The organism is Actinoalloteichus hoggarensis (genome assembly GCF_002234535.1).
In the GTDB taxonomy this organism is placed as follows: domain Bacteria; phylum Actinomycetota; class Actinomycetes; order Mycobacteriales; family Pseudonocardiaceae; genus Actinoalloteichus_A; species Actinoalloteichus_A hoggarensis.
In genome coordinates this window covers 2,706,224-2,763,894 of sequence record NZ_CP022521.1, presented here as the reverse complement: position 1 = coordinate 2,763,894, position 57,671 = coordinate 2,706,224, and the positions used below count along the sequence as shown (strand labels likewise).

General features: G+C 70.9%; 48 protein-coding genes (2 of these 48 running past the window's edge). 19 read left to right on the top strand and 29 right to left on the bottom strand.

The genetic code is table 11. The features are described from left to right. Positions 1-668, bottom strand: the 5' portion of a protein-coding gene (locus tag AHOG_RS12165) for a site-2 protease family protein (RefSeq protein ID WP_093941460.1). It extends 463 nt beyond the left edge of the window; only the first 668 of its 1,131 coding nucleotides appear in the window; the start codon lies at positions 666-668; its stop codon lies off the left edge, out of view. Between the two features lie 307 nt (positions 669-975). On the opposite strand from AHOG_RS12165, the gene AHOG_RS12160 reads away from it, so the two are divergent. Together AHOG_RS12160 and AHOG_RS12155 are read left to right on the top strand one after the other, a co-directional pair. Beyond that, on the top strand, positions 976-1,869 hold the full coding sequence (locus AHOG_RS12160; RefSeq protein WP_093941459.1) for a RecB family exonuclease: 894 nt from the start codon (positions 976-978) through the stop codon (positions 1,867-1,869). A 122-nt stretch (positions 1,870-1,991) separates the two neighbouring features. Beyond that, entirely contained in the window at positions 1,992-3,977 is a 1,986-nt protein-coding gene (locus AHOG_RS12155; RefSeq protein ID WP_093941458.1) for an ABC1 kinase family protein, read from the top strand. Between the two features lie 134 nt (positions 3,978-4,111). Here the strand turns inward: AHOG_RS12155 and AHOG_RS12150 are convergent, their stop codons facing one another. Next, positions 4,112-4,423: an antibiotic biosynthesis monooxygenase family protein gene (locus AHOG_RS12150; RefSeq protein WP_093941457.1), complete on the bottom strand. Its 312-nt coding sequence runs from the start codon at positions 4,421-4,423 to the stop codon at positions 4,112-4,114. A 316-nt stretch (positions 4,424-4,739) separates the two neighbouring features. Here AHOG_RS12150 and add point away from each other — a divergent pair, with 316 nt between their 5' ends. Beyond that, positions 4,740-5,774 carry an adenosine deaminase gene (add, locus tag AHOG_RS12145; RefSeq protein WP_093941456.1) on the top strand — a complete coding sequence of 345 codons (1,035 nt, stop codon included), beginning with the start codon at positions 4,740-4,742 and terminating at the stop codon, positions 5,772-5,774. A gap of 172 nt (positions 5,775-5,946) precedes the next feature. On the opposite strand, the gene hisG is transcribed toward add, so the two are convergent. The 8 genes from hisG to lanKC form a co-directional block, all read right to left on the bottom strand. After that, a complete protein-coding gene (gene hisG / locus AHOG_RS12140; RefSeq protein WP_093941455.1) occupies positions 5,947-6,792 on the bottom strand; it encodes an ATP phosphoribosyltransferase in 846 nt (281 codons plus the stop codon). Positions 6,793-6,809: 17 nt separating this feature from the next. Further along, positions 6,810-7,073, bottom strand: coding sequence for a phosphoribosyl-ATP diphosphatase (locus tag AHOG_RS12135; RefSeq protein ID WP_075743751.1), 264 nt, complete (start codon positions 7,071-7,073; stop codon positions 6,810-6,812). 352 nt (positions 7,074-7,425) lie between these two features. Next, complete coding sequence (locus tag AHOG_RS12130) at positions 7,426-7,773, bottom strand: hypothetical protein (RefSeq protein ID WP_157736777.1); 348 nt, start codon at positions 7,771-7,773, stop codon at positions 7,426-7,428. A gap of 274 nt (positions 7,774-8,047) precedes the next feature. Further along, positions 8,048-8,386, bottom strand: a complete 339-nt coding sequence (locus tag AHOG_RS12125; RefSeq protein ID WP_093941453.1) for a hypothetical protein — start codon at positions 8,384-8,386, stop codon at positions 8,048-8,050. Between the two features lie 16 nt (positions 8,387-8,402). Further along, the gene (locus AHOG_RS12120) at positions 8,403-10,718 is read right to left on the bottom strand and encodes a prolyl oligopeptidase family serine peptidase (protein ID WP_093941452.1); all 2,316 of its coding nucleotides are present in this window, start codon (positions 10,716-10,718) and stop codon (positions 8,403-8,405) included. Then, positions 10,715-12,157, bottom strand: coding sequence for an MFS transporter (locus tag AHOG_RS12115; protein ID WP_093941451.1), 1,443 nt, complete (start codon positions 12,155-12,157; stop codon positions 10,715-10,717). Before AHOG_RS12115 ends, AHOG_RS12120 begins: the two co-directional genes overlap by 4 nt. 77 nt (positions 12,158-12,234) lie before the next feature. Beyond that, positions 12,235-12,339 (bottom strand): class III lanthipeptide, encoded by a 105-nt coding sequence (locus AHOG_RS29330; protein ID WP_211290582.1) that lies wholly within the window; start codon positions 12,337-12,339, stop codon positions 12,235-12,237. Next, complete coding sequence (gene lanKC / locus AHOG_RS12110; RefSeq protein WP_093941450.1) at positions 12,336-14,999, bottom strand: class III lanthionine synthetase LanKC; 2,664 nt, start codon at positions 14,997-14,999, stop codon at positions 12,336-12,338. Before lanKC ends, AHOG_RS29330 begins: the two co-directional genes overlap by 4 nt. 321 nt (positions 15,000-15,320) lie before the next feature. Here lanKC and AHOG_RS12105 point away from each other — a divergent pair, with 321 nt between their 5' ends. Continuing rightward, positions 15,321-15,959, top strand: a complete 639-nt coding sequence (locus tag AHOG_RS12105; RefSeq protein WP_093941449.1) for a transcriptional regulator — start codon at positions 15,321-15,323, stop codon at positions 15,957-15,959. A 54-nt stretch (positions 15,960-16,013) separates the two neighbouring features. Here AHOG_RS12105 and AHOG_RS12100 read toward each other — a convergent pair whose 3' ends face one another. The 3 genes from AHOG_RS12100 to AHOG_RS12090 all read right to left on the bottom strand — a co-directional run bounded on the left by AHOG_RS12100 (position 16,014) and on the right by AHOG_RS12090 (position 20,256). Beyond that, entirely contained in the window at positions 16,014-17,312 is a 1,299-nt protein-coding gene (locus AHOG_RS12100; RefSeq protein WP_157736776.1) for a sensor histidine kinase, read from the bottom strand. 452 nt (positions 17,313-17,764) lie between these two features. After that, positions 17,765-19,264, bottom strand: a complete 1,500-nt coding sequence (locus AHOG_RS12095; protein WP_093941447.1) for a carboxylesterase/lipase family protein — start codon at positions 19,262-19,264, stop codon at positions 17,765-17,767. 182 nt (positions 19,265-19,446) lie between these two features. Next, positions 19,447-20,256, bottom strand: coding sequence for a methyltransferase domain-containing protein (locus tag AHOG_RS12090; protein ID WP_093941446.1), 810 nt, complete (start codon positions 20,254-20,256; stop codon positions 19,447-19,449). A gap of 481 nt (positions 20,257-20,737) precedes the next feature. Here AHOG_RS12090 and AHOG_RS12085 point away from each other — a divergent pair, with 481 nt between their 5' ends. Next, on the top strand, positions 20,738-21,769 hold the full coding sequence (locus tag AHOG_RS12085; protein ID WP_093941445.1) for a polyprenyl synthetase family protein: 1,032 nt from the start codon (positions 20,738-20,740) through the stop codon (positions 21,767-21,769). A gap of 55 nt (positions 21,770-21,824) precedes the next feature. Then, positions 21,825-23,765: a squalene--hopene cyclase gene (gene shc / locus AHOG_RS12080; RefSeq protein WP_245856705.1), complete on the top strand. Its 1,941-nt coding sequence runs from the start codon at positions 21,825-21,827 to the stop codon at positions 23,763-23,765. Here the strand turns inward: shc and AHOG_RS12075 are convergent. After that, on the bottom strand, positions 23,702-24,262 hold the full coding sequence (locus AHOG_RS12075; RefSeq protein ID WP_157736774.1) for a PPOX class F420-dependent oxidoreductase: 561 nt from the start codon (positions 24,260-24,262) through the stop codon (positions 23,702-23,704). The genes shc and AHOG_RS12075 overlap by 64 nt on opposite strands. 263 nt (positions 24,263-24,525) lie before the next feature. On the opposite strand from AHOG_RS12075, the gene AHOG_RS12070 reads away from it, so the two are divergent. Beyond that, a complete protein-coding gene (locus tag AHOG_RS12070; protein WP_093941442.1) occupies positions 24,526-25,320 on the top strand; it encodes a methyltransferase domain-containing protein in 795 nt (264 codons plus the stop codon). A 101-nt stretch (positions 25,321-25,421) separates the two neighbouring features. Next, positions 25,422-26,327, top strand: coding sequence for a prenyltransferase (locus tag AHOG_RS12065; RefSeq protein WP_093941441.1), 906 nt, complete (start codon positions 25,422-25,424; stop codon positions 26,325-26,327). A gap of 123 nt (positions 26,328-26,450) precedes the next feature. Here AHOG_RS12065 and AHOG_RS12060 read toward each other — a convergent pair whose 3' ends face one another. The 3 genes from AHOG_RS12060 to AHOG_RS12050 are packed head-to-tail and all read right to left on the bottom strand — an operon-like array spanning position 26,451 to position 28,829. Further along, positions 26,451-27,134, bottom strand: coding sequence for a maleylpyruvate isomerase N-terminal domain-containing protein (locus AHOG_RS12060; protein WP_093941440.1), 684 nt, complete (start codon positions 27,132-27,134; stop codon positions 26,451-26,453). Continuing rightward, complete coding sequence (locus AHOG_RS12055; RefSeq protein ID WP_093941439.1) at positions 27,131-27,652, bottom strand: aromatic-ring-hydroxylating dioxygenase subunit beta; 522 nt, start codon at positions 27,650-27,652, stop codon at positions 27,131-27,133. The genes AHOG_RS12060 and AHOG_RS12055 overlap by 4 nt, the downstream gene beginning before the upstream one ends. 7 nt (positions 27,653-27,659) lie before the next feature. Next, positions 27,660-28,829, bottom strand: coding sequence for an aromatic ring-hydroxylating oxygenase subunit alpha (locus AHOG_RS12050; protein WP_211290581.1), 1,170 nt, complete (start codon positions 28,827-28,829; stop codon positions 27,660-27,662). A 369-nt stretch (positions 28,830-29,198) separates the two neighbouring features. Between AHOG_RS12050 and AHOG_RS12045 the strand changes: the two genes are divergently transcribed. Together AHOG_RS12045 and AHOG_RS12040 are read left to right on the top strand one after the other, a co-directional pair. Next, a complete protein-coding gene (locus AHOG_RS12045) occupies positions 29,199-30,533 on the top strand; it encodes a cytochrome P450 (RefSeq protein ID WP_093941437.1) in 1,335 nt (444 codons plus the stop codon). 31 nt (positions 30,534-30,564) lie between these two features. Beyond that, entirely contained in the window at positions 30,565-31,113 is a 549-nt protein-coding gene (locus AHOG_RS12040; RefSeq protein WP_093941436.1) for a cupin domain-containing protein, read from the top strand. 28 nt (positions 31,114-31,141) lie between these two features. Here the strand turns inward: AHOG_RS12040 and AHOG_RS12035 are convergent, their stop codons facing one another. Continuing rightward, on the bottom strand, positions 31,142-32,266 hold the full coding sequence (locus AHOG_RS12035; protein ID WP_211290580.1) for a zinc-binding dehydrogenase: 1,125 nt from the start codon (positions 32,264-32,266) through the stop codon (positions 31,142-31,144). Positions 32,267-32,743: 477 nt separating this feature from the next. Here AHOG_RS12035 and AHOG_RS12030 point away from each other — a divergent pair, with 477 nt between their 5' ends. Continuing rightward, on the top strand, positions 32,744-33,994 hold the full coding sequence (locus tag AHOG_RS12030) for a cytochrome P450 (protein ID WP_211290579.1): 1,251 nt from the start codon (positions 32,744-32,746) through the stop codon (positions 33,992-33,994). A gap of 60 nt (positions 33,995-34,054) precedes the next feature. Here the strand turns inward: AHOG_RS12030 and AHOG_RS12025 are convergent, their stop codons facing one another. Continuing rightward, on the bottom strand, positions 34,055-34,909 hold the full coding sequence (locus AHOG_RS12025; RefSeq protein WP_157736773.1) for an SAM-dependent methyltransferase: 855 nt from the start codon (positions 34,907-34,909) through the stop codon (positions 34,055-34,057). Positions 34,910-35,189: 280 nt separating this feature from the next. Between AHOG_RS12025 and AHOG_RS12020 the strand changes: the two genes are divergently transcribed. Beyond that, entirely contained in the window at positions 35,190-35,732 is a 543-nt protein-coding gene (locus AHOG_RS12020) for an MOSC domain-containing protein (protein ID WP_093944387.1), read from the top strand. A gap of 159 nt (positions 35,733-35,891) precedes the next feature. Here AHOG_RS12020 and AHOG_RS12015 read toward each other — a convergent pair whose 3' ends face one another. Both AHOG_RS12015 and AHOG_RS12010 read right to left on the bottom strand, forming a co-directional pair. Continuing rightward, positions 35,892-36,743 (bottom strand): GNAT family N-acetyltransferase, encoded by an 852-nt coding sequence (locus tag AHOG_RS12015; protein ID WP_093941433.1) that lies wholly within the window; start codon positions 36,741-36,743, stop codon positions 35,892-35,894. Between the two features lie 141 nt (positions 36,744-36,884). Next, positions 36,885-38,090 (bottom strand): sialidase family protein, encoded by a 1,206-nt coding sequence (locus tag AHOG_RS12010; protein ID WP_093941432.1) that lies wholly within the window; start codon positions 38,088-38,090, stop codon positions 36,885-36,887. A 181-nt stretch (positions 38,091-38,271) separates the two neighbouring features. Here AHOG_RS12010 and AHOG_RS12005 point away from each other — a divergent pair, with 181 nt between their 5' ends. Together AHOG_RS12005 and secD are read left to right on the top strand one after the other, a co-directional pair. Then, positions 38,272-38,688 carry a hypothetical protein gene (locus AHOG_RS12005; protein ID WP_093941431.1) on the top strand — a complete coding sequence of 139 codons (417 nt, stop codon included), beginning with the start codon at positions 38,272-38,274 and terminating at the stop codon, positions 38,686-38,688. A gap of 82 nt (positions 38,689-38,770) precedes the next feature. Continuing rightward, on the top strand, positions 38,771-41,092 hold the full coding sequence (gene secD / locus AHOG_RS12000) for a protein translocase subunit SecD (protein ID WP_093941430.1): 2,322 nt from the start codon (positions 38,771-38,773) through the stop codon (positions 41,090-41,092). Between the two features lie 228 nt (positions 41,093-41,320). Here the strand turns inward: secD and AHOG_RS11995 are convergent, their stop codons facing one another. Further along, positions 41,321-41,923: a TetR/AcrR family transcriptional regulator gene (locus AHOG_RS11995; RefSeq protein WP_093941429.1), complete on the bottom strand. Its 603-nt coding sequence runs from the start codon at positions 41,921-41,923 to the stop codon at positions 41,321-41,323. 151 nt (positions 41,924-42,074) lie between these two features. On the opposite strand from AHOG_RS11995, the gene AHOG_RS11990 reads away from it, so the two are divergent. The 4 genes from AHOG_RS11990 (at position 42,075) to AHOG_RS11975 (ending at position 50,399) form a co-directional block, all read left to right on the top strand. Continuing rightward, complete coding sequence (locus tag AHOG_RS11990) at positions 42,075-43,439, top strand: APC family permease (protein WP_093941428.1); 1,365 nt, start codon at positions 42,075-42,077, stop codon at positions 43,437-43,439. Positions 43,440-43,661: 222 nt separating this feature from the next. After that, the gene (locus AHOG_RS11985) at positions 43,662-48,437 is read left to right on the top strand and encodes an OmpL47-type beta-barrel domain-containing protein (RefSeq protein ID WP_093941427.1); all 4,776 of its coding nucleotides are present in this window, start codon (positions 43,662-43,664) and stop codon (positions 48,435-48,437) included. Positions 48,438-48,515: 78 nt separating this feature from the next. Further along, on the top strand, positions 48,516-49,205 hold the full coding sequence (locus AHOG_RS11980; RefSeq protein WP_093941426.1) for a 3-keto-disaccharide hydrolase: 690 nt from the start codon (positions 48,516-48,518) through the stop codon (positions 49,203-49,205). A 471-nt stretch (positions 49,206-49,676) separates the two neighbouring features. Continuing rightward, entirely contained in the window at positions 49,677-50,399 is a 723-nt protein-coding gene (locus AHOG_RS11975; RefSeq protein ID WP_093941425.1) for a sugar isomerase domain-containing protein, read from the top strand. A 65-nt stretch (positions 50,400-50,464) separates the two neighbouring features. Here the strand turns inward: AHOG_RS11975 and AHOG_RS11970 are convergent, their stop codons facing one another. Then, positions 50,465-50,869, bottom strand: a complete 405-nt coding sequence (locus tag AHOG_RS11970) for a winged helix-turn-helix transcriptional regulator (protein ID WP_093941424.1) — start codon at positions 50,867-50,869, stop codon at positions 50,465-50,467. 150 nt (positions 50,870-51,019) lie between these two features. On the opposite strand from AHOG_RS11970, the gene AHOG_RS11965 reads away from it, so the two are divergent. Further along, on the top strand, positions 51,020-51,877 hold the full coding sequence (locus AHOG_RS11965; protein WP_093941423.1) for an SDR family oxidoreductase: 858 nt from the start codon (positions 51,020-51,022) through the stop codon (positions 51,875-51,877). Between the two features lie 471 nt (positions 51,878-52,348). On the opposite strand, the gene AHOG_RS11955 is transcribed toward AHOG_RS11965, so the two are convergent. The 6 genes from AHOG_RS11955 to AHOG_RS11930 all read right to left on the bottom strand — a co-directional run. Then, complete coding sequence (locus tag AHOG_RS11955; RefSeq protein ID WP_245856704.1) at positions 52,349-53,155, bottom strand: enoyl-CoA hydratase/isomerase family protein; 807 nt, start codon at positions 53,153-53,155, stop codon at positions 52,349-52,351. Between the two features lie 178 nt (positions 53,156-53,333). Further along, positions 53,334-53,543, bottom strand: coding sequence for a helix-turn-helix domain-containing protein (locus tag AHOG_RS11950; protein ID WP_075740427.1), 210 nt, complete (start codon positions 53,541-53,543; stop codon positions 53,334-53,336). A 176-nt stretch (positions 53,544-53,719) separates the two neighbouring features. Then, complete coding sequence (locus tag AHOG_RS11945) at positions 53,720-55,348, bottom strand: ABC-F family ATP-binding cassette domain-containing protein (RefSeq protein ID WP_093941421.1); 1,629 nt, start codon at positions 55,346-55,348, stop codon at positions 53,720-53,722. A 411-nt stretch (positions 55,349-55,759) separates the two neighbouring features. Next, positions 55,760-55,918, bottom strand: coding sequence for a hypothetical protein (locus AHOG_RS11940; RefSeq protein WP_184450830.1), 159 nt, complete (start codon positions 55,916-55,918; stop codon positions 55,760-55,762). Between the two features lie 438 nt (positions 55,919-56,356). Then, positions 56,357-56,752: a PPOX class F420-dependent oxidoreductase gene (locus AHOG_RS11935; protein WP_093941420.1), complete on the bottom strand. Its 396-nt coding sequence runs from the start codon at positions 56,750-56,752 to the stop codon at positions 56,357-56,359. A gap of 352 nt (positions 56,753-57,104) precedes the next feature. Continuing rightward, positions 57,105-57,671 carry the 3' portion of an acVLRF1 family peptidyl-tRNA hydrolase gene (locus tag AHOG_RS11930; RefSeq protein WP_093944385.1) on the bottom strand. It continues 162 nt past the right edge of the window, so 567 of the gene's 729 nt are visible here — the last part of the coding sequence; the start codon falls outside the window, past its right edge; its stop codon occupies positions 57,105-57,107.

Genomic DNA, 57,671 nt, shown 5'->3' with positions numbered 1-57,671 from the left:
CGATCATCGCTGCCCGCGAGGAGACCCGCCGCCGCCCACCATGCGAGCAGCACCGCGACGAGCGTCCCGCCGACCGCCGCCGCCCTCGTGCCGGTGGCCCGTCGCCCGCTCACCGCCCAGACGGCCGCGCGCAGCACCCGTCCACCATCCAGCGGCAGACCCGGCAGCAGGTTGAAGGCCCCGACGACGGCGTTGGCCACGGCGACCTGGGCGACGAGCAGCCAGAGCACCCCGCGCGGCTCGATGAGCGGCAGGAGCCCGGCGAAGAAGGCGGCGAGCACGAGGGACACCGCAGGCCCCGCCGCGGCGATCAGGCCTTCCTGACCGGCCTTGGCCGGGGTCCGGACGAGTTCCGCGGCTCCACCGAGGAACTGGAGCCGAATGCGACGGACCGGCAGGCCCAGGCGCAGCGCCACGAAGCAGTGTCCGAGCTCGTGCAGCAGGACCGAGACACCCAGCAGCAGCGCGAAGGCCGCCGCCAGCAACGCCGAGACGGCCAGCCCGGTGTCGGGGAGCAGCCTGCGTACCAACGGGGTGTACAGGGCGACGATCAACAGGGAGATCAGCCACCAGGACGGGGCCAGCAGGACCGGCACGCCGCGCACGCGAAGCAGCAGCAGTCCCGACACCGAACCCGCTGGCGCGGCGGGGCTGCTGGCGGCGGGCATCTGGGCAGCCTAGAACGCGCGGGGTGAGGCGGCAGTGCGTCGGGGTCATCCGCTGCCGCCGGATCTCGTGGCGGGGACCGCCGACACGGCCGCGGCGGCACCGAACGGAGGCCGGCCGGTAGGACGGCGGCAGGCACGCGGTCGGAGCGGACAGGCGGACAGACGGGCAGATCGGTGAGCCGCGACACCCGCGGCACGGCTTCACGCCCGCCACGGGCCTCCCGCCGGGCCGGGCGTCGTCCGGATGAGCCGTGACGCTCCTCGCGCCGTGATCGGGTGGTCGGTCGGGTGTCCTAGGGTGCGCTGCATGACGGACACGGCGGGCACGAGCATCGACGCGGGCCGAACTCCCACGGGCACCGTCCGGAGACCTGCGCTGTCGCCCTCGCGGGCGGGCGACTTCAAGCAGTGTCCCCTGCTGTACCGCTTCCGAGCGGTGGACCGACTGCCGGAGAAGCCGACGAAGGCACAGGTACGGGGAACCGTCGTGCACGCCGTCCTGGAGCGACTCTTCGCCCTGCCGGTGGACGAGCGGCTGCCCGAACGCGCCGAGGCACTGCTGGAGCCCTGCTGGCGGGAGCTGTCCGCCGAGCAGCCCGCCTGGACCGCGTTGTTCACCGGCCCGGACGATCCGGCGCTCGCGGAGTGGCTCGGATCGGCGCGCAGGCTGCTGGCCGGCTACTTCGAACTGGAGGACCCCCGCAGGCTGGAACCGGAGGCCTGCGAGCTGCTGGTGGAGACGGAACTGGACTCCGGCGTGCTGCTGCGCGGCTATATCGACCGGATCGACGTCGCTCCGACCGGTGAGATCCGCGTGGTGGACTACAAGACCGGCGCGGCGCCGCGCGCGATCGGCGAGGGCAAGGCGCTCTTCCAGATGAAGTTCTACGCGCTGGCGCTGTGGCGACTGCGCGGCGTGGTGCCTCGCCAGCTCCGGCTGATGTACCTGGCCGATCGGCAGTCCCTGTCCTACACGCCCGACGAGGCGGAGCTCCGCCGCTTCGAGCGCACCCTGGACGCGATCTGGCAGGCCATCCTGCGCGCAGGCCGGACCGGCGACTTCCGCCCCAATCGCAGCAGGCTGTGCGACTGGTGCGATCATCAGGCCTTCTGTCCTGAGTTCGGTGGGACGCCCCCGACCTATCCCGGCTGGCCGGAGCCGATCGCACCCGACGAGACCCCGTTGGACCGCGCCGACTGACCTGCGACCCGTCGCACGACGTCGACACGCCGGGATGCTCCGGTCTTCCGGCGGAGCGCCGCATCGACGGAGGACGGCGAGATCGGTCTCTGTGAGTTCGCGTGTCGTCGAGAGGGGCGCTCATGCTCGCCATGCTGGCCACGGCGATGTTCGTCGCGTTGGTCCTGCTGTTCGGGACGATGGCGCGTCGTCTGCTCGGCATCCGCTTCAGCCGGTTCCGCGCGGTGGTCGCCGGGCTGCTGGCGCTGACCATCGGCGGCCCGCTCGTCAACGCCATCGCGGGCCCGTCGTACGAGCGCGACCCCGGAGTCATGCTGCTGCTGCTCGTGCTGGCCACCGCCTGTGCCGTGCTGGTCGCGATGATCTTCCTCGTCCTGGCGGAGGCGTTCGTGCCGAGCGGCTCGATGCCCCGCGTGATGGACTGGCTGCCCGCGCTGCGACGGCGGATCGCCAGGACCAGCCGCTACACCCGGTTGAGCGCGATCGCCGTCCGCCATGGACTCGGCCCGTATCTGCGTGGCCGAGGCGATGCCGCGCCCGCCTCGACGGGCGGCAGGCAGCGACTGGCCCGCTCGCTGCGCGCCGCCTTGGACGAGGGCGGCGTCACCTTCGTCAAGCTGGGCCAGGTGCTGTCGACGCGACAGGACCTCCTCGCCCCCGAGTTCGTGGAGGAGCTGTCGGGCTTACAGGATCGGGCGACCCCGGTGCCGTGGGAGCAGATCGAAGGCGTCCTCACCGCCGAGCTGGGCAGGCCCGTCGGCGAGGTCTTCGCCGAGTTCGACCACGAGCCGCTCGCGGCGGCGTCGATCGCGCAGGTGCACGTGGCTCGGCTGCGCACCGGTGAGGAGGTGATCGTCAAGGTCCAGCGGCCGGGAATCCGGACCACGGTCGAGCGGGACCTCGACATCGTCACCCGCCTCGGTCGCTCGCTGGAGCGGAGCACACGCTGGGGACGTTCGCTCGGCGTCGCGGAGCTGACCGAGGGCTTCGCCGAGGCGCTGCGCGAGGAGCTGGACTTCCGCATCGAGACCGCCAACATGGCCTCGGTGGTCGCGGCCGCACGGGTCCGGACCGACGCGAGCGTGCTGTACCCGATTCCGCACGAGCGGCTGTCAGGCGAGCGGGTGCTGGTGATGGACCGGTTGCCGGGCCGGTCCCTGCGACGGGCGAGCTCGATGATCGACGAATCGGGCTGGGACCGCGCCGAGCTGGGGAAGTCACTGCTGCACTGTGTGCTCCGACAGATCATGTTCGACGGGATCTTCCACGCCGACCCCCATCCGGGCAACGTCATGGTCACCGAGGAGGGCAGGATCGCGCTGCTGGACTTCGGCTCCGTGGGCAGGCTGGACGGCCTCACCCGCGACTCGCTGGCGCAGCTGCTGCTCGGGCTCAACACCGGCGACGCCTCCACGGTGGCCGATGCGCTGCTGGCTGTGGTGGAGCGGCCCGACGACGTGGACGAGCAGCGGTTGGAGCGGGCGCTCGGTCAGTTCATGGCCCGCCATCTCAGCGCGGGGATGACGCCGTCCGCGCAGATGTTCGTCGACCTCTTCGGCATCGTCTCGCACCACGGTCTGGCGGTGCCCCCGCAGCTCGCCGCGGTGGCACGGGCGCTGGGCACCCTTGAGGGCACCCTCCAGGTCCTGGACCCTCGGTTCGACCTGGTCGCGGAGGCGCGGAGCTTCGGCGAGGAGACGCTGGCCGCGCAGGGCACCGCCGGGTCGCTGAAGGAGACCGCCAAGAGCGAGCTGCTCGCCATGATGCCCATGCTGCGCAGGCTGCCCCGGCGGCTGGACCGGATCTCCGACTCGCTGGAGCAGGGCAGACTCAGCGTCAACGTACGGCTGTTCGCCGACGAACGGGACCGGCGGTTCGCCACGGGGCTGGTACACCAGGTCCTGTTGACCCTGCTGGGCATCACCAGCGGGCTGATCGCGGTGATGCTGCTCGGGCTGCGGGGCGGTCCACAGGTGATCGAGGGCGAACTGTCGATGTACGCCGTGTTCGGCTACTGCATGCTCGTCATCGCCTCGGTACTCGTGCTGCGGGTGCTGGTGACGATCTTCCGGACCGATCGCGGACCGGAGCAGGCACGCAGACGGTGACGGGGCGCGGGCGAGACGGCTCTTCTCAGTCGGTCGCCGCGCCGTCGCGCGCCTCGGGGAAACACTCGGCGGCGAAGCCGGTGGTCGTCGTGCCGACGCCGAACCACGGGCGGTCCGCCCGCGAGTCGTCCCGATCAGCCCGGATATCCGCCTGCCGAGGCAACCGTCGTGTAGTGCTCGACGGTCGGGAACGGGTCGTGGAAGTGGTGCAGCAGCTCGCGCCACCTCGGATAGTCGGGTCCCTGTCGGAAGCCGACCGTGTGATCCTCGAGGGCGGCCCATCGCACCAGCAGCAGGTACCGGCTCGGTCGCTCCAGGCAGCGACTCAGTTCGAGGCCCAGGAAGCCCGGCGATGCGGCGATGAGCGGCCGGGCCTCGGCGAAGGCGTGTTCGAACTCGACCTCGCGGCCGGGGATCACATCGAGGGTGGCGCTCTCCAGAATCACCTCGTCATCATCGCTCGCCCGTTCGCGAGGACACGCCGGCGTCTCCGACGCCCGAGCCTCCGCACCCGGGAGTCTCCCGACGCGAGGGCTCTCGCGACGCGATCTTCCGGTCGACTGTTCTCGTCCGGGCAGTGACACGTGACAGATCGGCCGGCTACAGTGCGGGCATGCGTCCGTTCCCCGAGCCGCCTCCTCTGCCGTTGTACGGGGAGGATCACGACCGAGGAGACCTCGCACCCTGAACCGACGACGAGCAGGCCGCGCCGCTCGTCCCGCCGACACTCCTTCTCACCTCACCCGTTCAGGGAGCTTCGTCATGCCCGAGTCCACCCCGCCCGTCCACGCCTTGATCGACGCGCTGCCCAAGGTCGAACTCCACGTCCACCTGGAGGGCTCGCTCGCCCCGACGACCCTGTTGACCCTGGCGCGCAAACACGATCTGCCCGCCATCCCGTCGACGCTGGACGCGCTGCGTGAGTGGTACGCCTTCCGCGACTTCCCACACTTCATCGACGTCTATCTGGCCTCGGTCCAGGCGCTGCGGGACGAGGAGGACTTCGCACTGCTCGCCGTGGAGACCGCACGCGACCTCGCCCGGCAGAACGTGCGGTACGCCGAGGTCCATCTCAGCCTCCTCAACCACCTGGAACGTGACGTGCCCGCCGAGGTCGTCTTCGCCGGCGTCGAGGCGGGGCGCAGGCAGGCTGAGCAGGAGCACGGGATCACGCTGCGCTGGATTCCCGACTTCCCCGGTCATTACGGCGTCGAGGCAGGGGAACAAGCGCTCAGGGAGACCCTCGCCGTCGGCCCGGACTCCGTGATCGGCTTCGGCGTCGGCGGCATCGAGGTCGAACGCGACCAGTTCGCCGACATCTTCGCCAAGGCCAGGGCCGCCGGGCTGCACAGCCTGCCGCACGCGGGCGAGACCCACGGCCCGGACCGGGTCTGGTCGGCGATCCGGGCCCTGCGCGCCGAGCGCATCGGACACGGCATCGGCAGCATGCGGGACCCGGAGCTGGTCGCCTACCTGCGGGACACGCAGCTCCCGGTCGACGTCTCGCCGACGTCGAACGTGGCGACCCGCATGGTCGCGACCGCGGCGGAGCACCCGCTGCCTCGGATGCTCGACGAGGGCGTCTTCGTCACGCTCAACTCCGACGACCCGCCGATGTTCGGCACCGACCTGACCAACGAGTACCGCACCGCCCATGAGATCGGGCTGTCCCCGGAACAGCTCGTGCGGCTGGCCCGCAACGGCGTCTCCGCGTCCTTCCTCGCCGAAGACCGCAAGGCCGCCCTGCACGCCGAGATCGACTCGGTGTTCGCCCGCTGGCAGGCCGACGAGAACTGAGCCGCCAAGCCTGCCCGTCGATCGAGCCGCGCTCGACGGCGGGCGGGCTGCCGCTCGTCAGTCGGCCACGGTCCCCAGTCAGGCGGGATCCCCAGTCAGGCGGGGTCCCCCAGTCGGAACGGGTTCGGCGAACCCGCGCGGGCGCCGAGCAGGACCCGCGCGAGCGCCGTCGTCACAGTCGGCAGAACCGGATGTCCGAGGCGAGGATCGCCTTGGCACCGAGGACCGCGAGCCGGTCCATCACCTCGTTGGCCTGCTTCCTGGGCACCATCACCCGCACCGCGTTCCAGTCCTGCTCGGCGAGCGTCGAGACCGTCGGCGACTCCAATCCGGGGGCGATGCGGATCGCCTCCGGCAGCAGGGCGGCGGGGCAGTTGTAGTCGAGCATCAGGTACTGCTGCGCGATCACCACGCCCTGCAGCCGGGCGGCGAGCTGTGTCCTGGCCGGGCTGTCCTCGGTGTCCAGGCCTTCGAGCAGGACGGCCTCGGAGACGCAGATCGGGGCGCCGAAGGCGACCAGGCCGTGCTGCCGGAGGGTGACGCCCGACTCGACGACGTCGGCGACGGCGTCGGCGACGTCCAGCTGCACCGAGATCTCCACGGCGCCCTCCAGGCGGATGACCTCGGCCTCCACACCGTGTCGGAGGAGGTCGCCGCGGACCAGCCGCGGATAGGAGGTGGCGATCCGCTTCCCTGCCAGGTCGGCGACCGTCCACTCGCGACCTTCGGGGGCCGCGTAGCGGAACGTGGAGCCGCCGAACCCGAGACCCAGCCGTTCCTTGACCGGCGCCTCGGAGTCCAGCGCCAGGTCACGGCCGGTGATGCCCATGTCCAGCCGACCGGAGCCGACGTAGACGGCGATGTCCTTCGGACGGAGGAAGAAGAACTCGACCTCGTTGACCGTGTCGAGCACGGTGAGATCCTTGGGGCCGGGCCTGCGACGGTAGCCCGCCTCGGCCAGCATCTCCGACGCCTTCTCGGCGAGGGCGCCCTTGTTGGGGATGGCGACGCGCAACATGTGCTGACTCCTCCGGCTCACAGGTGGCGGTACACGTCGGCGGTGTCGATCCCACGACCGATCATCAACACCTGAAGTCGGTAGAGAAGCTGCGAGATCTCCTCGGCGAGCCGCTCGTCGGACTCATGCTCGGCGGCGATCCAGACCTCGCCCGCCTCCTCCAGCACCTTCTTGCCCTGTGCATGGACCCCGGCATCCAGGGCGGCGACGGTGCCGGACCCGGCGGGGCGGGTGGCGGCGCGATCACGTAGTTCCGCGAACAGCTCGTCGAACGTCTTCACGAGTCCCGATCCTCGCATCCCGGTGCGGGGGCCGCCCCGCTCACCCCGTCGACAGGCGAGACAGGCGGGCGACAGGCGGGGCGTCGGCGGGCACGTCGCCGGAGAATCGGGCCGCCACTGCGGCTGCACGGGCACCGCACCACGTGCGTGATCGGCGCCGGTTCACAGATGCGCAAGCCAGGCAGGCACGTCGAATCGGCTCCACCGGTCTGCCCCGCCGAGGCGGGACAGACCGGCGGTGCCTGATCGTCTGGTGGTCAGGACACCATGGCGGTGTCCATCCCACGGTGGGCGTCAGCCGTCCTCACCGACGTCCCCGGTCGTCGTCGGCTCTGTACGACTGGTCATCGCCTCAGAAGCACCACAAGGTGACCTGCGCGTTGTACGACAGGCCGACGGGGGTGACGAAGCTGCTGGTGACGCTGCACTGCCACCGCTGCCAGCCGCCGAAGATCCAGGCCTGGTTGTAGGCCTGCTCCTGCGCCTGGAACAGCGCCAACGACTCGGTGGAGCCGAAGCCGTACCCGTAGTAGAACTCGTGGGCCGCGGTGACCTCGCCCGCGACGGAGGCCGCCGAGACGGACGTGCCGCCGTCGGGAACCGCGGCCGCGGCCGGTGCCGCCGAGGCGACGGCTCCGCCGCCCAGGGCCAACGCCCCGGCCAACACGGTCGAGACGAATGCGCGTCGAACACTGTTCATGACGAATTCCTCCTGATCACTGGTGCGATGACCCGACGGGAGCACCCGCCGGGGGACGACTGAACGGGCTGGCACCGTCGCCTGGGCGACGGGCGACGCCACCGACTGTCATGGCCGTCGTCGGCCCGGTCGCCCAGGCCGACGACGCCGAGACTCGACGGCCGCGGCACGGCTCGACGGGCGGGGATGACTCGAGTCGGCGGGGTTCCGGCAGGCTGGAGTGAACGGTCGACCGGCACACCCGCCGGCGACGCCCGCGCGGCCGGCCACCGGCTCACCAGCAGATCAGCGTGACCCGCGCGTTGAACGTGTTCCCACTCGGGACGACCCAGCTGCTGGTGACGGAGCACTGCCACCGCTCCCAGCCTCCGTGCAGCCAGGCCTGGAAGTAGGCCTGTTCCTGCGCCTGAAGCAGGGCGGCAGACTCGGTGAAACCGAAACCGCTGCCGTAGTACCACTCCTGCGCCACCGCGACGTCGGTGGAGACCGACACGGCCGAAGCGGACGGCGCGCCCTCCGCAGTGGCGGGCGCGGCGGAGGCCATCGCCCCGCCGCCCAGGGCCAACGCCCCGGCCAACACGGTCGAGACGAATGCGCGTCGAACACTGTTCATGACGAATTCCTCCTGATCACTGGTGCGATGACCCCCCGACGGGAGAACCCGACGGGGACGACGGAAAGGCGCGGGCACCGCCGTGCCCGGTGCCGGACGACGGGACCGGGCGGCCGCGGTCGTTCGCCAGCCCGGTCTCCCTGGCGAGGAACGCCAGCGTCTCGGCGGCCACGGCGACGGCACGACGACGGGAGTGCTCGACATGGCCGGAGGCGGCCAGCGAGCGGTAGAGGATCGGTCTGCCCTCGGGGTCCGCGTGCTGCATCGCCGCACACATCTTGCGGGCGTGCATCGGGTGCACCCGGGTGTCCTGCTCGGCGGCGACGAACAGGGTCGCGGGATAGTGCACGCCGGGGCGGACCCGGTGATAGGGCGAGTAGGCGAGGAGCGCGCGGAACTCCGCGCCGTCCTGGACGCTGCCGTACTCCTCTCGCCAGAGCGGGCCGAGACCGAACAGCTCGGAGCGGATCATGTCCAGCACCCCGCCGCGCGAGACCCCTGCGGCGAACAGGTCGGGCCGCTGGGTCACGGCCGCCCCGACGAGCAGCCCGCCGTTGCTCGACCCGAGGACGCCGAGCCGATCGGGCGAGGTACGGCCCTCCGCGATCAGCCACTCGGCGGCGGCGTGGAGGTCGTCGAAGGTGTTCTGCTTCCGCTCCCTCGTCCCCGCCCGATGCCAGGCCGCGCCCTCGTCGCCGCCGCCGCGCACGCAGGCGATCGCCACGAGGCCGCCCTCGGCCACCCAGGCGAGCAGCTCCGGGTCGTAGGCGGGCACGGCAGGGATGCCGAAGCCGCCGTAGGCGGTGAGCAGGGTGGGCAGCGGGCGTGGCGACGTCGCCGTGAGGTCGGCGGTCCTGCCCAGCAACACGAGGCGTATCGAGGTGCCGTCGGCCGATCGACAGCGGAGCCGCCGGGTGCCCACGGTCGGAACCGAGCGGGCGGCGGATCGGGTGGCGGGACGACAGAAACCGGTGACGAGGTCGCACCGCACTTCGCCGGGCGGCGTGACGAAGTCCGTGTAGCCGAGCCGGACCTCCCGAGGCCCGGTCTCCGCGATCCGGGTGATCCGCCCGGCCCCGGGCAGCGCGACGGTCCGGAGTCTGCGGCCCGACGCCCGATCATGCAGCGACGCCTCGTGGACACCGTCGAGCAGGCGGAGCACCACGAGCACGGGCGAATGCTCGAGGACGGTCACCGAGGTCAGCGTGGCGTCGGGCAGGGCGGGCACCACCTCACGCCAGCGGTCGGGACGCGGGTCCCCCGGCTCGACCCGACACAGCCGTCGGGTCGGCGCCCGGTGGCTGGTCAGCAGGTACAGCAGCCCGTCCGGCCCGACCTCGGCGTGGGTGCGCGCGTCCACTCCCTCGGTGACGCGGCGGAGCAGGGGCCCGGGCGGGACGGCGCCCGCAGGCTGCCCGGCGGCGAGGTCGGCGAGGTCGGCGATCCAGACCTGGTTGCCGCCGCCCGCGGCGATGCCACAGTGCAGGAGAAGCCATCGTCCCCGGTCGATCCGAACGGAGATCGACGCGGCCCCCTCGGTTGCTCGGGCGATCGCCGCGAGGAGGTCCGGCGACACGGCGTTCGGTGCCGCTGCGGGATCGAAGGCCGCCGGGCCGGGGGCCGCGGGGTCGAGGGCGACCGGGTCGACCGCAGGCCGGGAGACGTCCCCGTCCTCGTGTCCACTCGTCGGCGTGTGGACGGCCGCCGAGGCATGATCTTCCGTGCCGAGGCGGTGCAGCACGACGTCGGGGCTGGTCCCCGCCGACGCGACGGACTCCGGCGTCTGCGCCACGAAGAAGAACGCCGAGCCGTCGGGCAGCCAGGCGATCGAGGAGTACCGGACGGGTCCGATCGGGCCGTCGAGGACGGTGCCGGTGTCGGCGTCGATCACGAGGAGCCGTCCGTACTCGACGCCGAGCCGGGAGAGCTGACACACCACCCGGCGTCCGTCGGGCGACGGCGTGACCCGGTGCAGCACCGTGTGACCATCGGGGTCGAGGCGCCTGGGATCGCAGAGGATCACGACCACGCCGTCGGGACGGCGCATCCGCAGCATGCCGCGGTCGCCGTCGCCGTGCGGCGGCAGGAACTCGCGGTCGCCGACCCGGATCGGCGTGGGCGCGGGCGGCGTCTCGTCCACCGCGAGCCGCGCCGCGAGACGGTCGCGCACCTCGCAGTCTTCGAAGTAGGCGTCGACGAGTCGGGACTGCGCGCGGGTCCACGCCAGGGTGTCCTCGGTGTCACGCTCCAGTCCGCGATACGGATCGGGCACGATCCGCCCGTGCAGCACGTCGACGTCGCCGCCTCGGGCGGCGGGCGGGTAGGCGGTCATCGGGCGCCCCCCGGCCGGGTGTCCGCCGCCGGATCGACCGGCACTGCCTCGGCGGTTCGGCGGGCGCCGGACGCAGCGGCCGTGCCGGGGACACGTGCGGCGGACCGCACGACGTCCTCGGCCCCGCCCACGCCTGTCCCCCGTTCGACGGCCTGGGGAGCGGCCGTCGACGTCGCCGGGTCGGCCGCGGGCGGGCGAGCCGGGCCCTGCGCCGCCACCGTCTGCGCCGCCACCGTCTGGGGCCCGGCGCCGTACCGGGCGGCGGGCAGCAGGAACAGGGCGAGCAGTCCGAGGACGGCGGCCGCCCACAGGGTCGGTCGGATGCCGATGATCTCGGAGACGAAGCCCGCGGTGACCGAGCCGATGATGAAGGCCAGGGTGCCGACGAGCTGGAAGCTCGCCGAGAACCGACCCAGCACCTCCGCCCCCAGCTCGCGACCCGCGAAGCCGACCATGCCCACGTTGGCCACCGCGCCGCAGAAGATCGGCAGGCCCAGACCCAGCGCGGCCACCACCATCGCCACCGGCAGCGGCCCCGCCGCGAGCGGCAGCAGGGCGGTGGCCGCGGCGACGCCCGCGAAGCCGACCGTGGCCAGTCGTTGCGGGGTCACGCGGTCGGCGAGCCGAGCGGCCAGCAGGCTGCCCGCCAGTCCGCCCAGGCCGCTCACGACGAACAGCGCGCCGTACCAGAGCGCGGGCACCCCGAGCACGGTGAGGATGAACAGCGCGGTCAGCGCCGCGACCATGCCCCGCATCAGCTGGCTGACGGCGAGGAACGGCGCGAGCCTGCGCAGGTACGGACTGTCCCGGATCGCCGCGAATCCGACGAGTAGATCGGCGGGACGCACTCGTCTGCCGGTGGGCGGAGTCGGCCGTTCCGGGGCGGCGATGCGCAGCAGGCACAGCGCGCTGATCAGGCGAGTCGCGACGTTGATCAGCAGCGCGCCGATCGGGCCGGTGATCGCGATGAGCGGGCCCGCGAGTCCCCGTCCGGTGAGGTCGCCGACGAACTCGCCGCTCTGCAGGTGGGCACGGGCCCGGGTCTGTCCCTCCCGGTCCACGATGCTGCCGAGGTGGGCGAAGTAGACGGCCTCCGTGAGGGCGCCGAGGCAGCCCAGGACGAAGGCGAACGCGGCCAGGAGCGGGATGTCCACCCAGTCCCCCGCGACGCCGAGCGCGACGATCCCGACGGCACAGCAGCCGAGGAGTTCGGCGCCGATGAGCCAGGGTCGCTTGCGCGGCAGCCGATCCGCGAGGGTGGCCAGTGGCAGGCCGAACAACAGGACGCTGAGACTGCCCGCCGCCGTCAGCAGGCCCATCTGGCCGCCGGTGGCTCCCACGGCATGCACGGCGATGAGGGGTACGGCGACGGCGGTGAAGGCGGAGCCGAGACTCGTGCTGGTCTGCCCGACCCAGTACAACCGCAGATCCCGCGACATCTCGGTCCTTCCCCGGTGATCATGACCAGCCCCCGCGAGGCTCGGGTGGTGGGACCCGAGCCCCGCAGGTCGCCGGATCACCTCGTTTCGACGTTGCAGCAGCCGATGCTCAAGGAGCTGCACGGGATCAGTTCGCTGTCGCTGTCGTCGGCAAGCTGCTGAAGCGCCAGGATCTCGGTCATGTGGTCTCACCCCCCTCCCGCTGATCGAGGGTGAAGAACTGGCCGGTGGGGCCGTGCACGACGCGGCTGAGCGCCAGCAGGACGCCTGCCGAGCCGCTGTGCAGATCGGCCGAGTACCGCGTGGTGGCGCTGCCCAGTACGCGGAGACCGTCCGGATGCCGGACCACGTGCTTGACCAGGCCGCCCGCCAGTCGGGGAACCAGGTCCGCGGCCTCGCCGGCGTGGGCGAGCCCGGCCAGGTCCGCGTAGTCGGCCCAGGCGTAGACGGCGCCCGCCAGGCCCTGGTACAGGCCGGGGTCGACGGCGCAGCTCAGGGCACAGTCCGCCGCGATCCTCGGCAGCGCCTCGGCGCAGCGCTCGTCGCCGGTGGCGCGGACGTACCTGGCCAGCACCGGGGTCACCCCGGCCGAACCCACGCTCAGGAAAGGCAGCTGTCTCCGGAGCTCGGCATGCTCGACGAAGGAGAGATCACCGGTCGGCATCTCGATCGCCCCGTCCAGCTCGGCGTGCAGGAGCGTCAGGCCCGCCCGCCGGAAGCTCTCGTCTCCGGTCTCATCGGTTAGGTGATGCAGGAACAACGCCACCCCGGCGCGCCCACGCAGCAGCCCCTGCAGCGACTTCCCGAGCACCGCCGTCGGATCGTCGAGGTCCCGGATCAGCTCGCCCAGCTCCGCGGCGGATTGGAGCCGCTTCTCGTCGCCGGTGTAGCGGTGGAGGGCGAGCTGCGCCGTTCCCACTCCGGCCGCACCGCCCTCGAGGGTGATCACACCGCGCGTCAGCTCATGGCGTCCCGCGTGGTCGATCAGCTCCAGCGCCTCGTCCAGCGCGCCGGTCTCGGCCAGGACCCAGGCCACGCCCGCCGTGCCGACGTGCAGGCCGGGCGCGAGACGGTCCCGCTCCGCGAGCGCCTCTCGACGGAACCGGGCGGAGACCTCCTCGGGTATCGCGATGCCCGCGTGGTGCAGGGCGTGGATCACGCCCGCGGTGCCGTAGGCGACGCAGACCATGTTGGTGCCGTAGGCCCGAGGAGAGGGCGGGAACAGCCAGTCCGTCCGCTCGGGACGCGCCATCGCCAGCAGACCGGCCCCGAGATCCTCGACCAGCTCGCGCAGGCACCGCGTCGGGTGCTCGTCGAGATCGGCGGCCGTGGGCAGCCCTCGATGTTCCCGCGCCCGGGCCACGAGCTGGGGAACACCCGGACCCACGTCGCGGGAGCGGCTCGGATCGGGGCGTGTCATCGCCCCGGCCGTGCCGTAATACCGCAGGGCGGCAGCCCACAGCACGTCCTGGGCGGGCTCGTCGAGGTCGTCCAGGCCGAGGTCCCGCCGCAGCAGCTCGGCACGCCCGGCTCCGTCGACCTGCATGAGCTTCTGCAGGGGGAAGAGCAGCACGAGCGCCAGCGCGGCGAATCCGTAGTCGTCGGAGTCCACGCCCGCGTCGACGAGGGCCTGCGGCGGCGAGAACCCCTCGGTGCCCATCTTCAGCTCGGGCCCGGTCAGCGACGACGTCGCCTCGAAGTCCACCAGCCGCACCGCGTCGTCGGGGCCGATCAGAACGTTGCCCGGACTGAGGTCGCCGAACCGCCTGCCCTGGGCGTGCAGGCGATCCAGCACGGCGCGCAGTGCGGCGAGGACGCCTGCCGCGCGGGCCAGGTACGCGGTCCGCTCCGCCCGCGTGGCCGCAGGCCTGATCATCCGGTTGTACCGCCCGGCCCACGTCCACAACGGCGTTCCGGGCACGTGCTCGGTGACCAGGAACTCGTGTTCCCAGGCGCGGAAGTACTCGAGCGGCTCGGGCGCCAGTCCCGGATCGACCGCGTGCAGGTCGACGAGGGTCCGATGCTCGCGACGCAACCGGGTCTGCGCGTCGACGCGGTCCCAGGTGTAGCCGTTGTGCGCGCGGGCCTCCTTGATGAACACCGTGCGACCGGTCTTCTCGTCCACCGCCCGGTAGCTGCCCCCCGCGTTGCTGTGGCGGATGGCCGCGGTCACCCGATAGCGCCCGCCGAGCAGCACCGAGCCCGTGTGCGGGGACGGCTCCGCCTCGATGAAGGGATCGACGACGCCGTCGGGCAGGGTGAAGAACGGGCGCCGTACGTCGGCGATCTCCCGGCCCGCGGCGTCCACCAGGATCGGCTCGCGCGAACCGTCGGCGAGCAGTCGATCTCGCGGCGAGAAGGCGCCGTATCGGTAATGAACGGAAGCCGAGTCGCGATAACGTCGATCGGTGAGGATGTGCGGCGCCTCGGCTCCTCGGCGCCGTTCGACGAGCCGGTCCAACACGCGACGTGCGCTTTCCACGTCCGTCGGATAGACGGCGCAGAACTTGCCCGACTGCGGACGTGGGCCGTGTTTATGGTGCAGGGCCAGGAAGAACTTCTCGGCGGCGATGTGCTTGAAGCGCACCTGCTCGTCGAAACAGATCTCGGCGACCGCGTCGAGCGTCGACTGAGCGGAGAGCAGCCCGCTGGAGACGTGGATCTTCCAGCCGTGCTCGACGGCGGGGACACCCGGCGCGGACCAGTCCAGCCAGCAGTCTCGTGGCCGTCCGGCCCAACCGGGCCGCACCGAGGTCGGCGCGTAGCGCGTCCCGGCATCGGTGACGTGATCGAGCGGGAGATAATACTCGTCGCTGGCGAACATCAGCCAGAACTCACGCATCGCGGCTCCCCCGATCGACGTTTCCCCGGATCGCGGCCTCGTCGACCGGACGATGTCGATCCTGCGGGAGAAGGGAAGACGTTCCCAGCCCCCTTTTCGGAGGTGTTGACGCGGTCCGGGCGCGACCGCTAGGTGAATTGACACGAAACATCTGGATCGCTCGTGGAATTGCCACGATCTCGCCTATGCTTGGGCAATCGAGCTGCGCGATTGCGTGAACCAGGGGGGTTCGATGGACCGTCGAGAACGATCACGAGCAGGAGAGCCGTCGCCACCGGGCGAGGACTGCGAAGGCCCGCGGCCTGACAGCACCGTCGCCGCATGATCACGGTCTCGTTCGTCGACGACGATCAGATGCTGTTGGACGGGCTGGCCGCCTGGTTGTCCTCCGTGCCGGACCTGCGGCTGTTGGGCACGATGCGCACGGTGGAGGAGCTGCTGGCCGCGCCGGGTGCGCGCCCGAGGGTGGTGGTGCTCGATCTGCTTCTCGCGGACCGCTCCGATCCCGTCGAGAACGTCCGCCGCCTGGTCGCGGCCGACATCCAGGTGCTGGTGGCCAGCGTGGTGCCGCATGTCGAGCACGGGGTCGACGTGGTCCGAGCCGGGGCGCTGGGCTACCTCACCAAGGACCACGCGCTCGACGTGCTGGCCGACGCGATCCGCCAGGTCGCGACCGGCGAGACCGTCTACTCCACCGAACTCGCGTACTCCTGGTCCCGGGACACCCGGCCTGAACGACCCCGGCTGGCCGCGCAGGAGCGAGCGGTGCTCGTCGCCTATGCCTCCGGGATGACGCTGACGGCGGCGGCACGACGCGCCGGGGTGCAGCCGGCGACCGCGAAGAAGTACCTCGCGAAGGTCAAGGAGAAGTATCGCGAACTGGGCCGCGCCACCTACACCAAGCTGGACCTGGCCAACCGGGTGCGGGAGGACGGGCTCGCCCGCTATCCGCAGAGCTGACCCGCGTCGGGCACGCGAGTCGCCGTCCTTCGCGCCGACGGCCGAAGCCGCCCCTCAGCGTCCCGGTCCGGCGCTCGCGGTGTGCGAGGTCGCCACGGCCGGGATCGCCTGCCGCCACGACAGTTCCAGGCAGGTGCCCTCGCCGGACAGCGAGAACAGTTCGACGCGGCCGCCGACCTCGCGCATGCGATCGATCACCGAGCGGCCGAGCCCGAGGCCCCTCGGGGTGACGTCCGGGTCGAAGCCGATGCCCCGATCGACGATACGCACGACGAGCTCCGCGTCCTCCCAGTCGACGGTCACCCATGCCTCGCTGGAACGGGCATGCCGCGCGACGTTGTTGAGTCCTTCGCGGCAGGCGTCGGCGACGGCGTCGACGACATGCCGCGGCAGGTGGGCCGGCAGGGCGCCCGGCAGGTAGTGCACGCGGAGCCCGAGCCCCTCCGCGTCGGACATCACCTCGGCGAGTTTGTCGCCGAGCCCGGTGAAGCCCCCGGCGGAGTCCTCGACGATCAGCCGCCGGATGTAGTCGGCGTCCTTGGCGCACCGCCGTCGAACCTGGTCTGTGCGGTGATCCAGCCCGCCGCGGGCGATGGCGGTCAATGTCGCCAGCGCCGTGTCGTGCAGCGTGCGATAGTGCGCGATGCGTTCGTGGAACCGAGCCTGATCGGCGGCCTTGGCGACCTCGGTCGCCAGTCTGCGCTGCGAGGTCTCGTCCAGGGTGCGCGACTGGGCGGAGAGGTACCGGCGCATGTAGTGCAGCAGCAGGCCGAACCAGAGACAGGAGTTGAGGTGGCCGATCATGTTCGGGCTGATCGTGAAGGAGGCGCCGCCGCCGCTCAACGCCCAGACGTAGCAGACCATCGGAAGCAGTGACACGAGGATCGCCGCTCTCGGGGCCAGTGTCGCCCCGATGAGCGCCGCCGTGCCGAGCGCGTACTTCGACGACCAGTTGACCGAGGTGAACTCCGTGCCGGGCAGGCAGTTCGCGGTGACCGCCGCCAGCAGCAGGCAGCCCACCAGGACATCGACGGCGACCATGCCGTGGGTGAACCAGCCACGCCGCCCGATGCCCACGGCCATGAAGACGTTCCAGCCGACGGCGCAGGCGAGGAGGACTCCGTTGAGGACGGCGTCGTGATAGCCCGCACCCTGCGACGCGGCCAGCGCGGGCAGCAGGTAGCTGGCCCGCTGTCCGAACATCAGCACGGCGATGAAACGTCGAGCTCGCTCCTCCCCCGGTTTGGAGAGCATGTAACGCGGATCGAGCCAGCCGAGGGTGCCGCCGGGAGCCAGGCCCCGTAACCGTCGGAGTCGACCTGCCCGCCCCCACCAGGACGTGAATCGATTCATCCGCGCCGCTCCCCGTGCCGACGCCGGTGGGCCCGCCCCCACCGGCGGGTCGAACGGTAACCGGACCGTCACCAACCGTGCCGCCTCGTCGACGCAACGACGTCTATTCGTGATCCAACGTTCGCCGGACGGCCGGACGGCCGGACCGCACCGGTTCGGCCGCCTGGCCCCGGAACCCGCCGTGCCGACCGGCCGCGCCAGATCCGGTCGCGGACTCACGCGGTGGCGAGTGTGGGCACGGCGCCGGGCCCGCGCCTCGCGATGATCCGCCCGGGCGCTCTGGTCGTCTCCGCTCTCGCCGGTCGGCCCGGTCCTCGTGAGTCACCCGGCAAGGCGATCGTGTCGAGCCCACGGTGTCCGGGTCCCCACTCCGGCCGGTCCGACCCGCCTCCGCAAGGGTCCACCCGGACGTCGACCTCCGGCGCCGCCCGGTCGGGGACTCTCGCCCCGGCTCAGCGCCGGGTCCGGCGGCCGGGCGGATCCGCGCCGGGTGGTGTCGGACTCGGCTCCAGGTCGAGCGCGTCATGCGGTGTCCGCCAGACTCGAGTCGGGGTCGCCGACCCGGCGGGCACGGCAGGCCAGCCCGGATGTCCCGCGGTCGCGAAGTCCGCCCAGGCCGCCGACATCCGGCGCGACAAGGCCCGGTCCTGCTCCGTCGGCGGGCCGCCGATCAGGAAGCGCGCGCCCGGCACGTCGAGATTGCCGAAGGCGAAGGGCAGGTCGGCGTTGTGCCAGGCCCGGACCGGTCCGTCGGCGCCGAGGCGCCGGGCGAAGCGAGCCGAGAAGGCCCGACCGCCCGCCGCGACGTGTTCCTCGATCAGCCGGGCCGCGGGCCTGCCGACCGTGATCTCGCCGAACACGTCCAGGTAGAACTCTTCGATCGACGCCGGGGGCCGCCGCAGCCGTCGGTCGGCGAGGATCTCCGGCCGCACGTCCAGCGCTGCGATGAAGTGGGCGAGGCCGGCCTCGTCGGTCACCGAGGGCACGCCGTCCACCGCCGCGAGCAGCCAGTGTTCGTCGTCGGTGCGGCAGACGAGCAGGTCGACGTCGCGGGCGACGCCCGTGTGCAGCGGTTCGGGCGGCGGCGCGGTGAGCAGCGCGTCGACCTCACCGTCGGCGGGCACCGGACCGAAGAGGACGGAGTCGTAATAGCGGCGGCCCTGGGCGGGATCGACACGGCAGGCCGCCGACACCGCGTCGGCGGCGGCGACGAGGGTCTGCGGCGATGCCGTCCCCAGCCGGTCCACGGTGAGCCCGGCGGCGGCGGCGATCCGCTCGGCGACGTCGTCGGCGGAGTCACGAGTGCCCGTCACACCGACCGGGCTGTGTGCGATCACCCGGTGGAGGAGACCCCGTGCCTCACGCAGCCCCAGCAGGCAGGCCGCGGCGGTGGCCCCCGCCGACTGTCCCGCGAGGGTGACCCGGTCGGGGTCTCCGCCGAACGCCGCGATCTCGTCTCGGACCCAGCGCAGGGCGGCGAGCTGATCGAGCAGGCCTCGATCGTCGGGACGGCCCGCCAGTCGCCCGAAGCCCTCGAAGCCCAGTCGGTAGTTGCACGTCACCACCACGAGACCCCGCGTGGCGAGCGTCGTACCGTCGAACTCGGGCTGGGCCGCGGAACCGAAGGTGAACGCCCCGCCGTGCAGCCAGACCAGCACCGGCAGCGGCGGACCGCCCGCGGCACGCCGAGGCGTCCAGACGTTCACCGTGAGGACGTCCTCGTCCCCCGGTGACCAGGCAGGCATGCCGGGCAGCCGCGCGGACTGCGGCGCGACGGGCCCGAAGGAACGTGCGTCGCGGACGCCGCGCCACCTCGCGGCGGGCCGGGGCGCCAGGAACCGGTTCGCGCCGAAGGGCGGAGCCGCGTAGGGGATGCCGAGGAAGCCCAGCACCGAGGACGAGCCTTCGAATCCCCGCACTCGGCCTGCCGTGGTGTGGACGACGTCGTCCATTCCGATGTCCTTCGTCCGTGGCCGACCCTCACGGGTCGACGCTCAGGGCACGGTAGCGGCGGGCACTCCCGCGAGCGGCGTCACGTCCACCGCGCGAGCAGCGACGTCCTCCCCCGCCGCCGGACCGGTCCGGACGGATGCGGGCGGGCGGGCGGGATCACGCGATCGACAGGAGTACGGGCTCAGGCTCGGCAGAGCACCTCGCCGTGCAGGACCGCGAACCAGGCTCCGTCGTCCCGCGCCCACTCCCGCCATCCCGCCGCGATCCGCCGCAGCTGTGCCTCCGTCGCGTGCCCGTCACGGAGTGCGCGGGTGCCGACGGCGGACTCGGTCATGCGTTCGGCCCACAGGCCGCTCCACCAGGCTCGGTCGTCGGGTTCGGCGTAGCACCAGGTGGAGGCGGTGGCGGTGACGTCGGTGAACCCCGCCTCCCGCGCCCAGGTAGACAGCCGACGGCCCGCGTCCGGTTCGCCGCCCGCCGCGCGGGCGACGCGGCGGTAGAGCGAACACCATTCCCGCATCGCGGGCGGCTCGGGGAACCAGGTCATCCCGGCGTAGTCGGCGTCGCGAACGGCCACCAGCCCGCCCGGGCGGCACACCCGGCGCATCTCTCGCAGCGCGCCGACCGGGTCGGCCAGGTGCTGCAACACCTGGTGCGCGTGGACCACGTCCACCGAGTCGTCGGGGAGGTCGAGCGCGGTGACGTCGTCGACGCGCACGAGGACGTCGGGCAGGCCGTGTTCCTCGGCCAGCGCCCGGGTCGCCTCGACCGCCACGTCGGCGACGTCGATCGCGACGACCCGCCCGGGTGCCACGCGCTCCGCCAACTCCACGGTGATCGTGCCGGGGCCGCAGCCGACGTCGAGCAGATCGAGTCCGGGGCGCAGTCGGTCCAGGAGATAGCCCGCGGAGTTGGCGGCCGTCCGCCACCGGTGGGAGCGCAACACCGAGTCGTGATGTCCGTGCACGTATCGATCCGTCTCCGCGGCCACGGGTCCTCCCTCGTCCTTCGCCTCGGTGCCGACCGTACCGAACGCTTCTCAACATCCGAGAGCACACATCCAGGATCCGAGAGACCGTGCTCGCGGACGCGCGGCGGACTCGACCGCCCCGGCCTGCCGAGCACCGTGACCGGGACGGACCTCGGCCTAGCGTCCGGTCCGTCACGCATTCGGCCCGCCCGAAACCGGACCTTGGAATACTGCTGTCCACGCGCTCGAAGCGGCGGACTTTCGATGTCACAATCGGTGACGCCGCTTTTCTCCGAGTTACCGCCGCCCCTGCGGGCCCCGGCGGATCGACCCGCAGCCGTCCTTTGTTATTCATTACTCCGTTCGTCCCATACCGGGTTGCTCCCGGCCCCGGGCGCCGGCGGCCTCGGAACCGATTTCAAGTCGGCGCGGAGTCTTGCCTGCCATTGTGGCTACTGGCAGTGTGAAAGCGATCGTCGAGGCTTCCAAGGGGGCGGTGCACATGACATCCGGATCGTCATCGAGCAGTTCTTCTTTTCCCCGACTCACCTCAGATCTCGCGGCGGTGCGGCGGGCGATCAGCGATTCGGTGACTGTGGGCGACGAACGAGCGAGAGGGCCTTTCGAGCATTTCATCCGCAGACCAGGCAGACTCTTCCGGCCGACGCTTGCATTGACCTCGGCCTACGTCGTGAACCCGGCGGTCCCCACGGAGTCGGTGATCCCGGCCGCGGTGACCGTGGAACTGCTCCACCTGGCCACGCTATGCCATGACGACCTGTGCGATCAGGCGGAGACCCGGCGCGGCCATCCGACCGTCAACGCGCTGTTCGGCGACGCGACGGCGCTGATCTCCGGTGACTACCTGCTCGCCTGCGCGACCGGCATCGCGGCGTCGCTGGGCGCCCTGCAGATGCAGCTCGTCGGCGAGACCCTGAAGACGGTCTGCATGGGGCAGCTGCAGGAGGGCCTGGACCTCTACGACGTCGCGCGGTCCGAGAGCGCCTACTTCGCCGCCATCACCGGCAAGACCGCCGCCCTCATGGAGGCGGGCGCGGTGCTCGGCGCCGCGGCCGCGGGCGGCGACGCGGTCGCCAGAGCGGGCATGGGCTCCTACGGCCGGAATCTCGGCATCGCGTTCCAGATCTGGGACGACGTACTCGACATCTGGGCGCCGGACGGCGTGACCGGCAAGGAGTCCGGACAGGACCTGGCCAACGGCGTCTACACGCTGCCGGTGATCTACGCGCTGCGCGAGCGGCCCTCGGAACTCCGGCCGCTGCTCGGCAAGGGGGAGTTCACCCCGCGGCGCCGGGCGGAGATCCTCGCCGTGCTGGGCCGCACCGACGCGGCGGAGCGGTCGCTGCGGGTGGCGAGGACCCACATCGAGCAGGCGCTGTCCGATGTGCGAGCCCTGCCCGGCGTCGCACCCGACTCGGCGGAGCGACTCATCGACGTCGCGCGACTGCTGATGCCCGAGATCGATCGACTGCTGCCCCGACCGGAACGGGTCGAGACCCCGGTCGTCGCCTGAGCCGCGGCGCGCACCATCAAGCATTCCCGAAGCGATGAATCACCAAGAGGAGACCATGACCAAGGTCGATGACGCTCTCACTCAGGCAGTCGACTGGCTGGCGAAGCAGCAGGACAGCGAGGGCCACTGGTACGCGCCGATGCTGACGAACGTCACGGCGGAGGCGGGTGAGCTGCTGCTGCACGAGTTCCTCGGGACACGAACCGAGGAGTACACCGAGACCACGGCCCGCTGGATCAGATCCCGACAACGTGCCGACGGCACCTGGGCCACCTTCCCTGGCGGGCCCGCGGAGCTGTCGGTCACCGTCGAGGCCTACCTGGCGTTACGACTGGCGGGTGATCGGCCGGACGAGCCCCACATGGCCGCGGCGGCGGCCTACTGTCGCGAGGCGGGCGGAATCGGTCGCACCCGCATGGTCACCCGGATCTGGCTCGCCATCCTCGGTCAGTGGTCCTGGGACGAACTGCCCGTCATCCCCCCGGAACTGATGTTCGTGCCCCGCGAGTCGTCGATGTCCGTCTACGGGTTCTCGGGCTGGACTCGGATGGCGGTCATCCCGCTGAGCCTCATCAGCTCGCACCGCCCGACCATCACGGTGCCCTTCGACGTCGACGAGCTGCGGTCCGAGCGTCCCCAGCCGGCCGAGCCCGATCCGCCGCTGTTGAGCTGGCCCGGCATGTTCGTTCGGACGGACCGGCTGCTTCACCGCTACGAGCGGCGGCCCGTCGCCAGGGTGCGGCGCACGGCGATCCGGCTGGCCGAGCAGTGGATGATGCGTCATCAGGAGACCGACGGCTCCTGGCTGGGCATCCACCTGATCACGGTGTTCGGGCTGCTCGGGCTCGGCGCGGCCGGTTATCGGGCGGACCACCCGACCATGGCTGCCGGTCTGCGAGGGCTGAGCCGCTTCGCCGTCCCGGAGCAGACGCCGCAGGGGGCCGCGCGCCGAGTCGCGTGTTGTCCTGGACCGGTCTGGGACACGGCGCTGGCCGTGCTCGCCCTGATGGACGCGGGCGTCGACCCCGGCGACGAGCGAGTGCGTGCCGCCGCGGAGTGGCTGCTCGAGAAGGAGGTCCGCACCAAGGGCGACTGGGCGGTCAACCGGCCCGATCTGGTGCCGGGCGCATGGTCCTTCCCCTTCACCATGGAGCACTTCCCGGACTGTGACGACACCAGTGTCGTCGTCCTGGCGCTGCATCGGATGGCCGAGGCGGGCGGCTCGTCGACCGCGGAGCGTGCCGCGGCGGCGGCCGACCGCGGCTTCGGCTGGCTCGCGGGGCAGCAGTCCGCGAACGGCGGCTGGGCCGTCTACGACGCGGACAAGACCTCGGAGGTCCTCGCCCAGCTGCCGTTCTGCGATTTCGGGATCGCCACGGATCCCCCGTCGGTGGACATCACGGCGCACGTGGTGGAGGCCTTCGCCCGGATACTGCCACCCGAGGACCCGACGGTGCGCGAGGGTGCCCTCTATCTGTTGCGGACGCAGGAGGAGGACGGATCGTGGTTCGGGCGCTGGGGGGCGAACTACGTCTACGGAACCGGGGCCGCCGTGCCCGCCCTGATCGCCGCGGGCGCCGCACCGGAGAGCCGCTCGATCCGTCGGGCGGTGCGCTGGCTGCTCGACCACCAGAACACCGACGGCGGCTGGGGTGAGGACCTGCGTTCCTACACGGACGACTCGTGGCGGGGCCGGGGCGAGTCGACGCCCTCGCAGACCGCGTGGGCGCTCCTCGCCCTTCACGCCGCAGGCGAGGGTGAGGACACCGACGCGGTCCGACGTGGCATCGACTGGCTGATCGACAGGCAGCTGCCGGACGGAACCTGGGAGGAACACCTCTACACCGGAACCGGCTTCCCCGGTGACTTCTACATGGGATACCCGCTCTACCGGCAGATCTTCCCGATCATGGCGTTGGGCAGGTATCGGCGTCAGCCGGTCGCCGGTTCGCCGTCGCCGGCGCGGGCGGCGTCGTCGAGGACGATCTCCAGGTAGCACATGTCGACGCGCAGGAGATCCTGGACCAGCGCGCAGGCGGCGCGGATCAGCCCGTAACCCCGACGTAGCGCGCGCTCCGCGCTCGCCTCCTCGGCAGGCCCGAGGAGGCGAGCGCGGGCCGTGACCGAGGGGCCTGCGGGAACGCCCCTGGTGCTGCAGGGGGCGAGCAGGACTCGAGGTTCACGCCGAACCCGCTTGACCTTCCCCGAGGGACGCTGGGTGCGGACGTAGACGATCCCGGCCTCCCGTGCCGCCCAGACCGGTGTCGCCACGCGGGAGCCGTCCCGTCGGAACGTGATCAACAGGGTCTGCTTTCCCTCGGCGATCGACTCCGGGGCAGGCTCGACGTGGTCGGGAATCGCGTCGAGCAGCGCGAGGATGCGAGCCGACGGGATGCTGAGCCGGTCTGCCACCCGACCGCCGGGCAGTGCCCGGCCTGCGATCGGCCGGGCGGATCGACGGGCGGGTCGGTGCGAACGGACTGCATCGCTCACGGCGGGGCCTCCTAGTCCTGAGCACGTTTCGATACCGATTCGGCACCGGCTGACCCGCGATTATGACCAGGCCCCCGGGAATCCGAAAGCGGTTGTTCGACCACTACTCATCTCAGTTTCGCTGCGTTCACCTGAACGCGCACTCAAGTATCACTCGGGACGATCACGAGGGTTGCCACCGAACGGCGCATAGACCATTCTGTGGATGCGCCAGGCACCCTGCATGCTTCTCTGCAATTCTCATTAGTACTCGACACGACGGGATGACGACGGTGGGCCGCACTCGGGTTCCGAATGATCCTCGCCAGTACGACGAACTCGCCGATCAGTGGTGGAACCCCGAGGGGACCTTCGCCTCACTGTCCTGGATCGCCCGCTGTCGCGCAGCCCTGGTGCCCACCGCGACCCGTACGGACGCCGTGCTGGTGGACGTGGCGTGCGGGGGTGGTCTCCTGCATCCGCACCTGGCCGGCAAGGGATACACGCACGTCGGGGTGGACCTCTCGGCCGAGAGCGGCCGAGTCGCCCGCGCCCACGGCGTGGACCATGTGATTCGCGGCGACATGAATCGCATTCCGTTGGCGGACGAGTCCGCCGACGTCGTGACCGCGGGCCAGTGTCTGGAGCATGTCAGCGATCCGGCCAGAGTGATCGCCGAATGCTGCCGAATCCTTCGGCCGGGCGGAACCCTCGTGGTGGACACGATCCCGGACACCCTCATAGCCCGCCTGCTGATCATCACGCTGGCCGAGAATCTGCCGCTTCGCGTCAAGGCCCCCAAGGGCTGCCACGATCACCGACTGTTCGTGAACCGAGCGGGTCTGGTGCGAGCCGCGGCGGCCCACGGAGTCCCGCTGCGGCTCCAGGGACTCACCCCCAAGAAGAGCGACATCCCCGGATTCCTCCTCCGCCGCCGATCGGAGATCCGTCTCGTCCCGTCCCGCAACACCAGCGTTCTGTTCCAAGGTGTGGGCGTGAAGCGGGCGCGTTCGGCCGCGACGAGTCGCCGCGAGGCCGCCTCGCCGGTGAGCGCGGGCGCGGCGCGGCAGCCGGGCTGAGACCGCGGAACCGGTTCACCGACGACCGCCGCGCGGACACCGGCGCTCCGCTCGTCCCCGCAGGCGGCTGGACCAGCCCACACTCCCAGGGAGAGTCATCCATGACCACCGACTCGGCGGCCCTGTCGCATCCGAGACCCGTCCGTCTCCTCGACTGGGTGCATGCCGCGGGCCCGCCGTTGATCCTCGTCCTGGTGCTCCAGGGCGCCTACGCCGTCTCCGCCGCCCACCACCTGGAGAACCTGTCCCCGTGGCGCGTAGGGCTGACGCTGGCGATGTTCGTCTTCGACGGCATCGGACGACGGCTGATCAACGACTACGAGGACCACGCCCGAGGCCTGGATCGACCGGACCGGGTTCGTCCCGACAGCTCGTTGGCCCTCGGGTTGGACATGCGCGCGGTGCGTCGCGTCGGCATGGCCGGATTCGTGCTGGCCTGGGTCTGCGCGGGCTATCTGGCGGTGACGACGACCCCGTGGCTGCTGCTGTCCATCCCGATCCTGTACTTCGCCTACTTCGCCTACGCGGGCGGCCGTCGGCCGCTCGGGCATCGCGGACTCGGCGAGGCGCTCGACTTCGTGTTCACCGGCACGATGGTGACGCTGGTGGTCGGCTGGGTGAACGTGGGACGGGTCGACGGCGCCCTGGTGTTGGCCGCCCTGGGAGCCGGCTTCCTGTTCATGAGCCTGATGCTGCACAACAACGCCCGTGACGTGGAGAAGGACGCCGCGGTGGGCAAGACGACGCTGCCGCAGCTCGTCTCGCCCTCGGTGACCAAGTCGCTCTACGTCGTGGGACTGTCCGGCTTCTATCTCTGCGTCGTCGGCATCGCGGTGCTGCTGTCGGCGCCCTGGTATCTGCTCCCACTGATCACCGTGCCCTGGACCGCGGCGCTGGCCGTCACGGTCCTGCGGGGTCCGATCGGCGAGCGGATGGTCTCCTGGGCCCGGCTGTATCTGCTGATGATCGCGAACTTCGCGTTGTTCAGCGTCGGCGCCTGGCTGTGATCGGACGGGTCGGCGCGGGCGGGGCCGCCGATACGGATCCCCGCCCGGCCGGTCCCGTCCGGTGTCGGTAGTCCACGTGCGAGCCGGGACCGTGCGCACACGCACCGCGCGCACTCGAGCCGATCAGGTCAGTACCGGGAACAGGTTCCGGCAGGCCGCCCGGCCGGTGGCCACGTCCACGAATCGGGCCGGGCCCGCCAGGATGACGAGCACATCGGCCGTCCTGGCCAGGGCCTCGGCGGCGGGCTCCGGCGCCCGGTCCACGGCCGAGACCGCGTCGAGAAGGTGCACGGTGCCTTCGACGAGTCGCGTCAGGACGTAGTCGCCGAGCGCGATGTCGCCCGCCGGACTGGACACGACCGAACCCCAGGAGGCGTGAACCCGTTCGAGGACCGCCGGAGCGTCGTCGACGAACCAGCCGACCAGTTCGTCCCGCCCGGCGAGCGCCGCCGCACGCGCCGCCGAGTCCACCATCGCCTGCCCGTCCGGCAGTCCGCCGAGATACCGGAAGTAGTCGGCCGCGTCGACACGGGCGGGCGGGCGCGTCGAGCGGCCGTCCACGGCTGCGCCGAGAACGCCGACCCCTCTGGCGACGTGGGCGTACAGCTCGGTCATCGTCCAGCCGGGGAGCCGCGTCGACGACCGCCAGCCCGCGTCGCCGAGCACCGTGCCGAGTGCCGCCCAGGCCGCCCAGCTCTCGGTGAGCAGCGCGAGATCGGTCGGGAGTCCGTTCGCCCGGCTCGTCTGATCGAGCGAAGCCGTGCCGTCGGCCCGCTTCTCGGCGCTCTGCTCGGGCGACGACGTCACAGCGGATAGACCATGGCGTTCTTGACGAGCGCGCCGTCGTAGACGGCCGTCTTCTCCGCGAAGCGGAGGGTCGCACCGTCGTCGCGCACCAGGTCGCGGTAACGCCCGGAGGCGTAGACCTCGGTGTGCTCCTCGCTGAGGCTCTGCGCCACGATGAACGAGCCCTCGACCGACAACAGGTCGGGTTCGGCGGTGTGGTGGGCCCGCAGTCCCGAGAAGAGGTGGCGCATCGTCCTCGGCGCGTAGACCGAGACGTTCTCGATCGCGTTGACCCGGTCGGCGAGTCCGGGCACCCCCTCACAGCGCATCATCGCCAGCGGCAGTCCGGCGTCCGCGTTCTCCCGAGAGATCGCCGTATATCGACAGTCGTCCTCGAACAGCCCGAGCCACTCGGTCAGCCGCTTCTCATCGAGCAGTTCCGTGTAGTCGGTGTAGAGCCGCAGGACCCGGAACCACAGCTCCAGCGACGCGGCAGGCCCCACGGCCCGTCCCGGGACGGTCTCGGTGGTCTCGCTCATCGGTGTCTCACAGTCCCATCACCTGGCGATAGTGGCGGTAGAACGCCCTGATGGCCACCTCGGTGACCATGTGCTCGGTGTCCTCGGTTCCGTGGCCGCCCATCTCGACGACGGCCGCCGCGTCGTCGCAGGCCGCCAGTCCACGCTGGTTGTAGGCCAGGACCTCCCAGTCGTCGATGCCGACCAGCCCGGCGGGCCCCTGGAGGTTCGCCTGACGCAGGCGACGCCGAGTCATCTCGGCATCGTCGTCGGCGTAACCGAAGTAGGTCCAGTGCAGCTCGGTCACGCCGGCCTCGCGCGTGACGATCTGCCGCATCGCGAGCGTGTTGGTCTGCTGTTGGATCATCAGGTTCGGCCACAGGGTCTGCATGACCACGGTCTCAGGGCCCGCGAACTCCTTGGCCGGAACCAGCATGGTCGCGTCGGCCAGCCGCAGGGCGGTGTCCAGGTTCGCGATGTCCGCGGTGGCGTCGGTGTGCCGCTGCTCGCCCCGTCGGGAGCTGAGGACCGCGTGCCCGCCGGTCTCGTCCATCAGCACCCGGGACGGCTGGTCGGCGCGGAAGAGCCCCAGACTGACGAGGAACACGTGCAGCAGGCTGGCGTGATACGGGTCCTTGATGTTCTCGAAGATCAGCTTCCAGTTGGCCGGGATGCGATGCCGCTGATAACCGAGCACCGTCAGCTCGCGCCCGTCGAAGACCCGGTCGAAGTAGCCGACCATCCGGGCACCGAGGTAGGACTCCAGGGGCGGTACGGCGTGATCGAGGCTCGCGAACACCACGCCGTTGCGCTCGGCGACCGCGAGCCTCCGCAGTCCGTGCGCGGCCGGGTCGAAGTCGGCGGGCATCCCGCCGTTGCCCTGCACGCCTCGGCGGAAGGGCACACCGCGCAGCGAGCCGTCCAGGCCGTAGGTCCACTGGTGGTAGGGGCAGACGAAACGGCGGGCGTTGCCCGACCGTTCCATGCAGAATTCCAGTCCCCGGTGCGCGCACCGATTGAGCACGGCGTTGATCGCCCCGTCCTCGGCCCGCACCACGATGATCGGATGCCCGCCGACGAACGTCCGGACGAAGTCGCCGGGACGTGGGATCTCGGCCGCCAGAGCCACGTAGTTCCAGAATGGTCCGGCGAAGATCCGCTCTTGCTCTCGCTGGTAGACGTCGGCTGCCGTGTACACCCAGTAAGGAACACGAGAGACACTCGAACCCGGCCATTCCCGCGTACGGCCGGAATCCACGACAGGTTCTTCTGACGAGACGGTTCCGGGTGTCGACATGACCGACTCCTCGCTACGGAGAGCTATTGCTGTGCCCGTGTCATTCGCTGCCGGAGATTAGCACTCAGCCGAGCATCGAGACACCCGATCGGACCATTATTGCGCTTAACGGCTCAGCGCACTGCGTCGGGTGGTCGCCGGTCGGACGCCGAAACCCCGATGCAATCGATATTCATCTGTTCAAGACTGTTCTCGGCGTCCGATAACTGATTGAGTCGGCGCCAGGCCGCGCCTGGCGCGCCGCCACCCGACGACGAATACGAGGGACCAATGGGAGAATCACGGACACTCGCCGTACGCAGACCCGCGTCGCACGACGGTCTGCCGCCGGGACCGAACTCGCCCGCGCTGCTGCAGACCGTGATGCTGGCCGGACGCCTACAGCCGTATCTCGACTCGTGTCGACGGCGCTACGGCGACTGCTTCACGCTGCGCACGCTGAGCTGGGGGCCCTGCGTCTTCGTGTCGAGCCCGGAACTGGTCAAGGCCGTCTTCGCCGCGGACCCGAACGTGCTGCGCGCCGGGGAGCACTCCGCTGACATGGGCCTCGGCGAGGTGCTCGGTCCCACCTCGCTCGTCGTCCAGGACGGCGAGGAGCATCGACGTCGGCGGCACAGCGTCTCGGCCGCATTCCAGGGCAAGGCCGTCCGACACAGCGCGGACGAGATCGCCGAGATCGCCCGTGCCGAGGTCGCCCGCTGGCCGAGGGACACTCCCGTCGCGCTGTTAGAACCGATGCAGTCCATCGCGCTGGAGGTGATCCTGCGGATCGTCATCGGCGTCACCGACGAGACCAGGACACGACGACTGCGGGCGCTGCTGCCTCGGGTCGCCTCCTTCGACCGAGGTCCGATGATGTGGTCGGGACTGCGGAAGACGCCGTCCTGGCAGCGGTACCTGCGCATCCAGGCGGAGGCGCGTGAGCTGCTCACACAGGAGATCGCGGACCGCAGGACCCGAACGGACCTCGCCGAGCGCACCGACACCCTCTCGATGGTGCTGTCCGGCGGCGGCGACCTCGCCGAGAACGACGTCGAACTCGTCGACCTGCTCATCTCGCTGCTCCTGGCCGGGCACGAGACCTCGTCCACCGGCATGGCGTGGGCATTGGAACGGCTGGTGCAGCATCCCGAGGCGATGCACCGCATCCAGGCCGCCGCCGACCTGGGAGACCCGTCGCTCGAAGCGCAGCTGGACTCCCTCGTCCGGGAGGCGCTGCGGATCAGGACGATCACGCCCATCACGGCGCGCAAGGCCGCCGCGCCCGTCCGGCTCGGCCCGTGGAACCTGCCCGCGGGCGTCAACGTGATGATCTCCGCCGGTCTGGTCCACATGTCGCCGGACAACTACGCGGCGCCGGAGGAGTTCCGGCCGGACCGGTTCCTGAACGACAAGCCCGATCCCTATGCGTGGGTCCCCTTCGGCGGTGGTGCCCGACGCTGTGTGGGCGCCGCCTTGGCGCTGTTGGAGATGAAGGAGGTGCTGCGCACCGTGCTCGCCGAAGTGGACCTCCACCGCGTCGACGACCGCTCGGAGCGTTCCCGCCTCCGACACGTCACCTTCATGCCTGACCGCGGCACACGTGTCGTCGTGCGGCAGCGCTGATCGTCCGTGATCACCAGGAGAGGTGCCAGTGATGTCAGAGACATCGGCCGGATCGGCGGTCTCGACGACCGCGTCCACCGGCTCGCCGGGTCCGACCACCGCGCTCCCCAGGACGCCTTTTCCGTGGGGACTCCTCCGGCCTTCGGCCGAGCGCGCTCGCTTCCGACTCCCCTTCCTGGACGGATCGGTGCTTCTGGCCGGGCAGGACACCGGTGACGCCTTCGCCCTGTTGGAGATGCGGCTCGCTCCCGACCGAGGCCCCGACCCGCACATCCACCGCGAGGAGGACGAGTTCTTCCACGTCGTGGAGGGCGCCTACCGGTTCCGCATCGGCGACACGATCCTGGACTGCGGGCCGGGCGACGTCGTCAAGGTCGAGCGTGGGGTGCCACACCAGCTCACGGCCGGGCCTGCCGGCGGCAGGCACCTCACGATGTTCACTCCGGCCGGGCCCGAGGGCTGGTTCCTGGAGGCGGACAGCCTGGCCCGGCGCGGCGCACTCGATCTCGCCGCGCTGGGCCCGCTGTTCGAGCGCTACGGGATGACGCGGGTGGACCCCACCTCGACACGGATGACCTGAACCGCCGTGCGGTCGGTGGTGCTCACCGTCAGTCGTCCACGGTGAGCACCACCCGGCCGAAGTGGTGTGCCTCCTCCAGGTGGCGGTGCGCGTCGGCGGCCTGTTCCAGGGTGAAGACGGAGTCCGCGTCGACGACGGCCCGCAGTCCGTCGGCGACGTCGCGCCACAGGGCGTCGACGTCCGAGGGCCGGGCGGTGCGGACGCCGAGGACTCGCTGGTTGCGCAGGTACGTCTGCCGCAGGTCGAGCTGTGCCGTCCCCCCTGCCATCGCGCCGGAGCACACGACCGTCCCGCCGGCGGCCAGCAGCGGCGAGGTACGCGCCCACAGGTCCGGGTCGACGAGGTTGTCCACGACCGCGTCGACGCCCGTGCCGTCGGTGGCCTCGCGGATCGTCTCGGCGAAGACGGGCGAATCCGGATCGAGCACCAGGTCGGCCCCGAGTCCCGCCATCAGCTCGCGCTTGCGAGCCTGGCGGGAGCACGCCACCACCCGCGCGCCCCGGTGCGACGCCAGTCGGACGAGGGTCGAGCCGAGTCCCCCCGACGCACCGTGGACCAGTACCCACGAGTCCGCCGTCACCTCGGCGAGGTCGAGCTGACGCCGGGCCACCGCGCCGTTCAGCGCCAGCGCGCACGCCTCGAGGTCGTCGACGCCCTCGGGCACCGGATGGACGTTGCGGGCGGGCACGACGCAGTAGCGCGCGTAGGCGCCTTGGCGGTGGACGCCGATCAGCCGCAGGTCGGCGCAGCTCTCCGTGCGGCCGACGAGGCAGAAGCGGCAGCGGGCACAGTGCACCACCGGGAACACCGCCACCCGACGACCCAGTAGTGCGGCGTCCACGTCCGCCGCCGCCGCGACGACCTCGCCGACGTGGTCGGCGCCCAGGACGTGGGGCAGCGTCAGGTCGCGTGCGAAGGGCAGGCGTCCCGCCCTGGTCTCGACGCACAGCGTCCGGCCGACACTGACGGCACGCACTCGTACGAGCACCTCGCCCGGCGCGGGTGTCGGGACCGGCAGCTCGGTGACGGACAGGGTCTCCGGGCCGCCGAACTCGTGGTGCACGACGGCCTTCATCGACTCCGGTATCCCGTGTTCGAGCACGGAGTTCGACGGAGACGTGGCCTGCGACGGGGCAGCGAACACAACGGACACAGGACCTCCAGTGATCGGTTCGCCGAGGTCGTGCCCTCGGCGTTGTCGCACTCGGTCGAGCGCACCCGCGGCGGCGGCGACTCGTCCGAGTGGTCCGCGAGAGTCCCGCGATTCGTCGAGGCGATAATGCCGCACCGCCGTCGGATCGGTTTCCTCTCCCAGCAGAGCGGCCGACCCGGCGTCATCCGCGGTCTCGCATCATGCCGTATCACACCACCACGGGGACGAATCCGGACTCAAGAATTCATCGGGAGTGCGGTCGAACGACCGTGACAGCATCCGGACGATTCGCCGAATCCGATTCTCGGAATGACGGTCGACCGACCGGTGTGCATAAACCGCAGGCCACTTCCAGCCTCGCCGGGACTGTTCCCCGTCGGCGGCACGCCACTAAAGTCCGAGCCGATCACATCGACTCGGAGCGGGCGCTCTCGAATGGGACGCGACGCACCTGTAGACGGCGAATCGAGGCAGACGATGGCCCATTCCGATATCGGGTCCGCCGGCACCATGGTCGGCGACGACACGACGGTCCTGCCGGACTATCCCTTCCGCAGACCCTCAGCGATCGAGATGCCCGCCGAGGTGCATGCGGCGCGAGAGCAGGCGCCGATCGTCCGAGTCCGGTTGACGGTGACCGGGCTGCCGGTGTTCCTCGTGACCCGCTATGACCTGATGCGTCGTGTCCTCGCGGACCCCAGGTTCAGCCGCGCGGCGGGGACGGCACCCGACGCGCCCTCCTACGGAGAGGACCGCCCGCCCCCGGGCACGCTCTTCACCACCGACGGCCCCGCGCACACCCGGCTGCGGCGGTTGATCGGCTCGAAGTTCACCGGTGCTCGAGTCAAGGCGCTGGCGCCCAGGATCGAGGAGATCGTCGAGAGCCTGCTCGACGACATGGAGCGGACGGGAGCGCCCGCCGACCTCAACGAGGCGCTGGCCTTCCCCCTGCCGGTGACGGTCATCTGCGAGCTGCTGGGCGTCCCCTTCGCGGACCGGGACGAGTTCCGGCAGTGGAGCGACATGATGAACTCGTTGGACCCGGAACGGCGGGAGGAGGCTCAGCGGAGTCAGCTGGCGCTGGTCGGCTACCTGGCCGGTCTCATCGAACGCAAGCGCGCCGAGGGAGACGAGGGCGGCGACGACCTGATCACGGCGCTGATCGCGGCCCATGACGAACAGGGCCGGCTCGATCTCCACGAGCTGATGATGCTGACCCTGGCGATGCTGGTCGGCGGCTACCTCACGACGACCAGCATGGTGACGGCGGCGGTCCTCACCCTGCTGCGGCACCCGGCGGAGCTGCGCAGGCTTCAGGAAGACCCCGACCTCATCGACTCCTACATCGAGGAGCTCCTGCGGATCAACCCGCTCGGCGACGCAGGCCCCATCGGCATCGCGACGGAGGACGTGGAGCTCGAGGGCGTGCTCATCCCGGCGGGCAGCGGCGTGGTCACCGCCTTCGCCTCCGCCAATCACGACGAGTCCGTCTTCCCCGACGCCCGCCGCTTCGATCCCGACCGGCCGACGAATCCGCACCTGGCCTTCGGACACGGCAGCCATCACTGTCCCGGGGCCGCCCTGGCACGCATGGAGCTGCGGGTGGCGATCACTGCTCTGTTCCGCCGGTTCCCGGACCTCCGCCTGGCCGTTCCCGTCGAACAGCTGCGCCACCGGCCGGGTCAGGTGCTGCTCAGCCTTGAGGAGATGCCGGTCGCCTGGGGATGACCGACCAGGCCGGGCGGGCACGCGCGGCGCCCGCCCGGACCCGGCCGTCTCGTTCTCGACTCAGTCCGGGCGTACGGCGCTGAAGAGGAGGTAGCCGAGCTGACCGAGATCGGCGAGGTCGGCCGGGTCGTAACCCTCCGGCGACGCCGGTCCCGCGAAGTCCGGCGCGGCCCGTCGACTCCGCTCGCTCTCCGCGATGAGGAGGAAGCTGTCGCGCAGTGTCCGTTCGGTGATGTCGGAGGCCTCCTCGAATCGCAGCCCCGAACCGCGCAGCACCGTGAGGTACTCCTCGATCCCCACCAGCGGCGCCAGCAGGAGCATCCCGGCATACCGGTCCAGCAGGGCCTGCTGCTCGGCGGAGAACGCGGCGCGTTCGAAGTGATCGGTGGCGACCAGCCTGCCGCCGGGCCGCAGCACCCGCCTGATCTCCGCCAGGGCGCCTGCCCGATCCGGCACGTGGATCAGCGACTCCAGCGCGAAGGCCGCGTCGAAGGAGGCGTCCTCGAACGGCAGCCTCAGCACGTCGGCATGGTGGAAGGAGAGACGGTCGGCCAGATTTTGGGATTCGGCCAGCTCGTTGGCCAGCCGGACCTGCTCCGCGCTCACCGAGATGCCGGTGACGTTCACGGGAGCCTTGGTCGCGATGCGGACGGCCGGGCCGCCCAGCCCGCATCCGACGTCGAGCACGGCGGCGCCCTCGGCCGGTCGCAGGCGCCGGATCACCTCGTCGGTGAGCCGGTGCATCGCCTCGCCCAGCGAGCCCGGTCCATCGGCCGCCTGGCCGGGCTCGTCCCAGTAACCGAAGTGGATGGTGGCGTCGAAGGAGTCGGTGACGGCCGCGAAGTGATCGTAGAACCGACCGACGTGTTCGGACATCGTCGAGGCGTAGGTCTCGGACGGGGAGGAAGACTGCACCGGCTGCTCCTAGAAGGGGACGGGTTCTGCTCAGCACGGACCGCGGGCGCGGGCCGACGGCACCGGGGGCCGGTGACGATTCGGACCACGCCCGACCTCATGGCGGGTCATCCTGGCAGGCCCGGGGGTGTGGTGATGACGGTCGACCGAACACGCGATACGGAGGTCGGCGGGCCTCGATGAAGTACCGTCGACGATCGAGGCCGTGCCTCGTCCACGGGCGGGTGCAAGCGACATCGGGCGCCTGCGGGCGATGCGGAGGAAGGAGGAGGCGCGATTCATGCGGCAGTGGGTGACGGCGGTCGGCAGCAGCGCGACGCACCGGTTCAGCAAGAGTCCTCGTGAGTCGATCACGTTGCGGACGGGGACGGGGGTCGAGGGCGACGCCCATCAGGGGCGGACGGTCCGGCACCGCTCCCGGGTGGCCCGCGACCCGAGTGCGCCCAATCTCCGACAGGTTCATCTGATCCACCGCGAGCTGTTCGACCGGCTGGCGGCGGCGGGCCGCCAGGTGCGGCCGGGAGACCTCGGGGAGAACGTCACCACGAGCGGGATCGAGTTACTCGACCTGCCCACCGGGACGCGACTCCTGCTGGGCGAGCACGCCCTGATCGAGATCACCGGGCTGCGCAACCCGTGTCAGCAGATCGACGCGTTCCAGCCGGGTCTGTTGAAGGAGCTGCTCGGCCGTGACGACCAGGGCGAGCTGGTGCGCCTCGCCGGGGTGATGGCCGTCGTCCTGGCCGACGGGGTGGTCCGCCCCGGCGATCCGATCGAGGTGCGGCTGCCTGCCGCGCCGCACGCCCCGTTGATTCCCGTCTGAGCGCCTGCGCCACGGGTCACGCGAGCCGGGCGGCCATGCCCACGGGCGCATGCCGCGTGCCGGTGCCGCGACGGCCACGGCCGTCCGATCCCGGTCGGGCGCCGCGGTTCGGGCCGAGGATCACCCCCGCGACGAGTGACGGGCGGTGTCCGCGCCCCCTCACCGTTCGGCGACGACCCGGGCATGTGCCACCGGGGTCGCCCCGAGGTCCACACAGGCCGCTCGGACGTCGACCATGCTGTCGTCGACCTCGACGTCCAACGGCGTGTCGGCAGGCAGCGCGGCCGCGATCGTGCAGAGCAGCTCCCGGGCCACCTCGGGGGCCCCGGCGGCACTCGGGCGCGTCGACCCGCCGGTGAAGGTCCAGCCCTCGTCCTTGATCAGCAGTGCCACCCCCGCAGGCCGCCCCGGCTCCGGCGACACCAGTACCGCGCCGGTCGCCGCCGTGAGGTGGCTCTCCCGGACCATGTCGGTGGTGAGTCGATCGGGCGGATCGCTGGGATGAGCCGCGCGATAGAACTCCCGATAGGTCTCCGCGACACGGGGATCGTCCAGTGCGACCACTCGGGCGTGCCCTGCGGGTCGCGGAAACCGGTCGGCGCGCAACCGCCGGATCTCCGAGTCGATGAGCACCCGCCGCAGTCCGAGCGACACCGCGAAGGCCGCCGACGGCGTCCGGGGTCGGACCTTGGCCCGAAGCGGGCGGCCGTCGGCGGCGGCGAGATCCCGCAGCCCCGCGACCAGTGCCGCGCCGATACCCCGGCGGCGGGCGGCCGACGAGACCTCGACGTAGACCCAGAGGCGACGCGGGTGGAAGCGGGGTGAGAGCAGCGCCCCCGCTCCCACGACCATCCCGTCGACTTCGGCGACGATCGTCCGCCGCCAGTGCTCGCCGTCGCGCGGTGGCCCGAAGAGCGCCCTGCCCTGCGCCCAGAGGACGTCGAGCTCCCCTGAGGCGGTGATCGCGGCGACCTCAGCGGTGTCCTCGACTGCCCAGGGGCGAATCCACATCGCCGTATTCTGTCACCGCCGCACCGGGTGATCCACGCACCTCGTCCGCTGTGGACCGACGAATCGATGCCGGTCGGCCCAGCAGGCGGGCTGACTCGCCCCGAATCGTCTCCGACACCGTGTCGACGACCGTCGGACGCCTCAGTCCCGCGTCGTGTCGGCCACCCGCAGACGCTGGAAGGAGATCGTCTCGTAGGGGGAGTCGACGCCGGTCTCGTAGTAGACGCCGACCTCGTCCCCGGTGAGCGGCACCAGGTCGGAATAGGCCGCGGGCGCCTCCGAGAGCACGGCGCCGTCCGACCAGGTCACACCGCCGTCGGTGCTGCCACGCACGGTGAGCCGCTCCCGACGGCTCGCGCTGCCCGGAGCGGCGAACAGCAGCGGGCCGTCCTGGACCTGCAAGGTGCTGCCCTGCACGATCGGCGCGACGAGGTCCGGCACCGGCCGCAGCGGCGCGTCCAGGCTCGCACCACCGTCGCCGCTGTAGGCGGCGGCGCGGTTGCCCGGCGCGGTGCCGTTCTGATTCCGGGTGTTGACGTAGAGCCTGCCGTCGGGCAGTTCGGCCACCGTCGTCTCGTTTCCGTTGATCACGCCGTCCGCGGTGGACTCCAGCGCGCCGATGGACCAGGTGGCGCCACCGTCGTCGCTGTAGAGAAGGTGCGCGCCGTAGTACCTGTCCTCGGTTCCGATGTCGGCGCTGCCCTCCGGAGGTGAGTCGGAGTGGTTCGCGGGCACGATCAGGCGTCCGGCGTGCGGTCCCTCACGGAGTGCGATCGCGTGCACCGGCCCGGTCGCGTACCACCGCCAGTCCGGCAGCTTGACGTCCTCGGTGATCTCGCGCGGTTCGCTCCAGGTCCGGCCGTCGTCGTCGCTGTGTTGAACCCACACGCGGCGAGAGTCGGCCGGATCGATGTCCCCCGACCTGATCTCGGTCTCGGTCACGTCCCCGCCGTTGTGGGTGGAGAGCAGGACGATCCGGCCGCTCTCGGGGTCGACGACCGGACTGGGATTGCCGAAGGTGTTCGGTCCGTTGTCGCCGACCACGATGAGTTCGCCCCAGGTCGCGCCGTCGTCGGAGGAGCGTTTGAGGACGAGGTCGATGTCGCCGCTGTCACCGCCGCCGTCGCGACGGCCCTCGGCGAAGGCCAGCAGGTCGCCACCGGGCGCCCGCACGATCGCCGGGATACGGAAGGTGTCGTAGCCGTCGGTTCCCGAGGTGTAGACGGCGGTCGCGGCCGGGGCGGAGGCGGCCGGGGCGGTGGAGCCTGTCGCGGTCCAGGCTCCGGCGGCGCCGAGGGCCACGGCCGAGACCAGCGCGGCCGATGCGATGCGGGGTAAGGGTCTCATCACGCTCCTTTGAGGATGAGCGGTCGAGTCGCCGACGCGGCGCCGACGATCGGTCCGACACCCGAAGCCGGACATCCGACATCGGACGTGGGATGTCTAAAAGCTACTGTCGGTACCTGGCCATGACAACCCCACTCGGTACACTCCGCCCCGAGCAACGGCCTCGATCCAGGGAGCAGTCATGAGCGCACGCTCGGGGCCGGCGCCGGCGCTCTCCTGGCCGTTGGTCGTCGTCGCCACGCTCTCCGCCGTCCTCGGCCTGTTCTCGGCCGCAGGCGTTCGCACCGGTACGGCGGGTGCGACGGCAGGCCAGTCGTTCCTCAGTGCCCGTGCGGAGACCGTCGAGCGCTCCGGTGTCCGAGGCGTGCGCCCGTTCGCGGGCACGACCTGGCAGGCCGCCCGCGCCCAGGTGGGCGGCGCCGCCGTCCTCGACGAGGCCCCGCACCGGGAACAACTCCTCGGCCCCTCGACGGCGCCGACGCCCGCGGGACCCCGGTTCCTCGAGCACCGACCGATCACCCAGACCGTCCGGGACCTCCGCCCCGCGTGGTCCGCACCCGACAGCAGCCGAGGCCCGCCCGCGTCCCCGTTCCGCTGAGCCATGACGGCCGCCTGCCGCGGCCGTCTCACCGCTTCCCGCCGTCGCCACGCGCGCGGGAATCCGACCGCGGAGAATCGACGTGTCAGGCACAACAGAACGGCGTGGGCTGCTGGTCCGGGGACTGCTGTCCCTGATCGTGCTCATCGCCTCTGGCGCACTGCTGTTCACCACCGAGCCACGACTGGGCCTGGACCTCGAGGGCGGCACTCAGATCACCCTCGAGGGCATGCCCGGCGACGGCGTCGTCATCGACGAAGAGTCGATGAACCAGACGTTGGAGGTCATCCGCCGCCGTGTGGACTCTCTCGGCGTCGCCGAACCCAACCTCGTCCGTTCCGGCGACGACAGGGTCGTCGTCGAACTACCCGGTGTGGAGGATCCCGAGGAGGCCCTGGCCACCATCGGGCGCACCGCTCAGCTGACCATCCATCCCGTGATCGCCGCCGCGAGCCCCGAGGAGGCCGAGGAGGCCGCCGACCCGGAGGCACAGACGACCCAGGAGCTCGTCCTCACCGACGAGAACGGGGCCGCGCTGCGACTGGCGCCCGCCGCCATGACCGGCGAGGCGATCAACCGCGCCACCGCCCGTCTGGACGGTCAGACCGGCCGAGGCTGGTACGTCGGACTGGACTTCGCCGACGCGGGCGGCTGGGCTCAGGTCACCGGCCAGGCGGCCTGTGCTCCGTATGGCGACCCCGCACGGCGGGTGGCGATCGTGCTCGACAACACGATCATCTCGGCCCCCGAGGTGCAGGGCGACACCACCTGCAACGTCGGTATCACCGGCGGCGGCGAGACCTCGATCACCGGCGACTTCAACCAGGAGGAGGCCGAGCAGCTGGCCCTCCTGATCAGTGACGGCGCTCTGCCGGTGCCGGTCGAGGTCGTCGAGCAGCGGACGCTCGGCCCGACACTGGGTCAGGACGCCATCGACGCGAGCATCACCGCCGCCGTCATCGGCATCAGCATCACCGGTCTCTTCCTCATCGTCGTCTACCGGCTCGCCGGCCTGATCGCCGCCATCGCCCTCACCGCCTACACCGTGATCGCCTTCGGCCTGCTCCTGGCTCTCGGGGCCACGATCACGCTGCCCGGCCTCGCGGGCTTCGTGCTGGCGATCGGCATGGCGATGGACGCCAACGTGCTGATCTACGAACGATCCCGTGAGGAGTACGCGGGCTCCGTCGGCACCAAGTCGGCCAAGCGGCGGATGACCAACGCCGTCAACGGCGGTTTCAAGGGCGCCATCACCGCCATCGCCGACTCCAACATCACCACCCTGCTGGCGGCGGCACTGCTGTTCGCGCTGGCCACCGGCCCGGTACGCGGCTTCGGCATCACGCTGAGCACCGGTGTCATCGCCTCCATGTTCAGCGCCCTGGTTCTCAGCCGGGTGCTGCAGCAGCTCGTCTTCCGGGGTCCGATCGCGCGGCATCCCAAGATCAGCGGCATCGCGCATCTCGGCAGGCTGCGGCAGTGGTTCGAGCGGAGGTCGCCGGACTTCCTGAAGCCCTGGCGCAAGTGGCTGATCGGCTTCGGCATCGTGCTCGTCGTGGTCGGCTCCGGCCTCGCCGTGCGCGATCTGAACCTCGGCGTCGACTTCACCGGCGGCCGCTACATCTCCTATCAGGCCGAGCAGGAGCCCGACCTCGGCGCGGTGCGTGCCTCGCTCGAGCAGGCGGGCTTCGAGGACGCCGCGGTCTCCGGCGCCGACAACAACGGCCTGACCGTGCGCACCGGACCGTTGGAGGAGGAACGGGTCGGCGACATCCGCGAGGCGGTCGTCTCGGCGGTGGGCCCGGTCGAGCAGTTGCAGAGCGACCTGATCGGCCCGAGCCTCGGCGAGGAGCTACGTGATCGGGCGATCCTCGCGCTGCTGCTGGGCGCGATCGCCCAGGTCGTCTATCTGTCGTTCCGCTTCGACTGGCGGCTGGGCGTCGCCGTGATCGTCGGTCTGGCCGCCGACGTGGTGTTCCTGCTCGGCGTGTTCGCCTGGACGGGCAGGCTGATCGACGGGGTGTTCGTCGCCTCGATGCTGACCGTGATCGGCTACTCGGTCAACGACTCGGTCGTCGTCTTCGACCGGGTTCGAGAACTGCGCGCCGAACGACCCAAGGACCCGTTCTACCGGGTCGCGGGCAGTGCGGTGCTGCAGACCATGCCGCGGACGGTGAACACCGGCATCGGTGTCCTCGCGGTCCTCGGCGCGCTGCTGTTCCTGGGCAGCGGCTCACTGGTCGACTTCGCCCTCGCCGTGATCATCGGCGCCGTGATCGGCAACGTGACGACCATCGTGGTCGCCGCGCCGCTGGCGATCGCGCTCGACACGAAGTGGCCCGGTGCGGCCCGAGTACGCAAGAAGAAGAAGCGAGACGAGCACGGCAGCGGAGCGGTCGTCTGACGCCGCTTCGGTGCTGATCGTCGGGCCGCGTCGAGATCTCCTCGGCGCGGCCCGACGCGACTCCGGCCCGCCGCGGCCTCAGACCGGGGCCGGGGTGCAGACGACAGGCCCGCACCACCTCCGTCGACGTCAGCCCGGCCCGACGAGAGGCGGACGTCTGCCGGACACCGCGGTCGGACCCGGCCGGGCGCACACCGGCGCCGCATCCGCCGCACCGGTCCGCGCCGCTCAGTCCGCCATGGGAGGCACCGACGCCACCGCGGCCCGCAGCGCGGGTGCCAGCGCCCCCGGGTCGTCCAGCCCGCCACGTCGCAGCACGTCGCCGGGCAACGCCAGCAACGAGACGGCGAGCCCGAGGAAATAGGCGTCGAGTCTGCCCGCCTCCTCTTGACGCAGAGTCCGGCCCGCCTCCCGATGCAGCGCCACGGCAGAGTCCATGTTGGCGGTCACCATCTCCCCGAGCGCCGTCCGGATGCTCGGCCTGCGCACGGCCTCCAGATACAACTCCATCAGGGCGAGGAACTGCGCGCGACCGTCGAGTGTGGAACGGACCAGCATCGCGCGGTAGAGGTGATCGACGTCCTCGGGCGTCACCACCTCCGGACGCTGCTCGTGCAGCGCCCGGACAGCGGCACGATGCTGCTCGGACATGTGGGCGGCGACCGCCTCCACGAGCGACTCGCGGCTGGGAAAACACTCCTCCGTGGTACCCGCGGGCAGCGCGGCCTCGCGGTCGACCGCGCGGTGGGTCAAGCCACGGCCGCCCTCGCGGGCGAGAACCTCGATGGCCGCCTCGGCGAGCAGTGCGCGGCGCGATTGCCGTTCGGGCATTCCTGTTCGTCAGCTCCTGTTTCCCGGCGTGTCACGGATTCCGGCTACCCTGTGCGACCTTACTGGGTCGAAGATCAAGCCGGACCTGCGACTTCGTTGATCACTATCCGTCACCGTCGTTCCCGACTCCCGGCCAGGACAGGACGTGCCGATGAACTCCCCGTCTCCAGACCGCGAGCCGACCGATGCCGAGCAGCCCGACGGCGGATTACGTCGACGGCTGGGCACCGGCGACGCGGTGTTCGTCGGGCTCGGCGCCATGCTCGGCGCGGGCGTCTTCACCGCCTTCTCCCCGGCGGCAGGCGCGGCGGGAAGCCTCCTGCTGCCCGCCCTCGCCCTCGCCGGTCTCGTGGCGGTGTGCAACGCGATCTCCTCGGCTCGGCTGGCGGCGCGCTATCCGGTCGCGGGCGGCACCTACGTCTACGGGCGTGAGCGGCTCGGTCCGTTCTGGGGCTACCTGGCCGGCTGGTGCTTCGTCATCGGCAAGACGGCGAGCTGCGCCGCGATGGCCCTGACCGTCGGGCTCTATCTGTGGCCCGCACAGGCGCGCCCGGTGGCCGCGGTGACGCTGCTGGCGCTGACCGCGTTGAGCATGTTCGGCGTGCGCCGGGCCCTGTGGTTCACCAGGATCGCAGTCGTGGCGGTGTTGCTGGTCCTGGCACTCGTGGTGATCGCGGCGATCTGGGGCGAGCCCGGCCCGGCCGCCGTCACCCCCGGTGCGGCGACGGCGGCGAGCCCCGGCGGGCTGCTGGAGGCCGCGGGGCTGCTCTTCTTCGCCTTCGCGGGCTATGCACGCATCACGACGCTGGGCGAGGAGGTGCGCGACCCTCGGCGGACCATCGGCCTCGCCGTGCCGATCGCCCTGGGCATCACGCTGCTCGTCTACCTCGCGCTGGCCTCGGCGCTGCTCGCCGGGGTGGGCGCCGACGCGATCGCGACGTGGTCCGACCCGCTGGCCTCGGTGGTCGCGGCCTCGGATCTCGCCGTGGCGGCGCCGCTGGTGCGGGCGGGCGCGGTGCTGGCCGCGGGGGCCGCGCTGTCCGCTCTGCTGCTCGGCGTCTCGCGGACGGTGCTGGCGATGGCTCGAGACCGCAGGCTCCCCGGTGTGCTGGCCGCGGTCGACGCCCGGCACGGGGTGCCGCTGCGGGCCGAGCTGGCGGTGGGCGTGGTGGCCGCCGTCGCCGTGTTGTCGGCCGATCTGCGCGAGGTGATCGGCTTCTCGTCCTTCGGGGTGCTGGTGTACTACGCGATCGCCAACGCCGCGGCGTGGACGTTGAGTCGTGCCGAGCATCGACCGCCGAGGGCGCTGACGGCGGTGGGGCTGACCTGCTGCGTGCTGCTGGCGGTCAGCCTGCCGATCCGGTCGGTCGTCGGCGGGATCGTCCTGATCGCACTCGGTGTTCTCGGCTGGCTGTTCCTCACCTGGTCGACGCGCCGACGAAACGGGACGATCAACCCGCATAGTACAAGCGGTGAATTAATTCAGGAGCCCGGACAGGGTGCGGCGAATGGCTGAGACCATCCTCTTCAGCACCAGTACAGAGGGTGTCTGAACATTCTTTCTTCGCCATAGCACACGCCTTATGCCCGTCGCCATAGCACAGTATTTCGCAAGAATAAAGACTGTGTTAACGCCGAATGCATTCACATACTTGGGGCCGCCCCGAAGTAAGTGGTCGGGCTCTCCTGGCGGCGGGAGAGCACGGTCACCGTCTCGCCATGTCCAGAAAGGACACGCATGTCATCGATACGCCGTCGCGCACTGGGGCTGGCCCTCGGTGCAGCGCTGCTGGTGCCGCTGGCAGGGGTCGCTCCGGCGGCCGCCCAGCAGGCCGACCAGCACTCGCCCGACGCGAGCCCCCGACTCACCCAGGTTCCCGAAGACCTGACGCCCTTCGCCGAGGCGGCAGGCGAGTTCGAGAAGATCCAGCTCACCGAGGACGTCGGTGAGCCGATGGCCCTGGCCGTCGTCCCGGACGGTCGCGTGCTGATGACCGACCGTCGCGGCACCATCAAGATCTTCAACCCGGACAGCTACAACGTGACCACCGCCGCGGAGATCCAGGTCTACGCGGGCGAGGAGGACGGGCTCCAGGGCATCGCCGTGGACCCGGACTTCGAGGAGAACGGCTGGGTCTACACCTACTACTCCCCGCCGGACCCCGAGCCGCGCAACAGACTGTCCCGCTTCACGCTCGACGGCGACGTGCTCGACCTCGAGAGCGAACAGATCATCCTGGAGGTGCCCACCCAGCGTGACCTGTGCTGTCACGTGGGCGGGGACATCGACTTCGATTCCGAGGGCAACCTGTACCTGTCCACCGGAGACAACACGAACTCCTGGGCCTCCGACGGCTACACCCCGATCGACGAGCGAGAGGGCCGCTCGGCCTTCGACGCGCAGCGGTCGTCCGGCAACACCAACGACCTGCGCGGCAAGCTCCTGCGCATTCACGTCGAAGAGGACGGCGGCTACACGATCCCCGAGGGAAACCTGTTCCCGGAGGGCACCGAGGGCACCCGCGCCGAGATCTACTACATGGGTCTGCGCAATCCCTTCCGCTTCAGCGTCGACCAGGAGACCGACCGGATCTTCCTGGGCGTCGTCGGGCCGGACGCGCGGGACGGCAACCCCGATCGCGGCCCGCACGCCTACGACGAGGTGTACCTGATGGACGGCCCCGGCAACGGCGGCTGGCCCTTCTGCATGGGTCCCAACGAGCCCTACCGGGACTACGACTTCACCACCGGCGAGTCCGGCCCGGCCTTCGACTGCGACGCGCCGGTCAACGACTCGCCCAACAACACGGGTCTGACCGACCTGCCGCCCGCCACTCCCGCGGACATCTACTACACCTACGGCTGCTCCGAGGAGTTCCCCGAGATCTCCTGTGAAGGCGGCAACTCCGCCTTCGGCGGTCCGGTGTACCGCTACGACGAATCGCTCGACTCGCCGACCAAGTTCCCCGAGTCGTACGACGGCGCCCACTTCTTCTACGAATACTCGCGGAACTTCGTGGCCGACGTCCGCTTCGACGAGAACGGCGACTACTCGTCGATGACGCCGTTCCTGGCGGAATTGGACTTCAACCAGCCGATGGACATGGAGTTCGGTCCGGAGGGCTCGCTCTACGTCATCGAGTACGGCGGCGGGTTCTTCACCCCCGGCACCTACGCCGGGCTGTACCGGATCGACCACACCGGCGGCGTGCAGTCCCCGGACGTCTCGCTGGCCACCACCGAGACCTCGGGTGACGCACCGCTCGAGGTGACCTTCGACGCCACCGGCACCACCGACCCCAACGGCGGAGAGCTGACCTTCGCGTGGGACTACGAGGGTGACGGCGTCGACGACGCCGACGGCATCTCCGGCACGCACACCTACACCGAGAACGGCGTCTACAACGCCAAGCTCACGGTGACCAACTCGGCGGGCCGCGAGACCGTGCGCCGCGTGACGATCACCATCGGCAACTTCGCGCCGCAGGTCGCGTTCGACACGCCCGGCGACGGATCGCTGTTCGAGTGGGGCGACCGCGTCGCCTACGACGTCACGGTGGAGGACCAGGAGGACGGCACCGTCGGGGACGGCATCAGCTGTTCCGCGGTCACCGTCCAGACCGCACTCGGCCACGACTCCCACGCTCACCCGCAGAGCAACATCCAGAACTGTCAGGGCGTGACGACGATCCAGGAGGACGGCGGTCACGGCGGCGACGCGAACCTGTTCTACGTCCTGCGCTCCAGCTACGAGGACCGGGGCAACGAGGGCGTGGCGCCGACCTCCGGCGAGCACGAGATCATCCTCCAGCCCAAGCGCAAGCAGGCCATCCACCACGACGGTGCCGAGGGCGTCGAGATCGTCGACGACGAGGCGGCCGAGGGCGGCCGGACGCTGGGCGCCGTGCACGCGGGCGACTGGGTCTCCTTCGCCCCGTACAACCTGTCCATGATCGACTCGGTGCGGCTGCGCGCGGCAGGCCTGGCGGGCGGCACCGTCGAGCTGCGGGCGGACGCACCCGACGGCGAGCTCATCGCCGCCACCGAGGTTCCGGCCGGGTCCGGCGAGTACGTCGAACTCGACCCGGTCGAGATCTCCGCGCCCGAGGGCACCTTCGAGCTGTTCGTGGTGTTCGACGGCGAGTCGGACGAGGAACTGCTGAACCTGAACTACTTCGAGTTCGACGGTCTCGGCGCGGCGGGCCCTCGGGTCGTCCACGCCGAGTCGGACGTGTCGCGGGGCGCCGCTCCGCTCACCGCCAACCTCACCGTCTCCGGAGAGGCGCTGCCCGAGGGCACCACCTTCTCCTGGGACCTCGGTGACGGGGCCACCGCCGAGGGCGCGGCCGTGTCGCACGAGTACCAGGCGACCGGGGAGTACACGGCCTCGGTGACCGCGACCGACGCCGACGGCGTCGTGCGGGGCAGCGCCGAGACGACGGTGTCGGTCTTCGACCCGATCGACGGCACCATCGAGGTCACGCCGGAGTCGGCCGAGCTGGAGACCCGCGACCAGCAGCAGGTCTCCGCGACGTTCACCCCCGGCGAGGGCACGCCCGCCGACAGCCCGGTGAGCATCGAGGTCTACCGCTCCTCCCCCGCGAGCGATCTTCCGCCGGGACACACCGAGGGCGAGCCCTTCGTCCGGGTGGAGCAGCACATCGCGGAGCCCGACGAGGAGGGCACCGTCTCCTTCGACTACACGAGCACGGTCGGCGCGACCGACCGGATCGTGGCCTGCCTCGGCTACGGCGGCTCGTGCGTGCGGGGCGAGAGCCTGGTCGTCACCGACGACGGCCCGGTCAACCTGCGTGACGACCTCGCACTCGACGACGGCGTCGTGACCTGGGAGGCCACCGCCGACGACGAGGGCTGGATCACCCTGTACGACGGCAAGAGCCTGGCGGGCTGGGACCACGTCGGCGCGGGCGGCTTCGAGGTCACCGAGGAGGGCCTGCTGGCACCGCGGTCCGGCGGCTTCGGCATCCTGTACTACGCCGACGCCGAGTTCGAGGACTACGTGCTGGAGGCGGAGTACGAGAGCTTCAGCGTCAGCGCGAACTCCGGTCTGTTCCAGCGTTTCCCCGACCCCGAGGGTGACGCGGGCGTACCCGGTCGCGAGGGCTACGAGGTCGCGATTCTGGACCGCGTCGACGACGTGCTCAACCGGACGGGTTCCATCAACGGTCTGATGGCGGCGAAGTATCTGACCGCCAAGCCGCCCTACGGCGGCTGGAACCTCTTCGAGATCGAGGTGACCGGCGATCAGTACAACGTCGTCCTCAACGACCGGGTGGTCACGGAGTACACCGGTGACGGGACCCGCGGCCAGGGCGGGCACATCGGGCTGGAGAACAGCAACTCCAACCAGCTCCACTTCCGCAACATCCGGATCAAGCCGACCGGTGACGGCGGTGGTGAGGATTCGACGGCTCCGGTGACCACGGCGAGCACCACGCCGAGCGAGCCCGACGGCCGGGAAGGCTGGTACACCACCAGCCCCGTCGAGATCACCCTCGAGGCCACCGACGACGCCTCCGGCGTCGACACCACCGAATACCGCCTCGACGACGGCGACTGGACCACCTACGACCAACCCCTCACCCTCACCGACGACGGCACCCACACCCTCGACTACCGCTCCACCGACACCGCGGGCAACATCGAGGACACCCAGACCCTCCACCTCGCCATCGACACCACCGCCCCCACCACCGAGGCCACCTTCCCCGACTCCTCCGACGGCGGCTGGCATGACGGCGAGGTCACCGTCGCCCTCGCGGGCACCGACGAGGGCAGCGGAGTGGCCCGCACGGAGTGGAGCCTCGACGGCGGCGACTGGACCGCCTACGAGGAGCCGGTGTCGGTGTCCGGCGAAGGCCCGCACTCGCTGCTCTACCGGAGCGTCGACGTGGCGGGCAACGTCGAGGACGAGAAGGCCGCCACCATCCTCATCGACCACACCGCACCCACCCTGGTGGTCGCGGGCGTGGCCGACGGACGGGTCTACGGCGACGCCACCGACCTCGTCCTGCACTGGCACGCCGAGGACAACACCTCCGGCCTGGACACGGTGATCGGCACCCTCAACGACGAGGAGATCGACTCCGGCGAATACGTGCCCCTGCACCAGCTCCCCCTGGGCATGCAGGAGCTCTCCGTCGCCGCGACGGACCTGGCGGGCAACACCACCGAACAGTCGATCTCCTTCGCCACCACCACCTCCACCCGCGACATCAGCCAACTCATCGACCGATTCCGCGCCACCAACCGCCTCTCCCTCACCGCCACCACCCAACTCCGCGACCAGCTCACCACCGCACGACTGGCCGAGGCACGAGGCGACGACTTCGCGACCATCGAAGAACTCCAGACGCTCCAGACCCTCGTCAACGACACCACCCTCGTCACCGCAGGCGACATCCGCACCACCCTCGACCGCGACATCCAAGCCGTCATCGACGCCATCGAGGGAGTGGCGGTGACGGGCTCCTCCGACGACGCTGTCGAGTGAGGCGCACGCAGTGAGACCAGGGGCGGACCGACGACGAGGTCGGTCCGCCCCGCCCTCCCCGTTCAGGAAGGACACCAGATGCGTGGAACACGACGAGTCCTCGGCACGGCGTTGGCGGGCGTGACGCTCAGCGGCCTGATGGCCACCGGTCTCGCCGTCGGTGCAGGCGCGGCACCCGCTCCCGCACCGCAGCTCGCGAAGGACTTCACCGCCCAGGCCTGTGAGGCGCCCGTACGGCTCTTCGACGGCAGCAGCACCGACGGCTGGTATCAGGCGGGCCCCGGCGGCTTCGACGTCGTGGACGGCACCCTGCAGAGCCGCGACGGCATGGGCCTGCTCTGGTATGACGAGCAGCAGTTCGACGACTACATCCTCATGCTCGACTGGCGGGTCACCGCCGAGACGGACAACTCGGGCGTCTTCGTCCGGTTCCCGGACCCGGGAGACGACCCGTGGGTGGCCGTCGACGAGGGTTATGAGATCCAGATCAACGACAACCCGGCGGGCGATCCCCAGAAGACCGGCAGCATCTACAACCATCAGGAGCCCAGCTCGTATCCGTCCAACGAGGTCGGCGAGTGGAATCGCTACGTCATCAAGATCGTGGGCGAGCGGTACCAGGTGTTCCTGAACGGCACGCTGGTCAACGACTTCACCAGCACCGACCCCGCACGAGGTCTGGAGGGGTACGTGGGGCTGCAGAACCACGATCCCGAGACCCGCACCCAGTTCCGCAACATCTGGGTTCAGCCGCTGTGCGGTGACTGACCTGCCTCGCGGGCACGCTCAGGCCGTCACCAGACCGTGAGCGCGCTCCCCGAGCACCTTCACAGGGCCGCCGACGCCGTCTCCCCGCCCGGGGGCGGCGTCGGCGGCTCTGTCCGTGCGAGCCTCTCGATCTCGCGGGCATCCGAGGAGGAACAGCCGACGGGCGGTCGGCGGCGGGGAGTCCGGTGATCGTCGGACAGTGAACGGCGGGTGTGTCCCGGTGTACTCGCGGCAGCCGGCCGGCGGTTTCTCGCATCCCACGCACCAGGCCGTTCGTCTATGCCGAGTCCTGATTCGGGAGTCCTGATCCGACGACACATCCCGGCAGGAACTCGCGACCGTGCCCCTGACGCCGCGGAGCCGTGGGCCGAAGCGGCGGCTCTCGTGCCTCGTCCCCGTTCCGCAAGGACTGCCGACGACCGGCGGCGGTGTGGTATAGACCAGTTCACGATTCCGGCGAAGGAGACGGCGATGGCCGACGGCACCACGAGCTTCGGCGAGCTCACCCGCGCACATCTGGCAGCGGTGGAGGCGACCAACACGGCGTCGATCGCCGAGGCGGCGACCACGATCCTGGCGACGATCGAGGCAGGCGGCACCGTCTACACGGCGGGTGCGGGCCATTCGCTGGCCGCCGTCGCGGAGACGTTCTACCGCGCGGGCGGGCTCGCCTGCGTGCGCCCGCTCTACCACCCCGAACTGCTGCCGATGCACGGCGCGCGCAGCAGCACCGTCGCCGAGCGCAGGCCGGGGCTGGCTGCCGAGGTCCTCGCGTCGACGACCCTCACCCGAGAGGACACCCTGGTGGTCTTCTCCCACTCCGGGATCAATCCGTACCCGGTGGAGCTGGCCGAAGCGGGCCGCGCCGCAGGCGCCCGGGTGGTCGCCGTGACCTCGCCGACCGCGTCGGCGAGCGCGCCCCGTCGCGCGCACAGCACGGTCGCCGAACAGGCGGACGTCGTGCTCGACACCCTCGTGCCGCCTGGTGACACGACCTACCCCGCGGAGGCCCCTGCCACCGCGGCCCTCTCCTCCCTCACGACCGGCTTCCTGTGGAATCTCGTTCTGGTCGCCTTGCACGACCGCTCCGCGGCCGAGCTGCCCCGCTGGCGCAGCGCGAACGTGGCGGGCGGCGACGAGGCCAACCGCGTGCTCTTCGACGAGCAGCTCGCGTCGGTGCCCGAACTCCGTTGAGGCAGGCTGCGATTCGGCCACGCCGAGCCGAGGCGCCGAATCGAGGGGCGAAAGCGGTGCGGTGCTCACCCGCCGCCGTGCAGCTCGTCGTGGCGACGCTGGGCGGCGACGATGTCGTCGGCCCGCACGGAGATCCAGTCGAGCATTCCCTGCAACGGGACCGTCAGCTCGTGCCCCATCGCGGTGAGCGAATAGGAGACGCGCGGCGGGGCGCCGTCCTCCACCTCGCGACGCAGCAGCCCGTCCCGTGTCAGAGCACGCAGGTTCTGGGCCAGCATCTTCTCGCTGATGCCGTCGATGCGGTCGCGGAGGCGATAGAACCGCAGCGGCCCGTCCCGCAGGGCCGCGATGATCAGCACTCCCCATCGACCCGCGATGTGGGTCAGGATCGTCCGTCCCGGACAGTCGCTGTCGAATGCGTCACCCGTCCGTGAGGGAGCGCCCCCGACCACCTGCACGCCTACGTCCATCTCCCAAGCTTACCCACAGGTGGGTTCTTACGAAAAGTAAGCTAGTGCTCCTACCGTGTCCTATGTCCGACACCACGCGATGCGGTACGGCACGCCCGCGACACCGGAGGGGAATCCGGTGGCCCGGCGGGCCGAGGAGGAGCAGCAGCCATGACAGAACCCACCAGGATCCTGGTGATCGGTGCGACGGGAAACATCGGCGGCGAGGTGGCGGCGCTGCTCGCCCGCCGAGACATCCCGGTCCGCGCCCTCGTCCGCCGCCCCGAGGCGGCACGACTGCCTGTCGGGGTGGAGGCCGCGCGCGGTGATCTCACCGACCTCGCGACGCTGCGCGCCGCGTCGTCCGGGGTGGACGCGGTCTATCTGACCTGGCCGCTGGACAGCCCCGAACTCGCGCCCGCGATCATGGCGGTGCTGAGCGAGAGCGTGCGTCGCGTGGTCCTGTTGTCGTCCCTGGCCGTGGACGACGATCTCGACGAGCAGGACAACGCGATCGGCGAGCTGCACGCCGCCGTCGAAGCCGCCGTCCGACGATCCGGTCTGGAATGGACGTTCCTGCGCCCCGCGGAGTTCGCCGCCAACACGTTGCGGTGGGCGGACGAGATCCGCGGTGAATCGGTGGTCCGGGACGCCTTCGGCGAGGCGGCGGGGACGATGATCCACGAGCGGGACATCGCCGAGGTGGCGGTGCACGCGCTGCGCGATCCGGATCACCACGGGCGAGTACACGTGTTGACCGGCACCCAGGCCCTCACCCAGATCGAGCAGGTGCACATCCTCGGCGACGTGATCGGCCGTCCGCTGCGCTGGGAGGAGATCTCGCCCGAGGTGACCAGAGAACGCCTGACGACCTGGCTCTCCGAGAGCTTCGCCGACGTGATGCTCGCGGGACGCGCCACGATGGTCGACGAGCCGCTCGGACCGATCGCGACGGTGTGGGACGCCGTCGGCACGCCGGCCCGGTCCTTCCGGCAGTGGGCGATCGACCACGCCGACGACTTCCGGTGACGGGCCGCCGCCCGACGGCGACGTCCTGACCGGACGGACTGGTCGACGGCGGCGGAAGGCCCCGCACGTCCGAGGACGTACGGGGAACCGCCCGCATGCCGTGCGCACCCCTCTCACGGGGATCGATGTCCGCGGAGGACATTCGTCGAGGTCGACTCGGCCGACAGGCCCGCGGCCCGACGGACGCCCCCGAGCGACGCCCGACCGCGTCGAATCGGACGACGGACGTCCTCCTCGACCCGGCGTCGCCGCAGGGCCGAGAGCGTCCGCTCGCCGGCGTCCGGACAGGCCCGTCGCACCGGATCGCGAACACGACCCCGCCGATCACGACGACCACCGCCGCGGCCCTCGAACACCGGAGGAGCGGCGACGGCACGACGACATCGCCGGAGCGGACGCACGCGCCGCACCTCGATGTGGTCCATCGCCCACAGGACCCGGACGAACCGGGTCACCGTCTTCTCGTCGTGCCTAGTCGCTCGTTCCTCGGACCAGCCGGGAGACTAATCGCAGCTGCGCCGCTCGTTCCGCCGCGGCCTGTGCTTCCCTCGGGACGCCGTCGGCCGCGTCGGAGAGCAGCCGCACGGTCTCCGAGACCGACTCCCTCGGAGCCGCGAGCACCGACTCGACGAGCCGGTCCACCGCCGCGGGCAGGTCGGCCGAGGCCACGACCTCGTTGGCCAGGCCGATCCGCGACGCCTCCTCGGCACCGACGAACCGGCCGGTCACGCACAACTCCACGGCCCGTGCATAGCCCACCAACCGCACGAGCCAGGAGGTGCCGCCCAGGTCGGGAACGAGTCCGAGCCTGGTCTCGGCCATCGAGAACCGCACGTCCTCGGTCACGATCCGCAGATCGCAGGCCAGGGCTAGTTGCAGTCCCGCGCCGATCGCGTGACCGTGCACCGCCGCGATCGTCAACCGTTCCGGCCGGGTCAGCCAGGCGAACCCGGCCTGGAACCGCTCGATTCTGGCATCGGCCTCGTCGGGCGGAAGCGCCGCCAAGGACGGCAGCCCCGGCATCCCGTCGACACCGTCCACGGTGAACAGCCCGCGGTCCAACCCCGAGGAGAAGGACGACCCCGTTCCCGCGACGACCACCACGCGCACGGAGTCGGGCAGTGTCTGCCCGATCCGTTCTAAGGCCTCCCAGGTTCGGGGGGTCTGCGCGCCCCGCACTTCGGGACGATCCAACGTGATCGTGGCACGAGGACCGTCGACGGCCAGTCGGACGCCCGCACGACGCAGCGTGTCGACGTCCACCGGTTCGTCTGTCACCCGACGGCCTCCCTCGATCCGCCGCGCAGTCGACGCGACGACCGTTCTCCGGACGTGCTGTCACACGCCCAGTTCTCGTTGACACCGATGCCGGAAGGCCCGATTCCTCGGCTTCCGACGCCGGCGGGGGGAACCGGGGACTCGGCCGGGCGAGGCCGCCCGAACCCCGGTCTGATGATCACTTCTTCTTCGTTCGGGTAGCGCCCCCACGCCCCCGAAGCTGCACGCCGGATTCGCTGAGGACCCGATGAACGAAGCCGTACGAGCGACCGGTCGACTCGGCCAGGGCACGAATGCTCGCGCCCTTCTCGTACTTCTTCTTCAGATCCGTCGCAAGCTTGTCCCGTGCGGCGCCGGTGATGCGGGCGCCCTTCTTCAGGTCAGCCACCTTGTCCCGCCTTCCGTCCGAGCAGGTCGGGCCCCTTGCGGCCCCCGTCGGGGCAATGATCGAACACGAACAGCATTAATGCCAGGCGATCATGGGAAAACATCGCAAAGTGTTCATCGGCGCACTGTCCGTCATCATCGCTGACCAGGGGGTATCACGAAGTCACCGCGCGTCGATCAGGCGAGCTGTACCAGCTCCAGATAATCCTCAGACCAGTGATCCTCAGTGCCGTCCGGCAGAAGAATCACCCGTTCGGGTTCGAGTGCTTGCACCGCCCCCGGGTCGTGTGTCACAAGGATCACCGCACCCTTGTAGGTCCGCAGCGCCTCGAGCACCTGTTCCCGACTCGCCGGGTCGAGGTTGTTGGTCGGCTCGTCGAGCAGCAGGACGTTGGCCGCGCTGGACACCAGGCCCGCCAGGGCCAGCCGGGTCTTCTCGCCGCCGGACAGCGTGCCCGCGGGCTGATCGAGCTGCTCCCCGGTGAACAGGAAGGCGCCGAGCAGGGTCCTGAGCTGTTGGGCGGGCGCGTCCGGAGCGGCGTGCTGGATGTTCTCCCAGACGCTCGCCGAGTGGTCCAGCGTCTCGTGTTCCTGGGCGTAGTAGCCGATCCGCAGGCCGTGTCCGGGGATCACCGACCCCGCGTCGGGCGTCTCACGGCCGCCGAGCATCCGCAGCAGGGTCGTCTTGCCCGCACCGTTGAGTCCCAGCACCACCACCCGGGAACCACGGTCGACGGCCAGGTCGACGCCGGTGAAGATCTCCAGCGAACCGTACGACTTCGACAGGCCCTCGGCGGTCAGCGGCGTCCGACCGCAGGAGGCGGGAGCCGGGAAGACGATCCTGGCGACCTTGTCGGAGACCCGCTGCTCGTCCAGGCCCGCGAGCAGCTTGTCCGCGCGCTTGGCCATGTTCTGCGCCGCGACGGCCTTCGTGGCCTTGGCTCGCATCTTGTCCGCCTGCGCCATCAGGGCGGACGCCTTCTTCTCGGCGTTGGCACGCTCACGGCGCCGCCGCTTCTCGTCGGTGGCCCGCGCCTCCAGGTAGCGCTTCCACTCCATGTTGTAGATGTCGACCTCGCTGCGGGTGGCGTCGAGGAACCACACCTTGTTGACGACGGCGGCCAGCAGCTCCACGTCGTGGCTGATCACGATCAGCCCGCCGGTGTGCGAGCGCAGGAAGTCCCGCAGCCAGGTGATGGAGTCCGCGTCGAGGTGGTTGGTCGGCTCGTCCAGCAGCAGCGTCGTCTCGGACCGGCCGCCGGGGCCGGACTCCGACGCGGCGAAGAGGATCCGAGCCAGCTCCACCCGGCGACGCTGGCCGCCGGAGAGGGTGCTCAACGGCTGGTTCAGGATCCGGTCGGCCAAACCCAGGTTGGAGCAGATCCGCGCCGCCTCGCTCTCGGCGGCGTACCCGCCGAGGGAGGAGAACCGGTCCTCCAGACGCCCGTACTTGCGGATCGCCTCATCGCGCTTACGCTCGTCGACCAGCTCGGCCATCGCGTTCTGAGCCTTCTCCATCTCGTGGAGCAGCGCGTCGAGCCCGCGGGCGGAGAGGACCCGATCCTTCGCGGAAACCGAGAGATCGCCCTCCCTGGGGTCCTGTGGCAGGTAGCCCAGCTCACCGGTGCGGCGGGCCTCGCCTCCGTAGGGCGCCCCCTCGCCTGCCAGCACCTTCAGCGTGGTGGTCTTGCCCGCACCGTTGCGGCCGACGAGGCCGATGCGGTCGCCGCCCTGTACCCGCAGGGTCGCGCCCGCGAGCAGGATGCGCGAACCCGCGCGCAGTTCGAGATCGGTCGCAGTGATCAAGAGAGAACTCCGAGAAAGAGACGTGTGGTCACGGGCATGAGAGAGCCGCTCGTCGAGAACACGACGAGCCTGCCCATAGGTCAATCGATGCGGACCACGCATCCCAGTGTACGGGTCGGATCAACGGGGTTTCGCGACGCCGAGTCCGCAGTCGAGCGGGCGCGTCGGTTCACCATGCGCCGCGAGCGACGGCCACGTGGTGAGGTCGCGTACGTCACTCCACTCGGCTGACCGGGTCCCGCCGCCGCTCCATCGCCCCGAGCGCCGCCGGGCCTCCCTGCGGTGGTCATGGGCGTCGGGGCCGGCGGAACCCGATTCCATCGCGCGCCGACGCACCGATCAGGCGAGCCATGTGACCATCGCCACCGTGTCGGGCGGCACGGTCGCACCCGGAACCGCCCGACACGATCCTCATCGCAGGTCGTGGCGGTCCAGCCAGGCCGCGAGGGAAGCGGCGATCGCGTCGGGCTGGTCTTCCGGGGTGTGATGCCCGGCGACGAGCGGGTGCTCGGCGATTTCGAGGCCCGTGATGGTGGTCGTGCACCAGTCGAGAAGCTCCGGCCCCATCATCGTTCCCGGCCCGGGCTCGGTTCCGACCCGCCGGGCCTGAGCCGAGTACCGACCGGCGATTCTGCCGCCGCGACAAGCGGCATGACCCCGACGTCGCCGGACCGAAGCTTCGTGGGCGACCGGACGAGGTCCACAAGCGGTGCCCGGTCGACTCCGAGCGGGTCCGGCCAAGGCCGCTCAGCTCCGGGACGGTCGACTCAGGACCGGTCGACTCTGACCGGTCGACGCCGGATCGTACGGCTCGCCTCGATGGCGGGTGCCCGGCGCGCGGCCTCATCCAGCTCGTCCATGAACGACTCTGCGCGGCTCGATCACGTCGAGCCCGTCAGGATCGTGCTCACAGACGCATCGGTGCCGACACCGTGTCGGCGGTGCGGCGATCCCCTTCCACCGGAGGCGCCCCCGGTGTCCGGCACAGCACGCGGCCCGACGCCGGCCTCAGCGAGAGAAGCCGGTGATCTTCTGGGGTGTCACCCGGACGATCAGCCGGAGCACGTCGGCAGGCTCCGCGGGCGGATCCTCCTCGACGTACTTGTGGGAGAGCGTGCGGGGCAGCGACTTCTCCCGGTCCTCGATCAACTCGACAGTGCCTCGGATGTCCACCGATCGGTATGGGTCCGCTCTGGCATAGACGGTGCGGCTGACGCGTGGATCCCTGGCGAGGTTCCGGGCCTTCCTGCTCCCGGCCTTGATGGAGAAGAGCACCGTCTCTCCGTCGCTCGTCGTCCAGACCACCGAGGTCTGCGGCCCGCCGTCGCCGTTGATCGTCGCGACGGTGGCGAAGTCCCTCCCGTTCAAGAGCGTGCGTGTCTCCTCATCGAATACCACCGCCATGACCGCACCTCTCCAGTCTCCACCGGGCCACCTACTCGGCAGGAACGACTCCGAGGCCCGAGATCTCCCGCCACGGCGTCGAGGGCTTGTCGGCAGGCGCGGACAGGTGCCGCCGAGGAACCAGATCCGTTCTCGATGCGCGCTCCCCACCCATCGAGCGACCGATCTACTCCGCGAAGGAGCCCGTCCGAGACGACGGCTGCTCTACTCGACCGGTTGGCCGCCGCCCCCTCCGACGCCGCCAGGCTCCGCTTCGACGCCGCCCTGCGACGTGCGACCGCGGAACGCTCGCCCCGGAGGGTGCGCGGCCGATGACCGGGCCACGGCGACGTTCACGGCGGCGAGCACCCCGTCAGGCCCGGTCGTCCCCGTCCGAGGTTCTGTCCGAGTGTTCGACCACCACGACCTCCACGGCGAGCGCCCGTCGCGCGGCCTCGTCCAACACGACCCTGCGCGGCTCGACCACATCGAGCACCCTGGGTTCGGCCAGGGCGAAGAGGGGCGCGAGCCGGGGGTCGGCGCGCAACTCGTCCAATGCGGTCCGATCGCCGCCCAGCACCACGGCGTCCAGCGTCGCGGCCTCCGGCAGCAGCACCTCGAACGTCGCCTCACCCGCCGCTGACAGCGACACCCGCGCCTGGCCGGCTCGGCGGCGGGCGAACCGCTGCTGCGACCAGCCGCCCGCCTTGTTCCGGCCGTGCACCTGCCGTCGACCGGTACGGGAGGACGTCACTCGGCCGTCGACCGCCACGCCGACGCTGTAACCGCCGAGGCGGACGAGCACCAGGCCGATCCGCCGCGACCGTGACACGTGCTCGACGAGCAGTTCGACCGCCCGATCCGGCGAGCCGCCCTCGCCCGCGCCGAGCCCGGCGTCGAGGCCGTCGGCCAGTCCGCCGAAGGGGACGGCCACGGAGGC

What these genes read in the sequence shown, in the direction of transcription:
- AHOG_RS12160 (WP_093941459.1), top strand. Translation starts at nt 976, where the DNA reads ATGACGGACACGGCGGGCACGAGCATCGACGCGGGCCGAACTCCCACG.
- AHOG_RS12155 (WP_093941458.1), top strand. Translation starts at nt 1,992, where the DNA reads ATGCTCGCCATGCTGGCCACGGCGATGTTCGTCGCGTTGGTCCTGCTG.
- add (WP_093941456.1), top strand. Translation starts at nt 4,740, where the DNA reads ATGCCCGAGTCCACCCCGCCCGTCCACGCCTTGATCGACGCGCTGCCC.
- hisG (WP_093941455.1), bottom strand. Translation starts at nt 6,792, where the DNA reads ATGTTGCGCGTCGCCATCCCCAACAAGGGCGCCCTCGCCGAGAAGGCG.
- AHOG_RS12130 (WP_157736777.1), bottom strand. Translation starts at nt 7,773, where the DNA reads ATGAACAGTGTTCGACGCGCATTCGTCTCGACCGTGTTGGCCGGGGCG.
- AHOG_RS12125 (WP_093941453.1), bottom strand. Translation starts at nt 8,386, where the DNA reads ATGAACAGTGTTCGACGCGCATTCGTCTCGACCGTGTTGGCCGGGGCG.
- AHOG_RS12120 (WP_093941452.1), bottom strand. Translation starts at nt 10,718, where the DNA reads ATGACCGCCTACCCGCCCGCCGCCCGAGGCGGCGACGTCGACGTGCTG.
- AHOG_RS12115 (WP_093941451.1), bottom strand. Translation starts at nt 12,157, where the DNA reads ATGTCGCGGGATCTGCGGTTGTACTGGGTCGGGCAGACCAGCACGAGT.
- AHOG_RS29330 (WP_211290582.1), bottom strand. Translation starts at nt 12,339, where the DNA reads ATGACCGAGATCCTGGCGCTTCAGCAGCTTGCCGACGACAGCGACAGC.
- lanKC (WP_093941450.1), bottom strand. Translation starts at nt 14,999, where the DNA reads ATGCGTGAGTTCTGGCTGATGTTCGCCAGCGACGAGTATTATCTCCCG.
- AHOG_RS12105 (WP_093941449.1), top strand. Translation starts at nt 15,321, where the DNA reads ATGATCACGGTCTCGTTCGTCGACGACGATCAGATGCTGTTGGACGGG.
- AHOG_RS12100 (WP_157736776.1), bottom strand. Translation starts at nt 17,312, where the DNA reads ATGAATCGATTCACGTCCTGGTGGGGGCGGGCAGGTCGACTCCGACGG.
- AHOG_RS12095 (WP_093941447.1), bottom strand. Translation starts at nt 19,264, where the DNA reads ATGGACGACGTCGTCCACACCACGGCAGGCCGAGTGCGGGGATTCGAA.
- AHOG_RS12085 (WP_093941445.1), top strand. Translation starts at nt 20,738, where the DNA reads ATGACATCCGGATCGTCATCGAGCAGTTCTTCTTTTCCCCGACTCACC.
- shc (WP_245856705.1), top strand. Translation starts at nt 21,825, where the DNA reads ATGACCAAGGTCGATGACGCTCTCACTCAGGCAGTCGACTGGCTGGCG.
- AHOG_RS12070 (WP_093941442.1), top strand. Translation starts at nt 24,526, where the DNA reads ATGACGACGGTGGGCCGCACTCGGGTTCCGAATGATCCTCGCCAGTAC.
- AHOG_RS12065 (WP_093941441.1), top strand. Translation starts at nt 25,422, where the DNA reads ATGACCACCGACTCGGCGGCCCTGTCGCATCCGAGACCCGTCCGTCTC.
- AHOG_RS12055 (WP_093941439.1), bottom strand. Translation starts at nt 27,652, where the DNA reads ATGAGCGAGACCACCGAGACCGTCCCGGGACGGGCCGTGGGGCCTGCC.
- AHOG_RS12045 (WP_093941437.1), top strand. Translation starts at nt 29,199, where the DNA reads ATGGGAGAATCACGGACACTCGCCGTACGCAGACCCGCGTCGCACGAC.
- AHOG_RS12040 (WP_093941436.1), top strand. Translation starts at nt 30,565, where the DNA reads ATGTCAGAGACATCGGCCGGATCGGCGGTCTCGACGACCGCGTCCACC.
- AHOG_RS12030 (WP_211290579.1), top strand. Translation starts at nt 32,744, where the DNA reads ATGGCCCATTCCGATATCGGGTCCGCCGGCACCATGGTCGGCGACGAC.
- AHOG_RS12020 (WP_093944387.1), top strand. Translation starts at nt 35,190, where the DNA reads ATGCGGCAGTGGGTGACGGCGGTCGGCAGCAGCGCGACGCACCGGTTC.
- AHOG_RS12015 (WP_093941433.1), bottom strand. Translation starts at nt 36,743, where the DNA reads ATGTGGATTCGCCCCTGGGCAGTCGAGGACACCGCTGAGGTCGCCGCG.
- AHOG_RS12010 (WP_093941432.1), bottom strand. Translation starts at nt 38,090, where the DNA reads ATGAGACCCTTACCCCGCATCGCATCGGCCGCGCTGGTCTCGGCCGTG.
- AHOG_RS12005 (WP_093941431.1), top strand. Translation starts at nt 38,272, where the DNA reads ATGAGCGCACGCTCGGGGCCGGCGCCGGCGCTCTCCTGGCCGTTGGTC.
- AHOG_RS11995 (WP_093941429.1), bottom strand. Translation starts at nt 41,923, where the DNA reads ATGCCCGAACGGCAATCGCGCCGCGCACTGCTCGCCGAGGCGGCCATC.
- AHOG_RS11990 (WP_093941428.1), top strand. Translation starts at nt 42,075, where the DNA reads ATGAACTCCCCGTCTCCAGACCGCGAGCCGACCGATGCCGAGCAGCCC.
- AHOG_RS11985 (WP_093941427.1), top strand. Translation starts at nt 43,662, where the DNA reads ATGTCATCGATACGCCGTCGCGCACTGGGGCTGGCCCTCGGTGCAGCG.
- AHOG_RS11980 (WP_093941426.1), top strand. Translation starts at nt 48,516, where the DNA reads ATGCGTGGAACACGACGAGTCCTCGGCACGGCGTTGGCGGGCGTGACG.
- AHOG_RS11975 (WP_093941425.1), top strand. Translation starts at nt 49,677, where the DNA reads ATGGCCGACGGCACCACGAGCTTCGGCGAGCTCACCCGCGCACATCTG.
- AHOG_RS11970 (WP_093941424.1), bottom strand. Translation starts at nt 50,869, where the DNA reads ATGGACGTAGGCGTGCAGGTGGTCGGGGGCGCTCCCTCACGGACGGGT.
- AHOG_RS11965 (WP_093941423.1), top strand. Translation starts at nt 51,020, where the DNA reads ATGACAGAACCCACCAGGATCCTGGTGATCGGTGCGACGGGAAACATC.
- AHOG_RS11940 (WP_184450830.1), bottom strand. Translation starts at nt 55,918, where the DNA reads ATGATGGGGCCGGAGCTTCTCGACTGGTGCACGACCACCATCACGGGC.
- AHOG_RS11935 (WP_093941420.1), bottom strand. Translation starts at nt 56,752, where the DNA reads ATGGCGGTGGTATTCGATGAGGAGACACGCACGCTCTTGAACGGGAGG.